Raw genomic sequence first — 57,671 nt, forward strand, 5'->3', positions numbered from 1 at the left:
CAGTTGCGTAGGCTGTAGCATTGTTGCCTTCCTGATCGAAAACAGTAAACGAAACGGTATTGGTTCCAATATTCGAACAATCGAAAGATGTTGTTCCCAGCGTCATAGAGGCAATACCACAGTTGTCCGTAGATCCATTGTCGACTTGTGCAGTGGTAATAGTAGCATTTCCACTAGCATCTAGTGTAACAGTAAGGTTGTTAACATGGGCGGTTGGTGGGAGGTTATCCATAACCGTTATAGTGGCTGTAGCAGTTGCTGAGTTATTTGACTCGTCAGTGACTGTCAGGGTAACAGTGTTGTTCCCTAGGTTTGAACAGTCAAAAGAAGTTTGATCAAGGCTGAGCGTAAGATCGTTTGATGCGGTTTGGTTATCATTGGAGCCATTATCAACTTGTTGAGGTGTTACCGTTATAGTTCCTGATGCGTTCAGGTAGACAGTAATATTTTGTGTAACTGGAACAGGGGGAGTAAGGTCGGGAATGATTTGATACTCATAGGCTCCGGCATCGATAACTGTGTTGTAAATGCGATCAACTCCTTCTAGATCCTTCGAAATTGAAGCCGGGAAATAGGTGTTCTGACCTCCGTCTACAGCGTTAGAGCTTGCGTTTAGTCGGAAATTGTCGGATGCATAATCAACAAATGAGTTTGCATTCAGAACAGTAGCTCCAAAAGCTGTCGTTTTTCCGAAGTTATTGGCAGAAAGAACTGATCCATGCGTCATACTTAATACATCCGAGGCGGCGTTGACATTTTCGTTGTAGAGAATGTTGTTGTAGATACCACAGTTATCTGCATTAATCAGACGGAAAATCTGATTAGTTGCCGTGTTTTTTACTATCGTGTTGTTGATGAGTTTTGCTTTCAGTTTACTCACATTACTTGTGTTGAATAGAAATAGTTCTGTCTGAGTGGTATGCTTAGCGATAAGTGAGTTGAGAATGGAGGACTGTTCTACATAATTCAAATCGGAACGGAAGTATACCAGAGTGTTCGGCGCTCCGTTTTCTATAATTTCACACGAAGTGAAGTCAACCTGCACATTATGTCCACTCCCTGTACCGGAGCTCGGGAACACATAGTATAATGAGCTTACATCAGCATAGTTGTCTTTGATCACACAATTAGAGATACTTCCTTTGATGGTCTGGTTGTTTAAAGTCATCCAAACCTGAACGGCTCCACCGCGTGAGAATTTTTGATCCGAGGTTTCGTTGGCATGTCCGCCACTAATCGTAAACCCGTCAAGAACAAAGTCAGATTGTGAGTTGATGATTAATACAGTTCTGTATAGGTTGTCTCCACGATTGGTTGTGTAGTCACCGGGAATATCATCTCCGTTTACATCACCTGAAATCTGGGTTTCATTTTGTTTTGGGTTTCTGGCTGTGCGGTTACTTTCTGTTCCGTCAAAACCACCATAAAATTTACTGTTTCCATGAATTTGTAATGCAGCCAAATTTCGGTTTCCGGACACAGGGTGTCTGTATACGCCTTCTGCTACCCAAAATTCAGAACCTACCGGAGATAAAGTTACTGCATCTTCCAGATTTGTATAGGCATTTGTCCAGCTAGACCCATCATTTGATCCGGTAGCATCTAAGTCTACAAAAACTGGGTTTATTGTTGTTCCCGTAATCATTGAAGACCCCGTTGTTCCGCCAAATGAGGCGCAGGAATAGTCAACATAAATGTCGTACGTTTCATCAGTAAGTAATCCGGTAAACAGATAATTATTTCCTGTAATCCCTGTGATTGGAGTTCCGTTTCCGACAGGCTGACCTGTAGGTACGATTGTCACGGTATAGTTGTTGTCAATAAAGCTGTAATTCTGCCAGGAGACTGCTAGCTCTCCAATTCCATTAGCGGTAACTTCCAGCGGACCTAATTCGCAGTTGACAAATTCATACGCTCCGGCATCCAGTTGACCAATAAATCTGGGTTGCCCTGCTAAATCCAATGTGTATGAAGAAGCAAGAGAAGCTGCGTCTGCCACACCGATGGCTGGCGATCCGGTTACAAGGTGATAATCCTGATTTGCGTAATCATTAAAAAGAGTAGCAGGAAGTTCATTGTTAGCTCCGTATGCGGTTCCTTGTCCTACATTATTTGATCCGTTCAGATCACCCAAACCTGCAGTTAGGAACTGGACACCTGAATTGTCCACAATAATATTGTTTTTAAGCAGGAATGAACCGGAAGAGGCATTGTAATCGTTGTCAGTCAGAAGGAATAAGTAGCTGTTCGAGGCATTGCCTAAGATCGTATTGTTAATAAACTCAATTCTTGCATCATTTACCGTGTTATAGTCTACCTGAAGGAAATAACCTGAATTTGCAATATTATTAGCAAAAAGACAATTGGTGAATTTAGCCTGTTTAGTATTGTATCCTGTAGGTGTAGATAGTGCTGAAATGCTAATAAAATCATAGAAACCCCTGTTTTCATTAAAGTGACAGCGGTTAAAACGAATCTCGTAGATAGCTTGTCTTGCAGGTGCTTCTAACGCAGAAAATAGTGCTTGATTATTGGCATAATTGTATTCAAACTTACAATTTTCTAAATCAAGCTGGGGAGCCATGTGTCCTCCAAATGCATTCGCATCAAATTGAAATACACCTCCTCTGTCATTACCGGCAGTACCATTACCATGTGATTCTTTAAAGGTAAATCCATCAAACAGAACTTCTGCTTCGGCAGTAATACGAACCAGATTGTATGAGTTGTCAGTAACGTCAGCAGCTGTAGCATGACCGTTGCCTAATGCGTCACCATTTATGCTTGTTTCATGGAGTAAAGGATTTCTTTGATCTTTGGTTGTTTCCGTTCCATTGAATCCCCCGTACCAATTGTGTGATTCATTGATTAGTAGAATGCGCTGTGCTCTGTTGAGAGGATCACCAATATAGTTTCCTTCAGCGACCCAGATTTCAGCTCCGGAGGGAGCGTTGTCTTCAGCTTGTTGGAGTGTGGTATACGCATTTGTCCAACTGGTTCCGTCATTATTTCCTGTGGCGTCAATATCCACAAAGACGGTTTGTTCGAAACTGACAAAGGTCAGTAGTGAACCTACTAGAGATAGATAAACTTTTTTCATGTTTATTTGATGAGTTTAAGGGTTGTTTCTTCTTGTTTTTCAGAGGTTAATCGAAGGATATAACTTCCTTTTTTGAGGTCTGAGGTATCGATGTTGGTTTTGTTTCCTGTGATTTCGTTTATTTCTTTTACAGATTGACCAATGGCATTGTACACTACTATTTTACTAATGTTATCTTCTGCTTCAATAGTAAGCTCATCTGTAAATGGATTGGGATAGCACAAGAAATTTATTCCTTTTTCAATCTTGGAAAATCCGTTGGTTGTACCAGCCTGATAGGCTCCTAAACCAATTTGCCCGGCACCTGTTTTGCGCGGATTCCCTGCTAAGTCGATCGTCGGGTAGTCATTGGAGTATACCTGAACAGAACCTGTAGTTTGATAAGCAGAAACGGGAGATAAATTGTTGTTAGGGTAATCAATGAATGGTGAAGCCGAAAGAATGTGTGTATTTGAGATGCCTTCCAGATCACTGAAGTCCTGAACATTTTGATCCGAATCGCTTGTTATTGTTAGTTGAGACGCAGCTCCAATTGATAATGCCATTTTCTGGGTGGTATTTATATTTTCGTAGAAAATATTGTTGGCTATAGTCAGGTTAGTTGCGGCATAACTTGAACCAAATTCATACGCAAAAGGAGCTGTCAGCGAAGAACCCTGTGGATTATCAATAACTGTATTGTTTATAAAGTAGATATCCATGGTTCCCGGAACTAAATTGGTGAATCGCCCACAACTTCCTCCGGCAGAAAATTCCATACAATAGTTGTTTCGGAATAAGTTGTTTACAATATGCGCCTGTGAGTTAATACCGGCAGTACCAACAGTTCTGTATTCAATCGTGTAGGCGTAACTTCCTACATTAATATTGTTTTCAACTCTGTTGTTGAAGAATTTGAAAGAAGTATTCGGTGTCTTTGAATAGAACGAAATTCCGGCTCTGTTCTTTGATATGTTATCCCGGATGATACAATTACTTACGGTTAAGTCTTTGAGATTATCATCCGAAACATAAATAGCACCTCCGGCAGCTGTAGTACTGTAGGCATGTTCAAGAATTACACCATCAATCTGAACTTCTCCATCCGAATGTATCGTTATGATATTCTTGGCGTTGTCTTGCATATAACTATTGGAAGCAGAAACCGGTCCCTGATCATTCCAGCCAACATCGCCACTAATGATGGTCTCATTAGTGAAGTAATCACGTTGGTTGAGATCGGTTTCTGTTCCGTTAAAACCACCAAAAAGAGACTCGTTGTCATCGATGGTAAAGGTTTGGTAGTTAGAAACACGCGTGTAGAAACCTTCTGCGATCCAGATTTGAGCATTAGGAACTGTATTGTTGCCTAAGGCTGTGTGTAAATCCGTATAGGCATTTGCCCAGGAAGTACCATCATTGCTTCCGTTGGCATCATCATCAACGTATATAATAGTTTGCGCGGATGATAAGAGAGAAAGAGAAAGGACTGTAAGTGTTGTGTAGAGCTTTTTCATCTGTACAGAGTTTTAGTTATTTATATTTTAGAGCATCAGCAGGGTTCACGTAATAAATACGCTGATCATTATATAGCATATAGGTTTTTCCAAAGTTTCCACCTCCTATATAATCCTGAGCGATGTAGAAACCTTCACGTTTGTAATCTCCTTTTGGCGTTTTCATTACAACAATACATTTTGCTATTCGCTTCAAAGTAGCCCCGGTAAGAGGATGTTTTTTGATTTCCCAATCTGTAGAAGTTACGTAGGAGTATTCAACGGTTTCTTTCCATTTATATCCCTCTGCTGTACGTTTAATGAGTTGGAGCGATTCTTGCTTGAGAGTAGCGTTTTTCATCCCTTCGGCAGGAAGAGGCTTGGCTTCCGCGATCTCTTGTTGTTGCCAGACACGACGTAGTGCATCAAATTTTTCGAAAACTACTTTTGAGGTGTACTCCGGGTTGGCCTGATATTCATTGAATTTTGCTGTATCTCGCGCCGCGATCACAAAGCTCTCCGGTTGAATATCGTTCATCCACTGGTGACCAATTTGATCGTTTTTATGATATACATTTGCCCCGATTAGGATAACTCCGGGTTCTAAGACCAAACACATTGCATTGTACCAGGCTTCAGGGCCTCCCTGCATACCCATCTGAAACAATACGTTCCCTTTGTCGGCAGAAGCGTGGTGATGCTCGGGAACCATTGCGTAGTTTGCTGTTGCTTTGTCCCAGTGAATTTGCATTGTATGTTCTTCAGGAGAATATTCGATCGAAAATCCTGAAAATGCTTTAGTGGTGTCTCTACTAAAGTGATTGGAAGGTTCGATGTACGCAAAGGTGTTTAAATAATAAAAACCGGAGAAGTTAATACGGTCTGTATACTCCTTCTTGTAGGTTCCTTTAAGGATCATTTGCCCCTGATCTGTTTTTAATAATCGATCTTCATCTGAATAGAGGTTTTCAGCGAATTCCTCAACGGAAATCACTTTCATTTTTCCTGATTTAGACGTCGGGTTTTCTTCAGGGGTCTTATTTACCTGTTCTTTTACTTTTTGTTTGAAGCCCGAAAACTGCCCGTTAGAGAAAGTGGCAGAAAAGAGCATCGGAAGAATGAGGATTACTATTTTGTTCATGTTACGATGTTTGATGAGGAGCAAAGTTATTTCCGTTTATTCCTATTATCGGGAAGAAGTTTCTGAAAGCAAATAATTCCTTCTGAATGAATTTTTATATCGGATTAATCTGTATTTCTTTGTGCTGACTTATGAAAACTGCAAAAAATAGAAGAGGTATGAAGCGACAGATGTTGTTGTTGCTGAGTCAGTTTCTATGTCTTCTAAGTAGTTCATTTTTTTCTCAACAGCTGACCTATTTTACATATAATGAGATGAATTCAGATATTGGTTCCAATGTCTGCTATAATATCAGTCAACTTCCGGATGGGACGGTTTTTGTTTCTAATAACAGTGGATTGCAACGTTTTGATGGAAAGTATTTTGAGAGTTTTGAAAAAAGAGGGAAAGGGATGTCGGTTTCATCTTCTGTTTATGATCAGACGGGACGCTTGTGGGCAAATACTTTTCATGGAGACATTTACTATCTGGAGAATGATTCGTTACTGCGCCATCCGATTAGTGATTCATTGCGTGAACTCACACAGTTTTTCCTGCTAAATGACACTTTTTATCTGACTACTAAACGAAAGATTTTTAAGTATGATCCGGATAGAAATAAGTTCAGTTTACTTCAAACACCAGACTTGTTGATTATAAGCCTGTTTCAAGTAGGGAAGAACAATTACGCTCTGTTTTTTAATACAACCAAGAGTAACACTATCTTATTAAACCTAAGATCCGGGGAGATGGAGTCAATACCATTAGACGTTTTACCTCTTTCAAGAACTATACCTTTTTCGCTGAATGGAGAGACATTTCTTTTTAGTGTGAATGACCGAACAGTATATCGGGGGAAAGATGTTGTACAAAAACGATCTTCGTACCCCGTTTCACTGAGTTACGAGGGGAAAATCACCTACGTAACAGCACTTGGCGATAGAATTGCTGTGTGTGGTGTAAATGGAATACGACTGTTTGATAGAAAGGGAGCAAATGAATTATGTCTGCTCAAAAATGTACAGGTAACGCATGCTATCCAGGATCATGAAGGAAATTATCTGGTATCCTCTTCTTCGCATGGTCTTATTGTCATTCCGGATATTACAGCATACCATATTGATTATTCTAATTACCTGAAGGATGAGACCATAATTAGTTCTGTACAAATCAATAACCGGTTAATTCATGGTACAAATGCAGGACTTTTGTTGAGACATGATCTCGTAAATCACCAAATAGATACATTGCGAATCAGTAACCGGAGTGAAGTCAGTACGCTTTCGTATAATCGGTGGGACAATAAGCTTTACGTTTATTCCGATGATCTTTTTGTGGTAGATTACGAATCTCTGAATGTTGAAAAGAGAGTTATGTTTACCTCAACTAAGACGATCGCACACACTAATGAATGGACGTTAATCGGTACCTGGGATGGTTTGTATCAGTTAGATGAGCCGGAGTCCGGGTTAATTTCTGACAAAGGATGGAGTTTGTCTTTGACGGGACTTAATGACGGGACTTTTTTGTGGTCCTGTAAAAAGGGACTTTATAAGATTGACAGATCCTTATATGTTAAACCCGTTAGAATAAAGTCTGAAGAACCTATTACAAACATCCGGTGTATGCAACAGCATTCGGATGGAATGCTCTATTGTATAGCAAATTTTAATCAATTGGTTCGTTATGATATCCGGGCGAATACATTTGAAAAAATATACGAAGATGAAGAAAAGCTGTTGAATGGCTTTTTACTGACTGAGCGGGATACGGTCATTTTGTATGGAAAAAAGGGAGCTAAATTTTTATCTCTTGCTAAACCGCAAACTTCTCCATTGTTTAGAAATCGCTTACAGGGGATTTTTAAGGATAATATACGCTATATGTATAAAGGTAACGGAAATATGTATTTTGTTCATGACAATGCTGTTTCTGTTTTACCGGGTATTCTTGCTAAAAACAGAGTGCAACCACAATTGAGCTTTTTTGTGAAGAACGGAAGTTTTCAATTGGAGAAAGGAGTGTATACCTCTGAATTTGAAAAGAACGCAATTAAGATTGAGGTGGAAGTCGCTAATACTATCCGGTCTCAGGGGGAAACACGTCTGTTTTATCGGGTTCCGAAATTGTCAGGAGACTGGAAGCCGGTCAGCGGAGCGAATCATGAGATTTTTCTGGAACGTTTACCACCAGGGAAATACACGATTGAGTTTTTTGCGACCAATGAAGATGGGGTTGAGAGTCGCGTATATTCTTTTCCGGTGCGTATTACACCTCCTTTTTACCTTACTTTTTGGTTTATTCTTGGTGTACTGCTCGTTCTCTTTATAACGATTGTTCTGCTGGTGCGTTTTTTTGTTCGCAGAGCAAACCGGAAAGCTTTGGAACGACTACAAAAACAAAAATTAGAAACACGTGTGTTAAATGCCGAATTGACGGCCATTCGTTCCCAGATGAATCCTCATTTTATTTTTAATGTATTGACGGCCATTCAATCTAAAGTAATTGAAGGAAAAGCGGATGAAGCATATAAAAATATTGGTGATTTTGCCACGCTAATCAGGAATGTACTGGATAAATCGGGAAAAGAATTTATCTCCCTGAATGATGAAATTACTTTAATCAAGAACTATGTTTCGCTTGAAAACTCAAGGTTGAATGATCCGATTCAGTTAGTGATTGATATTGACGATCAGGATTATTTTGATGAAATCAATATTCCGACATTAATTACTCAGCCGTTTGTCGAAAATTCAATAAAACATGGGTTTCCGGCACAAAAAAAAGGAAAACGGATTGATATGCAAATCAAACGGGAAACCGATGGATTTGTCATTGCTATAAAGGATAATGGTGTCGGCATTGGTAGTACGGTTGAAACGAAGAGTGATACACATCAATCATTCGCACTGGAAGCGATGAAGAAAAGAATACAGGCATTGAAAAAAACTTCGCGCTATCAGGTTGAACTTACAATTACTTCCGGAAAAGAAGAAGGTACAACGGTAACACTTTATTTTACATGGAACAACTAAACGCATTTATAATTGACGACGAAGAAGCCCCCCGAAAACTACTGAAATACTTATTTCAAAGAGAAGACAGTAGCGTTAATGTAATAGGGGAGGCAGACCGGCTTTTGACCGGACTTACGATGATTATGGAGTTAGACATTGATATCCTCTTTTTGGATATTGAAATGCCGGATCACAAAGGGCTGGAAATACTGAATCTTATGGATGAGGTTATTGATTTTGAAATCATATTTGTTACGGCATACAGTGATTATGCAATAGACGCTATTAAACTTTCGGCTTTTGATTATTTACTCAAACCAATTCAGCCGGAAGAACTTTTTACTACAATTAGTCGTTTGCAAGAGAAGCGAACAAAAAAGCGTCGTGTTCCCAAATCACAATTGGATGTTCTCCAAAGTAATTTACAACCTTCTTCAGATAAGACATACTTTCTTCGGACGCACAAAGAAGATTACATCATTCCTACCAATACAATATTGTATTTGGAAGCGGATGGTATGTATACACATATCGTTATGGAAAAAGAGCGAATTACAGCTTCGAAACCACTGAGAGAAATTTTGGAGGAATTACCCAATTATATCTACCGAACCCATCGAAGCTTTGCGATCAATTTGCAGAATATCTCTTCTCCGATTCGTATGGTTAATAATTGTATCGAGCTGACCAATAAAGACCTGGTGCCTTTGTCTATCAGTCGGAAAGACGGGTTGATGGATTTTTACGCTTCCATGAATTTCTAAACTACTCCAACAAAAAAACAGGAGGATTTATCCTCCTGTTCTCAGTATTTTTCAATAAATAACAAGGGTTATTTTACCAGTTGAATTCCTGTGTAATTCTGTGGGGTGATTTGTTTCAATTCTGATTTAATTTCATCCGACACATTCAACGTGTCAATAAACTGATGAACGGATTCCTGAGTGGTTTTTTCATTTTTACGCGTCAATCCTTTCAGGGCTTCATAGGGTTTAGGGAATCCTTCTCTACGTAGAATTGTCTGAATAGCTTCTGCTACAACTGCCCAATTGTCTTCAAGGTCTTTCTCAAAAGCCGATTGATTCAGTAGTAATTTGTCTAATCCGGTAAGTGTAGCCTGAATAGCCAGTACACTATGGGCAATCGGAACACCAATATTTCTCAATACAGTCGAATCCGTAAGGTCCCGTTGAAGTCTGGAAACCGGCAATTTTGCAGATAAGTGTTCGTATAAGGCATTTGCCAGCCCCAGGTTTCCTTCCGAATTTTCGAAATCAATTGGGTTCACTTTATGCGGCATAGCAGAAGAACCGATTTCACCTTCTTTTAATTTCTGTTTGAAATATTCCATGGATATGTAAGTCCACATATCGCGATCCAAATCAAGGATTATTGTATTGATTCGTTTTAGAACATCAAACAGGGCTGCCAAATTATCGTAATGCTCAATTTGTGTTGTCGTTTGACTTCTCTGAAGTTCAAGAACATCATTTACGAAGTGATTGGCGAATGCTACCCAGTCGTGATCCGGAAATGCAACATGGTGTGCATTCAGGTTTCCGGTTGCTCCACCAAATTTTGCACTAAACGGAACTGCTTCCAATTGCTTCTTTTGGATCTGTAAACGCTCTTCAAATACCTGTAGTTCTTTACCCAAACGAGTCGGAGAAGCAGGTTGCCCGTGCGTTTTAGCAAGCATACTGACATCTTTCCACTCTGTTTTAAGCGCACTCAACTTGTTGAGCAGCTTGTCCAATAGAGGAAGATAGACATCTGTCAGTGCATCTTTTAGTGATTTAGGAACAGATGTATTGTTAATATCCTGAGAAGTCAATCCGAAATGAACAAACTCAAGATACTGAGACAGCCCCATTTTTTCGAGTCTGTCTTTAACAAAATACTCAACAGCTTTTACATCATGATTGGTTGTTCTTTCCGTTGTTTTGATTTCAAGCGCATCTTCCTCCGTGAAATTTTGATAAATGGCACGTAAGTCTTCAAATTTATCTTTCGGGAAAGCAGCCATAGGGCTTATTCCTGATGTGGAAAGTGTAATCAGGTATTCAATTTCGATCAATACGCGATAACGAATCAATCCGAATTCTGAAAAATAGGGAGCAAGCTCCTCTACTTTTCTTCTGTATCTTCCATCAATAGGAGAGATAGCTGTTAATGTATTTAGTTCCATAGCAAACTTCAAAAACGCAAAGATACAAAGTTGTTTAAACTTTGAGGATTTCTTTTCCAGATTCCGCAAAAAGAAAAAATCTATGGTTATTTTTGAAACAGAATTTACTATGAAACGATTTTTCCGACATTTATTTCTGGGCTATAAAAGCTACGGTTCAGCTATTCAGATGGTGATAGATCATCGTTTGTATATTTATTTTCTGATCCCCTGTATGTTGATGATCGGTATTCATTACCTGGGGGTGTGGGTTGTGAATCAGCAACAGTCGCCTGCAATTGATACGGTAAGAACGATGAATGACATGGTTTGGTATGCGATTAGCCAGCATTCATTGGATATTGTAGGGACGGTCGTAAGTAAATCTTCCAAGTATCTTGTAGTTATTCTTTTGTCGCCCTTGTTTGCATTTGTGTCGGAACGAATAGAGGAAATTCTTACTGCAAACCGATACCCGTTTAATTTTAAACAAACGGTAAAAGATGTAAAAAGAGGAGTTCGTATTGCACTTAGAAATGTGATGTGGGAATACTTCTTTTTGATAGTCGTTATTGGACTGACCTCTTTTTTGGACGGAGGAATCAAAACGGCACTTTTCTTTTCACTTCCGCTACTGATCGGATTTTATTACTATGGATTTAGTTTCCTGGACTATATCAATGAACGACGCAGGTTAAATATTGAGCAGAGTATCTATTTTATTCGAAAACACCGGGGAGTTGCCATGGCGATCGGTAGTATCTATTCACTTTTGTTTTTGCTTCCGCTTGATTTTCGGGAAATGATGGACTTTAAGGATTTTGATAGCTATCCGTGGCAAACAATTATTGATTTTGTCATTAATTTTATATTTTGGATCTTAATATCTGCCGCTCCTGTACTGGCTATTATTGCTGCGACAATTGCCATGAATCAAACTGTTGATCTCAGTAATAACGAATATGCTATAAAAAGTACCGATGAAAATAACGAGCTTGAAAATGGCGCAGTATTTGAAGATAAATTATAACTTAGGTGGTTGAAATATACGTTTTATGAATAGAAAAATAAGCTTTATCTTTTTGTTGGTGAGTTTTGTCCCATTTGGATCAAAGTTGCTTGCGCAGGGAGATACTACGACTACATTGCTAAATAAAACTGCTGCTGCTTTTCTGATTGAAGAGGCAAGAAGGTTTTATAATGAAGGAAATGTCCGCGCGGCTTTGGTAAAGTACCGGGAGGCGTATAATAAAGATCCGCAATCGCCTAAGGCGGCTTATGGAATCGGGATTTGTCAGTATGATATTAAAAACTACGGTATTTCGTTAAAATATGCGCGTGATGCGATCCGGTTGAGAGACAATGTTGATCCGGAGGCGAGTTACCTCGTTGCAAGATGTTATCACAGATCTGTAGAGCTGGATTCGGCTTTGATGTATTACCGGGAGGCTGATTCTCTGATGTCAAAAACACGTTCGAATGATTTGAATGTAAAACGAAATATTTCAGAAGTGCAGTTGGCAGAAAAGCTAATGAAAGATACAGCTCTTCATGAACGTATTTTGTACACAGGAGAGGTAAACAGTGGCTTTCAGGATTATTCTCCTGTGATTACGGATAATGGTAATACTTTGTATTTTGTCTCCCGCAGACCGAATACGACCGGAGGAATGGTGAACCCGGATGACCAGTTATTCTTTGAGGACATCTTTAAAGCAAAGTGGGATGATGAGCGTTGGCTTTGGGTTGATGTTACGAACGAACTGAAGCGAATTAACTCAGATGGTTTTGACGCTATATCTCATATCTCTCAGGATGGGAAGACGATGTATCTTACAATCAATAATACGATGGTTCCTGATGTGAAACGCAAGAATAGAACGCAATCCTCAGATATTTTTGTTTCTACATTAAGTGATAAAGGAGACTGGAGTACACCTAAAAAGCTGGATGCACCAATCAATACTTCGTTTTATGACGGAGCAGCTACTTTGACAGCAGATGGAAGAACGATGTTTTTTGTTTCCGAACGAATGGGAGGAGAAGGAAGAACTGATATTTACATGTCGGAATTGCAGGGGAATGAATGGAGTAAACCTGTGAATCTGGGGAAACATGTCAATACATCTGGTAGAGAAACGACTCCTTTTGTTACGCCTGACGGACAATATTTATTCTTTTCTTCTGACGGGTTAAATGGTATGGGAGGATATGATGTGTACGTTGTGAAACGGGAAGGGAGCAAGTTCTCCAAACCGTATCATCTGGGGTACGGCATCAATTCGGTAAATGATGACACACACTTCCGTTATTATCCAGAAATGCGAAAAGGAGTGATGGCTTCTATTATCCTGATTGATACCAAGTCAAGTTACAACCTTTTCAGTATAGAAATGGGATTCTTTGATTATCCTAAGTTTGAGTTTCCTGAAGAAGAAGAAAAGTAAAAGAGTATAAAATATAACGAAAGAATTAAAAAGCAGTCTCTAAGAGATTGCTTTTTGTTTTTCCTGTTCGTTCAATTGTATTTCCAAAGCAATCAGTATGGCAACAACACCCCATACAGGAACGGCAGACTTGTCCGTATCCAGATAATTATTCAGGATCCCGTGAGTAAAATAGGTAACCAGAGCCAAAATCATTGCTAAAATCATCGTTTTAGTTTCACCCTCAGGGTATCGGATATAAAGGCTGATACCATGATAGAAGATTAGAGCAACAAGTACCAATACACTTACTGCTCCTATCCATCCGGTTTCAGCCAAAGGACCAAGGTATTCACTGTGTGCATTTCCCATATTTCCGAAGTTCGTGGAAATAATAGTCAGGTTTTCGGGATTCTGATACGGTGCATATTCCATAGCATAGGTTCCCGGTCCGAAACCAAACCAGGGACGGTCTTTGAACATCTCAACTGCAGAGGTCCAGCGGTTGATTCGCTCAAGATTTGAGGCATCAGAAGTGACATTCGTAGCGGATTGTAATCGCTCTCCAAATTCTTCGGTTGTATGTTCCGACTTGTTCCGAGCCATCTCCATATTGATTTTGTCCCACTGGACAAATACAACACCAAGTGCGATCACGCCAATTGCAGCGAGATATTTAAAGTGAATCTTGAATTTGATAACCAGTAATACGAGAATAGCTCCAATAATACTTACCCATGCAGCACGTGTATACGAAAAGTAGAGACCTATTAGGGAAAGAGTAATGAGAATTCCCAAAGTAACCTGCATAAGAGGAGGTTGCTTTTTACTGAAAAAGAAACCAAACAGGAGAGGAATAATAAAAGCTACCATAGCTCCGTACCCTGTATGGTCTTTAAAGAAGGGCCACATAACCCAGTGACCTTCTTTTTCTCCGAAACCGTATTGCGCATGGTTAATAAGCGTGTAAAAAATCACAATGCTCATCCCTATTATATACAACCAAAGAAAACGATTTCTATTTTTCTGATCTTTAAAAAGAAAGACACCAAAAAACAGAATAGGAATGAAAAACCATAACCGCACCAGTAAAAACTTAAAAGAAGCTACAGGGTGGGTACTTGTGATAGAGGTAATAAATAGCCAGAAAAGATAGAAGGCAATAGCCCAGAAAATAGGATGGCTGAAGAGGGCACGGGGAAGAAAAGGTTTGTACAATTCTTTAGCCATTACCAGTACCAAAAGCATTGCCAGTATAGGCTCTGTGGGTAAGAAAAGACCTAACCTGCCATCTGTAAGATATTCAAGATTAAAAGACAATGGAGCGGAGAATGCTACGAAAAGCAGAGCCCAATCCATTCTGAAAATGGTGAAAAAACCAATGATTAACGCAAAAGGTATAAAGTTAAATAGCCATTGACTATCAAGCGTGAAATAAAAATTCAACGCAATGAAAATCAGAGCGGATAAAACAATCCATCTATTGGCTATAGGAGATTTCACGTAATCAGGCGATTTTTCGCAATTCGTCAATTTTCTCTTTGATCAATAGTAATAAGACTCCGGCAGCAAAGGCAGCCAAAGTAGATACTGCTACAATGATCCAGCGAATTGGTTTTGCCTTTTTGTCTGCTTTAACAGCCCACTCTACAACAAATTTGTGTGTAAAGTCCACATTGGCATCCGATTCAGCTTGTTCATAGGTTGATTCAAGCGTGGTAAGTTTATCGGTTTTGAATTCGCGTAATTCAACCAAACCATCGTACAAAGCTCCATATTGCATATTTACATCAATTTTGGAGCGGATATAATCATGATCTTTCTGCGATTTTACGGTGGTAAGAGATGTGAACAGGTTTGCACGTGCTTCAGAAGGAACTACTCCCAGCAAAGAAAGACTATTGATTGTATCTTCCAATGCCTGCTTTTCACCTTCAAGATATTGGTACTTTCTTTTCACAATTTCATAAGCGGGAACTGTACGTTCCTTTACCATTTCATTTTTTACTGTGTCAATGAGTAAGACAATATCATTGGCAATAGCTGCAGCCTGCTCCGGATTTTTGTCCAGTACATCTATCAGAATAGAACCATAACGGGTACGTTCGAACCGAATATGACCGTCGTACATTTTTGCCAGTTTGTAGTTTTTGTTTTTATCGTCTTCACCAATCTCATAATAGTTCAAAAGGTCGTACTTTTCGATAATGCGATTTCTGACACGGGAAGATTGGAGAATCTGAAGTAATTGTTCAGCTTGTTCTTCCTCACCAAAATCCATAGAACTTGCTTTGGCATTTCGTTGCTCCGAGAAAGATACGGTACTGGTTGCAGTGGGAAAGACAATAGCCGTAGAGCGAAACAGCTCCGTCATGAGTAAAGAGGCTATGGAAGAAGCCACAGCAGCGATAAAGGAAATAATGATTAGAATCCATTTCTTTTTCCACAAAAACACCAGTAAATCCTGAGCTCCCTGGTCAAATCGATTTTTCTCTTGCATTTGTAAAAATTTGCGTAAATGTACTATAATTCTACCGAATTCGGAAGTTATTGAACTAACTTGGTAAAAGGGACTTTATTGTACTTGACAGTTCATTATTCAATGATTAATTCATCTATAAAAATGAAGGCTTCTCCTCCATGCCCGGGGTGCCAGTCAGGGATGGTTCCAAAGTATTCTGCCTCAAAGCGGATATACCGTGCTTTTGTTTGTTTTATCTGTGCTTTTAGTTCTTGTGTGGTAATTTCATACGAGTCGGAAGGAACCTTGTTTTCAATGGAAGCGACTGCTTTCCATCTTTTTCCATTTTTTGAAACCCAGACTTTGAGTTTTTTTGGCATCCAGATCCAGGATCGGATATCCTGAATGAAGTTTCCACCGACAACTTCAATAGGTGTAAGTTCTTTCAAATCGACAATTGCTTCGAAATTTTTTCCCTGGTATCCTTGCCAGGCTCCCGTTCTGAAATCGTTCCCACCGCGTTGAAAGTCGATAATCCCTCTGTCACCACCTGCAGTGTATTGTGGAGAGTATGCAGATAAAATACGAATGTCCCATTTTTCGGGGATTTTGTGAAATTCAGACCGGATAACTTTACTACAGATAGAATCCCTACAGGCGATAGCCTGAATCGTAGCTGATTGCTGGAGCTGAATGGGATCTGTGTAAAGAATGCTGTTTGGGGTTGGAATACTTCCGTCAGTGGTATAATAAATAGTTTGTTCAGAGTCTGTATTCCCAATCTCAATCTGAAGACTATCAGAAAATGTATGTTTTTTGGTTTTGAAAAAAGGAACAATTGAAATAGAGTTTTTTACTTCTGAATGAGGAGGGTGAATACTTCCCCAGTCTGTCGGATTTTCCCCCATGGTAAAACGCAATTCTCCTCCGGAAATAATCGACGAATGTTCAATATAACTTTTGTGATAAGGTGCTCCATTGAGTGTTGCAGACTGGATGTAAGGCATGTCTTCACCAGTACCGTCGGCAATGATCGTAAATGTATTCTCATTCTCAAGTCGAATGATGGCTTTTTCCACGTAAGGAGCTGTTAACGTATATTGCGTTGACCCGGGAGTAACAGGATAGATTCCTATTGCGGCTAAATTTAGCCAGGAGGACATTTGCCCGCAATCCTCATTACCTGATAACCCATCCGGATGGGATGAATACATTTTCCGAATGATTTGTCTGGTTTTTTCCTGTGTTTTATGAGGTTTACCGATGAAATTATAAAGAAAGGCCATGTGATGACTCGGTTCGTTACCGTGTGCATATTGCCCGATCAACCCGGTAATGTCTACCTGATGTCTGCCGGAGGTTTGTGATGAAGTGGCGAATAATTCATCCAGCTTGTTTTCAAGATTTGTATTTCCTCCGTGTAGTTTTATAAGTCCTTGAATATCATGTGGCGCAAAAAAGCTGTATTGCCATGAATTAGCTTCCGTAAAATTGAAATTTACTTCCGTCGGATCAAACGGTTCCTGCCAACTGTTATGAATTTTAGCCTGCATAAAGCCGTTAGAGGGATTGAAAATATTCTTATAGTATTGACTTCGTTCATAAAACTCTTCGGCAATTTTTTGCTTTCCCATCGTATCAGCCATGACAGCGATACACCAATCATCATATGCATATTCAAGCGTTTTTGAAACGGACTCGTGTTCTTCTTCTACAGGGACAAAACCAAAGTTTCGATAAGCCGGAACTCCCAGATCTTTTTGATTGGCTCGTTCAAGCATTGCCTCCAAAGCGAGTTCTGAATCAAAATCCCGTAATCCTTTTTGGTACGCATCCACTAGTACTGGAATCGAGTGGTAACCAATCATGCACCCTGTATAGTTAGCAGAAAGCTCCCACATGGGTAGTTTTCCGCCTTCCTGATACTGCCGGAGAAAAGTTCGGATAAACTCTTTGGTTCGTTGCTGTTGTACCAGAGTGAAGAGTGGGTGAGTAGCACGGAATGTATCCCAAAGCGAGAATACGGTGTAGTGCTTGTCTTCTGTGTGGTGTACTTTTAAATCTGTTCCACGGTAGCGTCCGTCGGCATCATTAAAAAGGTTAGGATTAAGGAAACTGTGATAAAGAGCTGTGTAGAAAATGGTTTTAAAATCTGTATCAGAAGTTTCGATAGTAATTTTATTCAGTTCGTTTTGCCAGTCCTGTTGGGTTGCGGATTTAACCTGATCAAAAGTTTTGTTTCCTGATTCTGTTTCAAGATTCAGCTTGGCTCCTTGCTCATCAACGGCTGAAATACCAATATGAATAATTAATTCTTCGGCTTCGGGAAAACGAAGGAATAAACGTTTTCCCTCCATAGAGGTTGAATCAATTGTGAAAGGGAGAGAAAAAGACAGGTAAAAGTAGAAGTGTTGCTCTTGCGCCCAGGCTCTTGAAATTCGTTTTCCATGAAGAATAGTATTTCCTTCAGGTGTGATCGAATAGTCCAGGACAAGGTCTCTGTGATCCAGATCAATTAGCAGTCCGACTTCCATTTCCTTGTATGTATACCTGTGAATTCCTGAACGGGGTGCGGCTGTTAATTCTGTCGAAATGGAATAATCAGTAAGGTTCACCTGATAGTATCCCGGTTCAGCGTTTTCTTCTTTGTGTGAGAAAGAAGAAATAATGCGTCCTTCCTTGTCATAAATTACCTTTTCCGGATCATAAGGCATGAGTAACAAATCCGCATAATCACTTACGCCGGTTCCGCTGAGGTGCGTATGACTGAAACCATAAAGAATACTATCAGAATAATGATAGGCAGAGCATCCGTCCCATCCGGTTAACCGGGAATCCGGACTGAGTTGCATGAATCCGAAAGGGGCTGCTGCACCGGGATAGGTGTGTCCATGACCTCCTGTTCCTATAAACGGATCGACATAGTGTATAAGATTTTGTTGTGAATAGGAAAGAGAATGAATGGCAATCAATAAACCGGTTACTAATCTTTTCATAACGAATACATTTTCTGGTTTTGAAAAGTACAAAGAACCATTTAAATAATAGAAAATTAACACGGTTGAGTTATAATGCACAGAATATCAACAGGTGTATTTGAGGAAGCTTTTTGCGTCAGATAAGACACTGTTAAAGTTTAAGGAATTATGAAAAAGTAATAGCATTAAGCTTACATGAAGCAATTTTTAAACTGCTTACTTCGCGTTATAAACAGGTGGTGAAGTGAGAAACGGAGCGTTTGAAAATCTCTCTATTCGGGTTAAGATATTACTAAGTTTGTCCGTAGTAGCAGTATTTTCGTTTTTATTTAGTCGGATAAATGTATTGGGAATACGGCAGAGTGCAGATTATACCAATACACTAAATCTTTTGAGGTCATTTGAGGGGGCGATCCAACACAGAGATGAATTTCAGACCAAGTATTCTCTGATAGATTGTCGCAACACAGAGTATTTTAAAACTTTATCTTCTGAAAATGTAGCACAGTATTTTTTCTGGACGGATAGTGCTGTACGTATATTGCAACTTACGGTTGTTGCACTTGATGAATCAGGGAAACTGAATGAAAATCGGGAGTTTAAAGTCAACGAAATAAAAAAAGGAGTACTGGCTTCGTTTCATTTGTTTAATGAACTCCGCGAATTGATTCGAAAAAGGGGATACGTTCAGTATGGGTTGGAAGGAGAGTTAAGGGATGAGGCGCACCGACTGGAAGAAATTCTCTCCAACGGAACAGACTTGTTACTGCAAATGAGAAGGCATGAAAAAGATTTTATGTTACGGGGAGAACAACAATATATTGACAAGTTTAATACCCGGTTTTCAGAACTGTTGGCTCTTCGTCAGGGAGTTGAAGTTAAAGAAAGGTTAATTGCCTATCATACTTTATTCAATGAATTTGCGGAAGTTCATAATGCGATTGGCCATACAGCAGCGCAGGGGAAACTGAGGGATGTTCTGGGTGTGACTGAACGTACTGAAAAACTGATACGAACCATGGTGCTTGAGTTTGAAGAGGAAAGTGGTTTCGTATTGTCTAGGATTCAGTTGACGATGCAAATTTTTCAGTTTGCTTTACTTTTTGTAATTATCGGAATGATTTGGTTTCTGGGGAAACAATTGTCTAAGCCGGTTTTTGATTTAAGAAATGCTTTGGATTCCTTTGTAGAGAATAATTTTGAACTGGCGACGCAATTTCCGTTTTCCAATCGTAAGGATGAGTTTGGAAGATTGAGTTTGTCCCTGCAAAAGATGGCAGATGAAATTACGATTACCTTTAAGGAGTATCGCACGCGTTCCGAAGAAAGACAAAAAGTTCTGAAAGAACAAAAAGATAAATTGGAAATTCAGAAGCTCCTGTTGCAAGAGAACAGAAATCTTCTGCAAGAGCGACATGATGATATTCGTCAGAGTATTGATTACGCAAGAAGGCTGCAGAATGCGATTTTTCCAAGAAAAGAGAAAATTGATCGTTGGTTTGAGGCAAAACACTTTGAGCTATATCTGCCCAAAGATGTTGTGAGCGGAGACTTCTATTACATTGATGAGGTGGAAGGGACAAAATATGTAGCTGTTGGAGATTGTACAGGGCATGGAGTTCCCGGAGCATTTCTTTCTTTTCTGGGATTCAATTTTTTAAATTATGCTATCAAAGACAAAAACCTTGTAAATCCAGCTGCTATTTTAACTTATTTGAATGCAAAAATCACCGAAGTTTTCAACCAGAATGGTTTTCAAAGTGAAATCAAGGATGGGATGGACATTGCTTTGCTGGCGATTGAGGAAAAAAATGGTGAGAAACGCGCATTTTATTGCGGGGCTAATATTCCACTTTATTTGATAAGACAGCAGAGTATGGTGACCATTCGTCCCAATCGTTTTCCGATTGGAGATGTCATTGACGGACAGCGGAAATTTATGGCGCACGAATTGGATTTGCATCCGGGAGACAGACTCTATCTGAGTAGTGATGGGTATCAGGATCAGATAGGAGGTCCGTCAAATAAAAAATACAAGAAGGTTTATTTCAGAGACTTGTTATTACAAACTTCTCATTTGAATTATGAAGAGCAACAGAAAATGTTATTGCGAGAATTCAGGGAATGGAAAGGGACAAATACGCAGATTGATGATGTTTGTATCGTAGGAATAGGTGTCTAGATATAGCCCGACATACCCCGGAAAAGGGTACGTCGGACCTTGTTGTCTTATTTTTGGTGTTGTTCCCAGATTTGAACCAGTTCCACTAGTGTTGAAACTGCTTTTTCCATATCCTGAACACTTACGTATTCATGTTTGGAGTGAATAGCCATTTCTCCTGTAAAGATATTAGGGCAGGGAAGCCCTATAAATGACAGGCGTGAACCGTCAGTACCTCCTCGGATGATGGATTCTTTTGGAGTAATTCCCACATTTTTCATTGCCTGAACAGCATATTCGGTTACAAATGGGAGATCTTTTAGAATCTCTTTCATGTTGCGGTATTGTTCTGTGACCTCAAACTCGTAACGTGTTCCGGGGTGTTGTTCAATAACGCGTTGAATCAGACCTTCCAGAATAGCTTCGTATTCCTGTAGTTTTTTCGTGTCATGATCCCTGATAATAAAACTGACAGTAGCTTTCTCCAGAGAACCTTCTATGGATGTCGGGTGAACAAATCCTTCACGGTTCTCAGTAGTTTCCGGAGACCATTTGTCTTTCGGTAATTCATGAACAAATTCAGATGCTATTTTAATAGCGTTGATCATTTTTCCTTTTGCATATCCAGGATGAGCGCTGATTCCATGAATTGTAACTTTAACAGCATCTGCAGAGAAGGTTTCATCTTCGATTTCACCCAAAGGACCTCCATCCAGAGTATAACCGTAATCTGCATTCAGCTTATTCATATCCAATTTATCAACACCTCTTCCGATTTCTTCATCTGGTGTAAAAAGGATACGAATATCTCCATGTTTAATAGAAGGGTTGTCTGTTAACTGTTTTGCCAGATCCATAATGATTGCCACTCCGGCTTTGTCATCAGCACCTAATAACGTCAGCCCGCTTGCAGTTATGATATCATCCCCGATTTTTGATTCGAGATAAGGGTGTTGCTCTACAGTGATAACCTGACTGTTGTCATCGGGAAGAACAATCGGGTTGCCATCCCAATTGCGGTGAACAATTGGTTTTATATGGGTTCCGCTACAATCCGGGGCAGTATCCATATGTGAGCAGAAACAAATGGTAGGAACCTCTTTTTCCGTATTGGATGGAATGGTTCCGAAAACATACCCCCACTCATCCATATAGGCATCCTCAATACCGATGGCTTTCAATTCTTCTACCAATACTTTTCCCAAATCTTTCTGAATCATCGAAGAGGGAAAAGTAGTTGAGTTAGGATCGGCAGTGGTGTCAATTTGAACGTATCTTAAAAAACGTTCTTCAACGGTGTGTTTACTATTCATATTTTTCAATTTGTTAGACTAAAGCTGCTGCACCAAGTATTGCTGCATCATCTTCAGGTAATTCTGAGAATACTACTTTTGCTTTGTTTTGATAAATGTTGAGCATATTGGTCTCCATGTGGCGGTGAACCGGTTCGCGGAGAACTTCTCCCACTTTTGTGATACCTCCGAAAAGGAAAAATGCCTCCGGACTGGTATAAGCCATTGAATTGGCTAGTGTAAGTCCTAAGAATTCACCTGTTTTTTCAAAAATATGCAAAGCCAGTGAATCTCCTTTTTCAGCATATTGACCAATTACTTTTACATTGATCTCTTTTTCCTCTATTTGCGCAAGTTCAGAGTCCGGAAATTGATATTTTTCTTCAGCCAGTGTGCGGAGAATACCATTAGCGTTTACGTAGGCTTCGATACATCCTCTTCTTCCACAGCCACATAAACGCCCTCCCGGATAGGTAATTACATGTCCTATTTCTCCCGCAAATCCGTCGTGCCCGTATGCTAATTTCCCATTGATATAGATTCCGCTTCCAACTCCGGTTCCAAGAGTAATAACTACAAAATCATTCATTTCCTTGGCTCCTCCAAAGATTTTCTCACCCATTGCAGCAGCATTAGCATCATTGGTAAGTTCAACGGGACAGTCGAACGCTTCCTGTACTTTGGCACGGATGGGGAGCTTGTATCTCCAGGGCATATTGGGGGCGGATTCAATCATTCCGGAATGTACATTTCCGTTAGGTGCTCCGATGCCAATTCCGATTAACTCATCTTCACTTTTTAGCATTTTTCGCGTCTGTTCAACTATTTCTTTTACAAAGGAGTCAAAAGAGTCGAAAGATGAGGTCTGAATACGGTGGCGTCTTAGTATGGTTCCGTCCGGACCAATCAACCCGAATTTCGTATTCGTTCCTCCAATATCTATTCCTATACGTACTTTCATAATCGTCGAGAAGCTGTCAGAGTACAGGAGGCTGTAGTTTCCCTCCCGTACTCTTTTATTGTAAGAAAAGAGATCAATTACAAGTTTTCAAAGAAATCATTCCCCTTATCATCTGTAATGATAAAAGCGGGAAAGTTCTTTATGGTGATTTTGCGTACGGCTTCCATACCGAGTTCTTCGAAGTCAACTACTTCGACCGAAGTGATATTTTCCTTTGCCAGAATTGCAGCGGGGCCTCCAATAGAACCCAGATAAAATCCTCCGTGCTTTTTACAAGAATCCGTTACCTCTTTTGATCGGTTTCCTTTTGCCAGCATAATCATACTTCCACCGTGACTTTGGAACAGGTTTACGTAGGAATCCATTCGACCTGCAGTAGTTGGGCCAAAACTTCCTGATGGCATTCCTTCGGGAGTTTTAGCAGGACCGGCATAATAGATAGGGTGATTTTTGAAATAATCCGGCATTGGTTTCCCGGCATCAATCAACTCCTTTATTTTCGCATGAGCAATGTCCCGGGCAACGATAAGCGTTCCATTTAATTTCAAACGTGTTTTGATCGGGTAATTGGATAATTCGGCGAGTACTTCATGCATTGGTCGATCCAGATTAATTTCTACCGGAGCTTCCAGATGAGGTGGCACTTCAGGGAGTAAACGACGTGGGTTTTTCTCCAGTTGCTCTACAAATAGACCTTCTGTAGTAATTTTTGCTTTAATGTTTCTGTCTGCTGAGCAGGAAACGCCAAGTCCTACCGGACAAGAAGCAGCGTGACGGGGAAGACGAATCACACGAACATCATGCGTGAAGTACTTTCCTCCGAATTGTGCCCCGATCTGACTCTGCTGACAAATCAGTTGCACTCGTTTTTCCCATTCCAGATCACGGAATGCCTGACCACCCATGTTTCCTTCCGTAGGTAATTCATCATAATAACCGGCTGAAGCTTTTTTTACTGCAGAAAGGTTTGCTTCGGCAGAGGTTCCTCCGATTACCAAAGCCAGGTGATATGGAGGGCAGGCAGCAGTTCCAAGGTCTTTTATCTTTTCCTGAATGAATTGAGCTAATGATTCCTCATTTAATAGTGATTTTGTTTTTTGATAGAGGAATGTTTTGTTTGCAGAACCACCTCCCTTAGCAAGAAAAAGGAACTCATAAGACATTCCTTTTTTTGCATAAATATCTATTTGAGCGGGGAGATTTGATCCTGAGTTTTTTTCGTCAAACATCGAAAGAGGAACAACCTGAGAGTAACGTAAATTGCGTTCCTGATAGGTATTAAATATTCCTTTGGATAGATATTCAGCATCTTCGGCTCCTGTATACACATCTTCTCCTTTTTTTGCCATTACAATTGCCGTTCCTGTATCCTGACAGGATGGGAGTTGTCCTTCAGCTGCAATAGTTGCATTCTGTAGCAGATTATATGCCACAAATCGATCATTGTCGGTTGCTTCGGGATCGTCAAGAATAGCTCTTAACTTTTCGAGGTGAGCAGCCCTTAAATAAAAGGAAACATCACTCATTGCTTCCTGAGCAAGTATCTCCAGAGCTTTAGGGTCAACATGAAGTATCTCCCGGTTGCCATATTTTTCAACTTTTACAAAGTCGGATGAAATTTTTCTGTATTCTGTTTTATCCTTTCGTACCGGATAAGGGTCCTGGTAAAAAAACTCTGCCATTTTTTGATATTTGGGCATAAATATAGTGAATGTTCAGCACTTATATGTTTCTGTATTCATACAGTTTTAGGGGGCAGGTAATAGAGAAAGTGAATTTGTAAAAACGTCGAATAGCTTTTCGTATAAACCAAAAACTATTGTAATTCTAAAATTACCATTTGTGAAATTTTTACCAAAAGTTTAATTACAGGTTATTTTTTTAGTCAAAAAGATATTCTGGTTGCTTTTTTGGGCAACCTTGTTTATATTTCGACCGTTGAGTGAAATAGAGGGGCTGGTTGCAGAAATCACAAAAACAATTATCTATGAAAACAATTTGGATGACAGGTGCTATACTCCTAGTTACTGGTGGTGCGTTAAGTTTTGGTAAAAAATCAGATATAATTATTGGAATCTCAAAAATACAGAGTCAGGAAAAGCGTACTGCAGAAATCCGAATGTCCGGAAGTAAAGCTATTTTTCAGACAGGATTAGCATTTAATGAGTTAACAGCCCGAAGAATAAAAGATATTGCTGTTGCAGAAGGACATACTTGTGTGAGCGCTATTTCTTTTGAAGGAAATAAATGCACGGTTTTGTTTACAGAAGGAACAGCTAGAGAGACAAAAGGAAAAGCGTTAAAACTGATTGTAACTCACCTTAACTTTGACGACTTTACATACGTTAATGACTAATACATTGCCTATGGTAAAAATTACTACACACAGAAGACACCTTTCTTACCTTTTTTTGATTTTGTTCCTGTTCATCTTTTCAACAGAAAAGATAACAGCACAATGTACAGTTGATGCAACAATTTGTACTCCAGGTGTTTCTCCTGCATTTGGTTTTACAGCTACGGGGGGAGCTTATGCGGGGGGAAGTTTTGTTAATGCAGGGTGTAATACGGGGATGGCAGGAAACCATTCCTACGGTTTTATTACACTGCACATAACGGAATCAGGACCGTTAAATCTGTTGGTAAACGGTAATTCCAACAGCGGTTATATTGATGTGGCAATTTTTAATGTACCTGAAGGTGTAGCTCCCTGTAATGCAATTCAAAATGCAGGAAACGTTATTGGTTGTAATTATGCCGATTTCTCAGGGGGGTGTGTCCAATTCGGAAATGCATTTGGTTGTAACTCGGATGTACCTGCTCCTAACGTTGTGGCAGGTCAGGAGATTATGATTATTGTTCAAAACTACTCAAACCCCGGAAGTGCTTCCTTTACCCTTGAATTAGGACCACCTCCCGGTGCTCAAACCGGGCCGGCGGATGCTACAATTGCCCCGGTTGGTCCCGTTTGTATTAGCTCGTCATCTTTTCAGTTGAACGCGGCAAGTATGGGAGGGAACTGGTCTGGTCCCGGTGTTTCTGCTACAGGAATATTTAACCCTGCTGCAGCCGGTCCCGGAACACACACTATCGATTATAGTATTGGATCTTTTCCTTGTAATTCCTCGGATCAGACAACGATAACGGTTGAACCTCTTCCTACTACGAATGCAGGGTCGGATGTTACAATTTGTGCGGGAGAATCGGTTACATTGACTGCAACAGGAGCTTCAACATTCAACTGGAATAACGGACTAGGTGGAGGTGCTTCGCACAGTGTATCTCCGGGAGTAACCACAACTTATACAGTTACCGGAGGATCTGCTGCGGGATGTGTTTCAACCGATCAGGTTACAGTGAATGTGAATCCGTTACCAACAGTAGGAGCAGGATCAAATGTTTCTATTTGTCAGGGAGCAAATACCACTTTAACAGCTACGGGAGCAGATTCTTATACATGGGATAATGGTTTGGGAGCCGGAGCGTCACATATTGTAAGTCCGGCGACAACAACAACCTATACGGTGACAGGAACAACGAACGGATGTCAGAATACTTCTTCTGTGACTGTTAGTGTCACACCGCTTAATGTTACTTCTTCTGCTGATGTTACTATTTGCCAGGGACAGTCAACTACGATTTCTGCTGCCGGGGCAACTAACTACAGCTGGGATAACGGTGTCGGAGCAGGAGCTTCGCATACGGTTTCGCCTGCTACAACCACTACTTATACGGTTACAGGGAGTTCAGGAGGATGTTCAAATACTTCATCAACAACAGTAAATGTAACTCCACTTCCTGTAGTATCTGCGGGGTCGGATCAGGCTATTTGTGTCGGAGAGGCAGCGACAATTACTGCTACCGGAGCAACGAACTACAGTTGGGATAATGGTCTGGGGGCAGGAGCTTCGCATTCCGTATCACCCGGTAGTACCACAACTTATACCGTTACAGGTTCAAGTAGTGGATGTACAAATACAGACCAGATACAGGTCGTAGTAAATCCTAACCCGGTAGTAAATGCGGGTGCTGATCAGGTAGTATGTGCCGGAGAATCAGTTACTCTTTCAGCAGCTGGGAATGCAGACAATTTTTCATGGAATAATGGGGTTGTAGATGGTGTTGCGTTTACACCGGTAACGACAACTACCTATACACTTACCGGAACAAATGCTACCGGATGTACAGAGACAGATCAGGTGACAGTTACCGTTAATCCTTTACCTACAGTTGATGGAGGAGTAGATCAGGCAGTTTGTGAAGGTAGTGCTGTGACACTGGCAGCAACCGGAAATGCAACCGGATATACATGGGATAATAGCGTGACAAATGGAGTCACTTTTACTCCTGGAGTGGGAACAGTAACCTACACGGTTACCGGTACTTCAGCAGCAGGTTGTACAAATACAGACCAGGTTGATGTAACGGTATATGCAAATCCGGTTGTAGATGCAGGATCGGATTTTTCCGTTTGTATAGGAACTCCTGTTACTTTAACGGGAAGCGGGGCAAATTCCTACTCATGGACCAATGGTGTAACAGACGGTGTGACATTTACTCCGGGTGGAACAGCCACGTACACGGTGACAGGAACAGATAATAATGGGTGTCAGGATACGGATGCAATTACAGTTATTGTTTTACCGGATGCGCCTATAGATGCAGGAGCAGATCAGGTGATTTGTGCGGGTGAATCGATCACAATTACAGCAACTGGCGGAGTAACCTATACCTGGGATAATGGTTTAGGGGCAGGAGTCTCTCATACAATAAGTCCTGCAGCAACGACCACATATACAGTAAACGGAGAAGATGCTAATGGTTGTACAGGTTCCGATCAGGTAACAGTAACGGTTAATCCTTTACCAACAGCAACAATCAATGGGACAACAGATGTTTGTCAGAATGATGCGTCTCCGTCTGTTACATTCACGGGGTCAAATGGAACTGCTCCTTATACCTTTACGTATACCATAAACGGAGGTGCTGCGCAAACAGTTGTTTCGACAGGTAATTCAGCAACGGTTAGCGCCCCGACAGGTAGTGCCGGAACTTTCACCTATGAATTGGTAAGTGTTCAGGATGCTTCTTCGACAACTTGTGCCCAGAACCAAACAGGAACAGCTATAATACTTGTAAACCCACTTCCAACAGCAACAATAGCAGGAACAACGGTTGTTTGTCAAAACGATGCCGCTCCGTCTGTTACATTCACGGGTGCTTATGGAACTGCTCCCTATACTTTTACGTACACCATTAATGGAGGTGCTACACAAACAGTTGTTTCAACAGGTAATTCAGCAACGGTGAGTGCCCCAACAGGTAGTGCCGGCACTTTTACCTATGAATTGGTAAGTGTTCAGGATGCTTCTTCAACAACTTGTACCCAGAATCAAACAGGAACAGCTACCATTCAGGTAGATCCGCTTCCAACAGCAACAATAGCAGGAGATGTAGAAGTTTGTCAGAATGATGCCACTCCATCGGTTACATTTACCGGAGCCAATGGAACGGCTCCTTATACTTTTACGTACACTATTAATGGAGGTGCTGCGCAAACAGTTATCTCTACAGGTAATACGGCGGTGATTTCTATTCCCACCGGAACTGTAGGTACTTACACGATAGAACTTGTCAATGTGGAAGACGCCAGCGCCTCTGTCTGTCAACAGACACAGACAGGAACAGTGACTGTTGTTGTAAATCCATTGCCCACTGCAATACTATCAGGAGACACGGAAATTTGTCAGAATTCAGCTTCCCCTTCTGTTACTTTTACCGGGGCTAATGGAACGGCTCCTTATACCTTTACCTATACTATTAACGGTGGCACGAATCAAACGGTTACCTCAGTCGGAAATACAGTTACTGTATCGGTGCCAACAGGTAGTGCAGGAACATTTGTATATGATTTGATAAGTGTTCAGGATGCAAGTTCGACAACCTGTTCACAAGCACAGACAGGAACAGCGACTATTGTTGTAAATCCGTTACCAACAGCAACAATTACTGGTACAACAGATGTTTGTCAGGACGGAACTTCTCCATCAGTGACCTTTACAGGAGCTAACGGAACCGCCCCTTACACATTTACGTATAATATAAATGGAGGAGCCAGTCAAACGGTTGTTTCAACAGGTAATACGGCAACTGTTTCCGTTCCTACAGGAGTAGCAGGAACGTTCAATTATAACTTACTAAGTGTTCAGGATGCTTCTTCCACAGCATGTGCGCAAAGTCAAGCCGGAACGGTAACAGTAATCGTGAATCCACTTCCTACCGCAACCATCTCCGGAGCAACAGAAGTTTGTGAGAATGCGGCATCTCCATCGGTTACCTTTACAGGAGCTAACGGAACCGCTCCTTATACTTTTACTTATTCAATAAATGGAGGGACTGCACAAACAGTAACCTCTACAGGAAATAGTGCAATAGTATCTGTACCAACAGGTAGTGCAGGGAGTTTTACTTACGAACTAATAAGTGTTGAGGATGCAAGTTCAACTTTATGTAGCCAGCCTCAGACAGGGGGAGTGACAATTACTGTAAATCCATTGCCAACAGCTACGATAATAGGGACAACCGAAGTGTGTCAGAATAGTACTTCTCCGGTTATAACTTTTACAGGAGCTAACGGAACCGCTCCTTATACTTTTTCATATACAATTAACAATGGAGCTGTTCAGACAGTAACTTCAACGGGAAATAGTGCAACGGTATCTGTTCCTACAGGAGTTGCCGGTACATTTGTCTATGAGTTAGTAAATGTTGAAGATGCAAGTTCGACTTCTTGTTTGCAGAGTCAATCGGGTATAGCTACAGTACTTGTAAACCCATTACCAACGGCAACTATTTCCGGAACAACAGAGATTTGTCAGAATGCAACTTCTCCATCGGTTACCTTCACCGGAGCTAATGGAACCGCTCCCTATACCTTTACGTATACTATTAATGGAGGTGCTGCACAAACAGTCGTTTCGGTTGGAAACACAGCACAGGTTATTGTTCCAACAGGAACTGTAGGGAACTTTATTTTTGATCTTGTTGCTGTTGAGGATGCAAGTTCTACAACTTGTTCTCAGGCTCAGTCAGGTTCGGTAATAATAAGTGTAAACCCATTACCAACGGCAACTATTTCCGGAACAACAGAGATTTGTCAGAATGCAACTTCTCCATCGGTTACCTTCACAGGAGCAGACGGAACCGCTCCTTATACTTTTACGTATTCCATAAATGGCGGTACTTCACAAACGGTAACATCAGTTGGGAATAATGCTACCGTAACAGTTTCTACTTTGGTTCCGGGAACTTATACTTATGAGCTCATAAGTGTCGAGGATGCAAGTTCAACAACCTGTTCTCAACTACAGACCGGTAGTGTAAATATTATTGTAAATCCATTACCGACAGCATCTATAACCGGAACAACTTCGATTTGTGTTGGAGATCCTGATGCATATATAACAATTTCAGGATCAAATGGAACTGCTCCTTATACTTTTACTTATACGATTAATGGCGGAGCGAATCAGACAATAACTTCGACAGGAGATGATGCTGTTGTTACCATTCCGTCTTCAGTAGCAGGAACCTTTAATGTTAACCTTGTTAGTGTCGAGGATGCAAGTTCAACAACTTGTTTTCAAAGCGAGACAGGAACTGCTACAGTTACTGTGAATTCCAATCCTGTTCCGGTAATAACAGGTGCAGATGAGTATTGTGAAGGGTACAGTGCCGGATTAAATGCAGGAAGTGGATATATAGCGTATAACTGGTCAACAGGAGGTAGTAGTCAAACTATTACTGCAACAGAAGCAGATAACCCGATAACAGTTACAGTTACAAGTCCGGAAGGATGTGTAGGGACGTCAGCTCCTTTTACTGTAACGGAAAACCTGGATATTGTAACCAATTACTCGTTCCAGATTTGTCAGGGAGAGTCAATGGTTATTCATGGTTTGCCACAGACAACTTCAGGAACTTATTCGCAGACCTTTGTTTCTGCTACCGGATGTGACTCAATAGCTAATGTCACACTTGTCGTTAACCCTCTTCCGGCTGTATCTGCCGGAACGGACTATTCAATTTGTACCGGAGCCTCTACTACATTGAATGGTAGTGGAGCGGTAACTTATGTTTGGGACAATAGTGTAACAAATGGAGTAAGTTTTACTCCCGGGACAACCCAAACGTATACAGTTACCGGAACAGATGCAAACGGATGTGTTAATACAGATAATGTAGTGGTAACTCTTGATCCGTTACCAACCGCTACAGTTTCGGGGACGACCATTGTTTGTCAGAATGATGCTTCACCGGATATTACATTTACAGGAGCCGGAGCTACAGCTCCTTATACGTTCACCTATACTGTGAACGGAGGAGCTACTCAAACGGTTACTTCCACAGGTGATATCGCTACAGTTAGTGTTCCGACCGGAACTGTAGGTACGTTTACCTATAATTTAATACGTGTTGAAGAATCGGGTAGTAATACCTGTTCTCAAGGGCAAACTGGTACAGAGACGGTGACGGTAAATCCATTACCGACAGCAACTATTTCCGGGAATGCAGAGGTTTGTCAGAACGGGATAGCTCCTGTGGTAACATTAACAGGAGCTAATGGAGTTGCTCCCTATACGTTCACGTACACGATCAACGGAGGGACTCCACAAACAGTTGTCTCTTCCGGAAACCAAGCTACTTTATCGGCTCCGACATCAACTCCTGGAACGTATGTGTATGATCTTGTCAGTGTTCAGGATTCGAGTCCTACAAATTGTTCACAAACTCAGTCAGGATCCGTTTCGGTTCTGGTGAATCCTCTGCCTTTGGCAACCATTGACGGCGACGCAATCGTTTGTCGGAATGGAGCTGCACCTACAGTGACATTTACCGGATCGAATGGTACGGCACCGTATACATTTTCTTACACAATAAACGGAGGAGCGATTCAAACAGTCGTATCAACAGGAAGTACGGCGAATATATCAGCTCCCACAGGTGTTGTAGGTACATTTGTTTATGATTTGATCAGTGTTCAGGATGCAAGTTCTACCACATGTTCTCAATCCCAGTCAGGGAGTGTTACCATACAGGTGAATCCATTACCAACAGCAACAGTTACAGGTACGACAGAAGTTTGTCAAAATGCGACTTCTCCAAATGTGACGTTTACAGGTGCTAATGGAACGGCTCCCTATACCTTTACGTATACCATTAATGGCGGGGCAAATCAGTCAGTTACTTCTACCGGAAATTCGGTTACAGTATCTGTTCCCACCGGAACTGTGGGGACATTTAACTATAATCTGATCAGTGTTCAGGATGCAAGTTCTACAGCGTGTATTCAAAACCAGTCAGGTGTTGCCAGTGTACTCGTTAATCCACTGCCGACAGCTACAATATCAGGGGATGCAGAAGTGTGTCAGTCAGGGACCTCACCAACGGTAACATTTGTTGGTTCCAGTAGTACGGCTCCTTATACATTTACATACAGGATAAATGGTGGCGCATCTCAAACAGTTACTTCTGTAGGTAATACCGCAACGGTATCTGTGCCCACCGGAATAGTCGGGACGTATACCTACGAGCTGATCAGTGTTCAGGATGCATCTTCTACAACTTGTTCTCAAAATCAGTCGGGAAGTGTTACTATAATTGTAAATCCATTGCCAACTGCGACAATAAGCGGTACAACGATTGTCTGTCAGAATGAGGCGAGTCCTGATATTACTTTTACCGGAGCCAATGGAACCGCTCCATACACATTTACGTATACGATAAACGGAGGTACTGTTCAAACTGTTACCTCAACCGGTAATACGGCAATAGTATCTGTCCCTACCGGAACTGTAGGAACATTTAACTACAGTCTGATCAGTGTTCAGGATGCATCTTCTACTGCTTGTATACAAAACCAGTCAGGAAATGCATCAGTAACTGTAAATCCACTGCCTACTGCAATAGTTTCGGGGACTACAGAAGTTTGTCAAAATGCCACCCAGCCTGTGGTAACGTTTACCGGAGCGAATGGAACTGCCCCTTATACTTTCAGGTATACGATAAATGGAGGAGCAGTAGTAAATGTTACATCAACAGGGAATTCGGCGACAGTTAGCGCTCCGACAGGAACGGTTGGAACATTTGTTTATGAATTGGTTGGTGTTCAGGACGCAAGTGCGACAGCCTGTTACCAAAATCAGTCAGGTAGTACTACCATCACCGTGAATCCATTGCCTACAGCAACAATCGCAGGTACAACTGTAGTCTGTCAGAATGATACTGAACCACAAGTAACGTTTACTGGAGCTAATGGAACTGCTCCTTATACGTTTACCTATACAATTAACGGAGGAGCTGCGCAAACAGTAGTCTCAACGGGTAATATAGCAACAGTGGATGTTCCTACAGGGACAGTTGGTACTTTAACGTATAACCTCGTTAGTGTTCAGGATGCTTCCTCTACTTCTTGTATTCAGAATCAGTCAGGAACCGTTTCTATAACTGTTAATCCATTGCCAACGGCAACTATTTCAGGGACAACTGACGTTTGTCAGAATGGTACGTCTCCTATGATTACTTTCTCAGGGAATAACGGCACTGCTCCTTATACATTTACCTATTCGATTAACGGAGGAGCCAGTCAGGTTGTTGTGTCAACAGGTAACAGTGCTACAGTTAGCGTTCCGACAGGTGTGGTCGGTAGTTTTTCGTATGAATTGATCAGTGTTCAGGATGGTTCTTCGACTACTTGTTCACAAAACCAGTCAGGAACAGCTGTAGTAACAGTACATCCGCTTCCGACAGCAACCATAAATGGAGATACAGAAGTGTGTCAGAATGCTGCTGAACCGATCATTACATTTACCGGGGCAGGAGGAACCGCTCCTTACACGTTTACATACAGTATTAACGGAGGACCCGGTCAAACTGTTGTGTCAAGTGGTGCTACAGCAACGGTTTCAGTGCCTACAACCGTATATGGAACCTTTACATACTCTCTGTTAAGTGTCTCGGATGCCGGCGTGGTATCTTGCGAACAAACACAAAATGGTTCTGCTACAGTTATTGTCAACCGACTACCGGAGGCAACTATCTCAGGAAACGCAGATTTATGTATTAATGGAGCAGCTTCTCAGGTTACTTTCACCGGGTTGAATGGAATTGCTCCTTATACGTTTACTTATACCATAAACGGAGGTGCTAACCAGACGATTGTATCAACAGGGAATACCGTTTCTATAACAGTCCCTACAAATGTGATAGGCGCTTACCAGTATGAGTTGGTGGGAGTTCAGGATGCTAGTACAACAGCTTGCGTAAATACAGAAACAGGGAGCGTTTTGGTAACAGTTCATGATTTACCGACAGTATTTGCAGGAAATGATATTGTTTCTTGTGCCGGAGAAACGGTTCTGCTGACAGCTTCCGGAGCAGTGACGTATGTGTGGGATAATGGTGTTTATGATGGAGTGCCGTTTATTCCATTGGATACCACAATTTATACGGTAACAGGGACAGATCAGTACGGATGTCAAAATACGGATGACCTTACAGTATATGTGGTGCCGAACCCGGTAGTTACATTTGTTGCAGACACCCTGGAAGGATGCTCTCCTTTAACAGTTACGTTTACAAATCAATCGACAGGTAATCTGGATAACTGTCAATGGACATTTAGTGATGGTACAGTTGCAACAGGGTGTTCATCGGTAACTCATAATTTCACACAGCCAGGATGTTATTCTGTCGCTTTGACAGCAACTACAATAGAAGGATGTAGAACCAGTTATACCGAACAGGATATGATTTGCGTCTACCCTGATCCGGTTGCTAATTTCTACACAGAACCATCTGGACAGATGACTACCGTATCACCAACGCTACATATCTTCAACACTTCAGTAGATGCAGATAGCTATTATTGGAATTTTGGAAATGAATCGTTTTCGACAGAGACCTCTCCGACAGTTACCTATGCAGAACAACCGGGTGTATATGATATCACGTTATATGCAATGAATAATGCAGGTTGTATAGATAGTATAACTCGTCAGGTTCAGGTTGTTCAGGAGGTGATTTATTATGTGCCGAATGCTTTTACTCCGGATAATGATGAGTTTAATGAAACATTTACACCTGTATTCTCTCAGGGATTTGATCCTTATGACTATAATTTGTTGATCTTTAACCGTTGGGGAGAAGTTCTGTTCGAATCAAATGATGCTGAATTTGGTTGGGACGGAACGTATGGAGGCCAGTTGGTTGAAGATGGAGTATATGTCTGGCGAATTTCATTTAAAAATGAGACGACAGATAGGAGAGAAGTGATCACAGGACACGTTACCTTAATCCGGTAAACTTCAGAGTTTAAAAATCAAGATGAAATAGGTGGTGCAATAGTGCCACCTATTTTTATTAGGTTGAGTATATTGTTTTTCAATAGAGTAAGTAGTATGTAACTTTTAATTAATTAAGTGTTATTTGAGAAAATACAAACTATGAATTTAAAACTATTTACCTGTTCATTTTTTAGTCTGATTTTCCTTTCATCGGCAATAAAGTTGCCGAAGACATTGCGAGAGGAGTATAAATTGATTCCGGGTGGTTTGGCAAAAGTTGATTCAGATACGCTGTCTCTACAGACATACTATATCAAGGCATATGAAGTTTCTAACCGCGAATATAATCAGTTTTTGAGGGAACTAGAGGAAAATGGAACTGAAGAAGAACGGAGACAAGCGAGGATCAGAAATGAGAATTGGAATTCAGAATTCGAAAATATGAACCTGAAAACATTTTCGGAGTTGTATCACACACATTCTGCTTTTGCTGATTATCCGGTGGTGAATATTACGTTTGAAGGAGCAAAACTCTATTGTAAATGGGTTGAAAAAAAGATTAACGAGGAGCTTAAGAAAGCGGGGATACGGGTAAAGGTAAGGTTGCCCGAACGCGCAGAGCTGATTCGTGCCGGAGCAGGTGATGATTTATGGAGTTCATATGCATGGAAGGGGGCGTATATGCGTAACGCAAAAGGAAATTTTCTTTGTAATTTCACCTGTATTCCTCAGTCATTTGTTACACGAGATGAAGAAGGGAGTCTTACAGTTGTAGAAGGGAACAAGTTTTCTGAAGAAAAAGAAACGTACTTAATAGCACATAAAAAGAGTTACTGGCCTTCTGAGTTTGGTGTCTATAACCTGAATGGAAATGTTTCGGAAATGACAGCACGAAAAGGAGAGGCTGTAGGTGGTTCCTGGAGTGATTTGGGGTATGATGTTCGTTTACAAAGTTTGTCTTCATATCAGGAAACTTCTTGTAAAGTTGGTTTTAGAGTGGTTTTTTCAATAGGGTCATAAAGAACAAATTGAGTTGTAAAATGACTAAGGCTAGTCGTAATCGTTTGCGAAGGTACAGTGAGCATTACCTTTTCTACACCGTAGCAGGGGGAATACTATGGTCTGTTCTAAACTACTTATTGCTTTTTGAGCAATTGAATAAGCATATGTGGTTTATCGTAACTGCGTTGGTACTTTTTATTGTGATATGCACAATACTTTTGGTTCATTTGGTGATTTATTATCCGTTCAAGAATGTACACGTCCGGTTTTTAATGCCATGTATACTTTTTATGATTCCTGTTTGTATTGTTGTAATTTACGAAGAGTTTTTACTACTTAGGTTCGTTGCTTTATTTCCATGTTTATATTTAATTTTGGGAATTTATCATAGTAAGGGCTACAGGAGACTACAATACATAGAACAAAAAAATCATTTTGAAAAAAAATCAAATACGAAAGAAAGCCCAAAATGGTCTGGAAGAAGGGTTGAGTAAACAGGAGGTATATAATGCATTATACCGCGAAGCAAAAAAGACTCCGGAGGATTTGGCACAGATCATTAAGCCTCTTCCCACAACTGATTTTAAGAAACAATACAAAGTATGGCATAGTATTTTTATTGGACTGATGGTATTGATCATCCTTTTAAAGATGTTGGCTACTTTACCGGCTATTATTGAAGATGGATTGTTGGGAGTGTTATTTGTCTTTCTTGTTCCTTTACTAAATATTATACTTTTAATAGGTGTTGTTAACTACAGAAGCGAATATTTTAGATGGACAGGTATTCTTTCTGTCATTGGTTTGATACGATTTGTGGGTAGTGGAGAAGAAATTTCCATGGATATCTTTTTTATGGTGGACCTTCTGCTAATCGGAATGATTATTTTTCTTAGTTTTTTCCTATTGCATAAAATGACCACTCCTTACCGTATTGTCTCAGAAAAATATACGAATAAAGAGGGGCAACAAAGAATTCGAAAGAAAGCTGTATTTCAAAATTAATCCTGGGAGATATTTCTATTCGAAGTGTGACAGGTACTCATATTCTGATGAATAATCCGTATCTTGCGCCGCATTTATAATACGACATATCATGGAAAAAGAACTGGCAGCACGCAGTGGAAATGTGTGTGAACTTTGTGGAGCAACTGAAGGACTAAAAGTATTTGTTGTTGAACCGAAACCGGGAAGTAGTTCGGATGAGTGTGTTCATGTTTGTGCTACTTGTTTTAGCCAGTTATCAGGTGAAGAAGAGATCGAAACCAATCATTGGCGTTGTTTAAATGACAGTATGTGGAACGAAACTCCGGCAGTGAAAGTTGTTGCCTGGAGAATGTTGAACAAACTTAAGTCTGAAGGATGGCCGAATGATCTTCTTGATATGTTCTACATGGATGAAGAAACCGAAAAGTGGGCTAAATCAGGAGTCGACGCTGAAAATGCGCCTAAACATGTGGATAGTAACGGCGCTGAGTTATTTGCCGGAGATTCGGTTGTCTTGATTAAAGATTTGAAAGTAAAAGGAGCTAACTTCACGGCAAAAAGAGGAACAGCAGTTCGTAATATTACACTTGTTCATGATAATCCTGAACAGATTGAAGGAAAAGTAGAGGGACAACGCATCGTAATCCTTACGCAGTACGTGAAGAAATAAGGAGCGGTTATTTCCCGAAAAAGAATTGTGTGAGCATTACACCAAGGGCGTAAAACACAACAATACTCATATATAAAAGCCCGTATGATCGATAGCCTTGCTTGCGAAAGTATATGTAATTCCCTAATCCAAACAGGATGGCAAACGGAATAGGATAGACAAGTGTCTCAAACATGCTTACGCTACTTCTTCTTCGCTAATTGGAACTCCAAACTGAGTTAGGTGGTGCGTGATGTGCTTGGATTGAAGACGCTGCCACTGATCAAAAGTTAACTCTCCGAAATAGGGGTGTACGTTTTTTGCAGTAGGATTTTCCTCGTAATAATCCAGATAGTCAATCCACTCTATAGTAAATTCATCGATTGCCAACTCCAGTTCTTCGTGTCGGAGTGTAATCTCTTTGGGTACAAATGCGGCTTTAAACTCTTTCGGAAAAGGGTGTTCGCTATCCAGAAATTCCTGAGCTTTCTCAATCTGATCTTCTTTGATCTCCAAAGGAATTATCAACTTACCGTAAGCCATTTTGACACCATCCGTTAGGTGTTCTACCATTTCCTGAGCAGACATTGTTCCCCACAAAGGTTGAACTTCTGACTTGAGTTGATCAAGATGATGTAAGATTGTTACAATATCCGGTGTTATATAGTTCATATTATGCATAATTTTCTCCGACAACAACTAGTAAGGCTTTGGGTTGTACACGTATCTTTATAGGATTAGAAAGTGAAACGGGCTCTCCGTCTGCATGAAACCTGTTCGATTGGGTCGAGATCTTTGCTTCTTCAAACCGGAATGTCTGAACCAACCTTGAAGTATGTGCTTTTCCTTTAAAAAAATCACGAAGAACAAACGGAACCTGAAAAAGATTGGGTTTCCGCAGTAAGATTAATTCAAACTTTCCGTCCTGAGCATCTGCAAAAGGAGAAATACGGAAACTATTTCCAAATTCGGAAATATTTGCAATACTGGCCATGAAAGCCTTTTCCCGGACAACTTTTCCGTTTCCAAATTCAATTTCAAATTCCTGCTGTCCATACCGGAAGTATTCTTTCAATACCAATAGGATATACCCGCGGATTCCTCTCTTTTTTCGCTTGACAAATTTCCCTGAGATGTGTCCGTCAAACCCAAATCCGGCAACTCCAAGAAAATACTTGTGGTTCAACATCCCGACATCAACCTGTCGAATTTTCATTTGATTAAGCGTAAGGATTGCTTGTTTTACTCTCACAGGAATATCAAAATGTCTGGCATACCCGTTTCCTGACCCGGTCGGTATGACAGCCAGAATAGTATCGGCATTTATTAATGCCATTCCAATATTGTGGACAGATCCGTCACCACCAACAGCACATACAATATCATACCCTTCATGTACAGCTTCTCTTGCTAGTTTGAACCCGTGGCCACTGTATTTTGTAAACTTGATCTCAGCATCAAATTTTACGTCATCCAGATAGGATGATATAAGTTCAGGAATATTATGTTTCCTGCTTACCCCCGATTTGGGGTTGATAATGAAGAGAACACGTTTTTTCATTCGTTTACTCGGAAATGTGTGTCTTGTTTAGCCTTAAGTCATTATTGAAATGCTGAATGATAGCTTTCAGGAAGTTTTCATACTTCTTATGGGGTGTTTCTTTCAGCAAATCTTTTTCAAGCGACAAATCTAGTTGAAAATTAAATAACTGTTTCGTTTTTTCATTGGTGTATGTAAAAAGATAATGATCCATAAATAATTGATACGTTCCTTCCAGATACGTTATGGCATAAGGAGGGTACGCTCTGGATAGAAAGGATTGCCCGTACGTATAAAGAGTTTCTTTGAACCCCATCAGATCGGCAAGACTGGGATAGAGATCAATTTGCTGAAAAATTTCATTCTGTTCTTTAGCTGGAATTTTACCGGAAGGAGAATAGAACAAAATCGGGATTCGGTACATCCCGATTCGCTGACCGTAATAGTCCGACCAACTGGCAGGAGTATGATCAGCGACAAATACAAAAACCGTATTCTCGTACCAGTCCTGCTTTTTAGCTTCCTCAAAAAACATACGCAGGGAAAGATCGGTGTAATTGATAGAACGGCAAATAGGATGAGATCCTTTGCGAAGTTGACTCTTAAACTCATCAGGTACTTTGTAGGGGTGATGTGAACTCAGTGTGAATAAAGTTGATAGAAACGGTTGTTTTTCTTTACTAAGTTGTCGGGCGGTCCAGGGAAGAAACTTGTGGTCATAAATCCCCCAGGTTCCGTCATTATCTGCTTCATTGTTGTATTCCGTTCTTCCAAAATAACTATCATATCCCACAAGTGCTGAGAAACCGGCAAAATTCATAGATCCGTTAGTGGCACCATGGAAGAAGGACGTTGAGTATCCCTGTTTTTTGAAAAGGTTCCCGATTCCGGTCAATTTGTTGGATGAGTAGCGGGAAGAAATATAAGGGTTGTCTAAAAAACCGGGCACAGAGGCCAGGATTGCCGGTACAGCTTCGATCGATTTTTTTCCATTGGCAAAACTGTTTCTGAAGAAAAGTCCCTGCGAACAGAGTGAATCGAAAAACGGCGTAAAACTCTCATTATTCTCGTCTTTTCCCACCCATTCATTCCCAAAACTTTCAAGAATGATAATCATCACATTGGTAGAATCGGGAAGTCGTATCTCTGTTTGATCCCCGGTTTTCCGAATCGGAGAAAAAAGCTGTTCTGCTTCCTCTTGCGTAAAGAAACGAACCGGTTCGAGCCCATTTTCATTAAACGACTTAATCATAGTGAAAGCCGTGTTCATGACAAACGCCGTGTTTTCAGGTCGCGTATATTGGGCTGCATTAATCACACTTACTGGTTTCAGACCAAAACCTCCGCGCCCCGTTACGATAAAAACCGGGATTAGAATACAGATACTGATGATCTGCGGTCGAAATCGTTTGTCTGAAAAGTTTCCAAACATTCGAAAGATGATCCGGAAGGCTTTGTCAGATAAAAAAAGAAGAATAATATAAATGAGGATGACCCACCAGAAATCAATGATAAATGTTTCCCAGAGTCGATTCATATCCTGTTCATACCCGACCATCGAAAATAAATCAAAAGTGGAGCGTTTGGAGGTGTACTGAAAATAAATAACATCCATCAGGTTGATTCCGACAGCTAATCCATTTGTTGCGAAGAAAAGAAAACGGAATACATACTGGTAAATTTTATGCTCTCTGAAACGAACCGGGATTAACCAAAGAAGGATGAACGGGTAGAAAACAAGAGATATGGTTATGACATCGAACCAAAGGGCGGCCAGTAAGTCAAGAAACCCAACCTCGGGAAAGGCATGCTGATTAACAGCATAAAAAAGAATCTTGGTAAAGGATAATCCTGCCAGAGTTACTCCCATTAACAGGAACAGAATCCGAACATGTGCTGGAATGGATTTCATTACTACAAAACTAGCAAGAATATTAACAGAAAAACAGGAATCAAATTGTCTGATTTAAGAAAAATAGTTAACTTTCAGAAAAAGAAGGATTGTGAAAGATAATAATATTACGTTCAGGCAGGTCATCAATATCTTGTTGATTGTACTCCTACTTATTTTTGTTGCGCAGAACCTCGAACAGATTGAGGTAAGTTTTCTGTTCTTCGGATTTTCAATGCCGTTGGTGATTTTGATCGCAGTAGTATTTCTGATTGGATATCTTTCAGGAGTTTGGACAAGAAAGCCGCCAAAAAAAAGTTAAGAATTGCGTCGGAATTCGGAAAGTAAAATTCCCGTTGCTGTCGATACATTTAATGACTCTCCTCCTCCGAAACGAGGGATGAGAACAGGTGTGGTTATATAGGGGAGTACGGTCGGAGATATGCCGTTTCCTTCATTTCCCATTACAAGTATCCCGTGAAAATCAAGTGGTTGCTGATAAACAGATTTTCCTTCCAGTAATGCGCCATACACCGGAAGGGATGTCTCTTTCAGTAAATCCTCCAGAGATTGATAAACTACCGGAACACGAAATACAGAACCCATCGAAGACTGTACAACTTTCGGATTAAAAAGCTCTACACAGTCATTACTGCATACCACTTGCTTAACACCAAACCAGTCAGCAAGACGAATAATCGTCCCCATGTTTCCTGGATCCTGTATGCAGTCCAGAAAAAGCATGAAAGGCTGTTCGGAATATTGTAACTCGGGTTGTTTGAATACAGCAAGAACCCCTTGCGGAGTTACTGATTTTGTCAGTTTGGAGAATGTAATTTCGTCTGTAATTTCAAAGGGAACACTTTTTGATATATGGTTTTGGTCAAGATATGCTGTTGTGACAACAAGTAAATCAAGATAATCAGAATGCGATTCTAAAAGTTCGGTAACACTTCGTTTTCCCTCAACGACAAATCGTTTGTGGAGATCCCGCTGTTTCTTTTGCTGAAGAGAGCGGATAAACTTTATTTGGTTTTTGGATAGCAACGGAAACTATTGTTTTTCTATTTTTGTTAAACGATTCGCGATGTGAAATTAGTAAAACAACCACATATTATCCTCTTTTTACTCCCTTTTTTGATAGGATGTAAAATCACGCGTCATGTTCCGGAAGGTCGTTATCTGCTGAAAAAAAATGAAATACATGTTTCAGGCGATAAAGTAGATGAGGATGAAATGTCTGATGTGCTTCGAATTCACCCGAACAATAAATACCTGGGGTTGAAAATACGTTTGGCCTTGTACAATTCAGTTGATAGTACCAAAGTCAGTGAAAAGCGAATCAAAAAGAATAAAAAGTTAAGAGAGAAGAATGCAAAAATCCGTGCGAAAGAAAAACGGATCAATGAAAAGCGAATTAAAAAAGCGGTTGAGAAAGGGAAAGAAACCTATAGGCGCAAGACTCTTGATCTGAAAGATACACTTGAACCAAGACGGTTTTTCAGAGAATGGTTGAAATATGGGGTAGGTGAACCACCTGTCATTCTTGATACCTCTCTTGTCAACCGATCAACAGGACAGTTAAGTCTGTGGCTCAGGAACAGAGGGTATTATTATGCATCAGTACATGATACGGTTATCTATAAACCGAAAAAGAAAAAGGCAATTGTTCACTATTATGTAGAAACGGGTAAGCCGTTTCTGATTGACAGTGTTTATTATCTGTCGGCGAATTCACGGGTCAATAAGACGATTGAAAACTATCTGAGTTCGAATGATGTATTTACGAAGAAAACAAAATTTGATAGTGATCAGTTGGATGGGTTGCGGAGTAAGCTGGCAAGAGAAATGAGAGATAATTCATTCTACGAATTTTCACCCAATCATATCTACTACACAGCTGATACCAATGCAGCGAACCTGACCGTTGCTCTGGGGATTGGTGTAAAAGAAAAATCGGTAAGAATCAGAAAAGACAGTGACTCAACTATTCAGCGTCCGCATGTTCAGTATAAAGTTGGAGAAGTATACTTTCATCTTGCCGACACAATACACCATGACGGGAATTTTAAACAAAGAGTAGATGAATTAGATCTTCCTTTGACAAAAGACTACTTCTTACAGACGTTAGATACGTTTTTTTACGAGCCGGAAAATATCAAAAATGCTGAAGTAAGAAAAGCCTATTTCCTTTATAACGGTAAATTGACCATTAAGCCTCAGATTCTTGAAATGAGAAACTATCTGGAGCACACACATTGGTACAGAGGTTACTATCTTGAACGTAGCTATTCTCAACTACTGGATATGGACGTGTTTCAGGCAATAAAACCGGTATTGGTTGAACGGCAAAATGAAAATAAGGTTGATGTTCATTATTATCTTATTCCGGCAAAGGTACAGACATTTACATTTGAGCCGAGAGCAACGAATTCCAACGGTTATCTGGGGGTCTCAGCATCAATCAATTATTCGCACAAAAACTTATTCAGGGGGGCAGAAAAACTTACGATTTCATTTGCAGGAGGTTTTGAATCTCAACCTCCTATCTTTGATGAAGATATCTCCGGTCAGAAAATAAAGACGGCATCGCGAAGTTTTAATACGTTTGAGTTTGGACCAACGATAAAACTTGAAGTACCGGGATTGAGACCGATTCCCCCCGTTGTGTTTTCGAAGAGGCAGGCAACAAAAACAGAAGTTTCGCTGGCCTACAATTTTCAGAGAAGAGCTGACTTCGAAAGGAATTTATTCCAGTTAAACTATTTATGGAAATGGTTATCTGGTAAAACACAGGCGTTCCAGATGGGATTGCCATTTCTGACTGGGGTCAAATATGTCGGAATCAAAAAGTCAGACTTCTTCGAAGAACAGTTGAACATATTGAATGACTTGTTCTTACAGAATGCCTATTCTAATCAGTTTATTTATCATGACTTTCGCTTGAATTACAACTGGACCAATGTGAAGCTGGACAATACGAAGCATATCATTAGTTACAACGCTTCGTTTGATCTTGCCGGAAATCTTTTAGATTGGTTAAATACAAATAAAGAACCGAATGATTTAGGAGTTAGAGAGGTATTCGGAGTGCCGTTTAGTCAGTTTGTAAGACTGGATAATGAACTGAAATTCTACCAGTATATAAGTAAGAAGAAATCATTGAATTATAGGCTGCAACTTGGGGCAGGGTTGCCTTACGGTAACTCAAAAACATCACTTCCTTTTGATTATGCCTTTTTTGCGGGAGGAACCAACGATAACAGAGGATGGAGAGCGAGGGAGTTAGGTCCGGGGGGGTATAAATACTATCTGGATTCGAACCGTACAGCAACACAAATAGGTGATATTCGTATCGGAGCTTCTGCTGAATACCGTTTTAATATTGGTTCGGGGACCTTGTTCAAGGGGGCTGCTTTTATAGATGCGGGGAACGTTTGGTCATTACGTGAAGATGTTAACCGTCCCGGAGGTCAGTTTACGTCTGAGTGGTATAATCAATTGGCAGTTGCAGGAGGAGTAGGGCTTCGTCTGGATCTAAGCTTCCTGATTATACGTGTGGATGTGGGGATTCCGTTGAGAAATCCTGCATTACCAAGAAACGCAAGATGGATCTTTAATTCCAGAGATCCGTTTTATCAGGAGTTAGAAGAATTCTACGGACCGAACTATAAAACAGAAAGCGGAGTAGCAATGCCGTTCACCCCGCGATTCCACGTAGCTATTGGTTACCCATTCTAACGGTGCATAATGCCCGGTTGTCTTTTTTAACCTCTTAACAAAAGTAAATGGTATATTTTATTATTTTTGTCCACTTGAAAAAGTAAGAAATTAGCATGGGACATTCAATAAAGCCAGGTGTAGCAACCGGAGACGAGGTTAAAGAAATATTCAGATACGCAAAAGAAAAAGGATTTGCTTTACCTGCTGTAAACGTAACTAGTTCTAGTACGGTGAATGCTGTTATGGAAACAGCGGCGAAATTGAATTCGCCTGTTATTATTCAGTTTTCAAACGGGGGGGCACATTTCTTCGCTGGAAAAGGGCTCTCAAATGAGAGTGAGCGTGCAACGATAGCAGGAGGAGTTGCCGGGGCAAAACATGTTCACGAATTGGCAGAGCTATATGGGGCGACCGTTATTCTGCATACAGATCACTGTGCAAAAAAATTACTCCCATGGATTGATGGTTTACTGGATGCAAGTGAAAAACATTTTGAGCAGACAGGAAAGCCCTTGTACAGTTCTCATATGATTGACCTGTCTGAAGAGCCTATCGAAGAAAACATTGAAATTTGTAAGCAATACCTTACAAGAATGTCTAAGATGGGAATGACACTGGAAATCGAGTTAGGAATTACAGGGGGAGAGGAAGACGGAGTAGATAATACCGGAGTTGACAGTTCTAAGTTATACACACAACCGGATGAGGTAGCATATGCGTATGAAGAGTTGATGAAAATCAGCGATAAGTTTACCATTGCAGCAGCCTTCGGGAATGTTCACGGTGTATACAAACCTGGAAATGTGAAATTGGAACCGGTGATTTTGAAAAACTCACAAGAATATATAAAAGAGAAGTTTAATACAGGTGATAACCCGGTTGATTTTGTATTCCATGGCGGATCGGGATCTACTGTGGAAGAAATCAGAGAAGCGATAGGGTATGGTGTCATTAAAATGAATATTGACACAGATTTGCAGTTTGCATTTACAGAAGGAGTACGTGATTATGTGGCGGGGAAAATTGATTACCTGAAAACACAGATTGGTAATCCTGATGGAGATGATGTTCCTAACAAAAAGTATTACGACCCTAGAAAGTGGATGAGAGAAGGAGAGTTGACTTTTGTGAAACGATTGGAGCAGGCTTTCGCTGATTTGAACAATGTAAATACACTTTAATCACCGAAGAAAAAAAGATTATATGGGTTGGTTCAAAAGAAACAGAGAAGGGATAACGACATCTACCAAAGAAAAGAAGGAGACACCGGAAGGTCTTTGGCACAAGTGTCCCAGATGTAAGACTGTAATTACATCTGAAGATCATAAGAGTAATATTTACGTTTGTGATCGTTGTTCATACCATGATAGAATTGGTGCAGAAGAATATTTTCAGTTTTTATTTGATGAAGGAAAATATACGGAGTTTGATAAAGCATTGAAATCCGGTGACCCGCTTAAATTTGAAGATACTAAGAAGTATACGGAGAGAATTAAGCAGACGGTGAAGAAGACCGGATTGAATGATGCAATCCGGACAGCTCACGGAATGATTGAAGGACATGAAATTGTTATTGCTGCAATGGATTTTGCTTTTATCGGTGGATCTATGGGGTCGGTTGTGGGGGAAAAAATTGCTCGTGCAATTGATCAGGCAATTCAGAGAAAATGTGCTTTTATGATTATTTCAAAATCAGGAGGAGCACGTATGATGGAAGCTGGTATCTCATTAATGCAGTTAGCAAAAACAAGTGCGAAGTTAACGCAATTGTCGGATAATAAACTGCCGTATATCAGTTATCTTACTGATCCTACAACAGGTGGAGTAACAGCGTCTTTTGCTATGTTGGGAGATATAAATATTGCAGAGCCGGAAGCATTGATAGGTTTTGCAGGACCACGGGTTGTTAAAGAAACTATTGGACGAGACCTTCCGGATGGATTCCAGACAGCGGAATTTTTATTGGAACATGGCTTTCTGGATTATATTGCAGACAGACGTGAGGTGAGAGAACAAATCGCCTTGTCGTTGAAATTGTTTGCAAATTAATATCGGATATAAAAAAATAGTGTATCTTTGCCGCGTCTTTCCCGGTGAGAAAGGCTACATAAAAATTATTTAAAGAATATTGGAATGTATTTAGATTCAGAAAAGAAAAAAGAAATTTTCGCAAAGCACGGTGGTGCAGAAACAAATACGGGTTCTGCAGAAGGTCAAATCGCATTGTTCTCCTACAGAATCAGTCATTTGACAGAGCACTTGAAAAAGAACCGTAAAGACTACGGAACACAAAGAGCACTTCAACTTCTTGTTGGTAAGAGAAGAAGTTTGTTGGATTATTTGAAGAAAAAAGATATCGAAAGATATAGAAATATCGTTAAGGAGTTAGGACTACGTCGTTAATAACTTGGCGAAACTTATTGGAAGAGGGGGCAATCGATTCAGTTCGACTGTCCCCTTTGTTTTTAAAAAGTAAATAAAGAATATGAATATAGGAATGAGAAAATCAATTGTCACCGGAGGTAAAGAGATCTCCGTGGAGACAGGCAAACTGGCAAAACAGGCGGACGGCTCTGTTGTTGTCAGAATGGGAGATACGATGCTGCTGGCAACAGTAGTTTCTGCTTCTGATGCGAAAGAAGGAGTAGACTTCCTTCCACTTACAGTAGATTATAGAGAAAAATATTCTGCAGCAGGGCGTTTTCCTGGTGGGTTTTTCCGCCGAGAAGCACGTCCTTCGGAAGCAGAAATACTGGTTATGCGACTAGTGGATCGTGCATTGCGTCCACTTTTTCCGGATGATTACCATGCAGAAGTACAGGTAATGATTCAGTTATTGTCTTTTGACGAGGAAAATAATCCGGATGCACTATGTGGTCTTGCAGCTTCAGCAGCTATTGCTATATCTGATATTCCTTTCAACGGACCGATGTCTGAAGTACGTATCGGACGTATCAACGGAGAATGGATTATCAATCCGACTATTTCTCAGATGAAGGAGTCGGATGTCGATATGATGATTGCAGGTACTATGAAGGACGTGAACATGATCGAAGGAGAATTCCACGAAATTTCAGAAATTGAGATGGTGGAAGCGATCAAAATAGGACACGCTGCAATTAAAGAACAGTGCCAGTTCCAGTTGGACCTTGCTGCTGAAATAGAAGGAGCAAATCCAAAAAGAGAATATTCCCACGAAACACATGACGAAGAAGTACGCACAAAAGTATACGACTTTGCTATGGACAAGTGTAAAGAAGTAGCTCGCCAGGGATTGGCTGATAAAGCGAAAAGATCCGACTTGTTCTCCGCTATTAAAGAAGAATTGGAAGGACAGTTTACGGAAGAAGAACTCGAAGAAGTAGGTGGATTGGTTTCAACATATTTCTCTGAAGTAAAGAAGAAAGCAGTTCGTTCGGTAATGGTTCATGAAGGAAAGCGTTTGGACGGGCGTAAATTTGATGAAATCCGTCCAATCTGGAGTGAAGTAGATTACTTACCAAGAGTACACGGTTCTGCTGTATTCACACGTGGAGAAACACAATCGTTAACAACACTTACCTTAGGAGGTAAAATGGATGAGCAGATGATTGATGGCGTAATCTTCAAGGGAACAGAGAACTTTATGTTACACTATAATTTCCCACCATTCTCTACAGGAGAAGCCAGACCTTTGAGAGGTACTTCGCGTCGTGAAATCGGTCATGGAAACCTTGCTTTGAGAGCCTTGAAATTAGTGCTTCCACAAGAGTTCCCTTATACTATCCGATTAGTGTCTGATATTCTGGAATCAAATGGTTCTTCATCTATGGCTACTGTTTGTGCCGGAACACTCGCGTTAATGGATGGTGGGGTTCCGATTACAGCACCTGTTTCGGGTATCGCAATGGGACTGGTTGCTGATGAAGGAAAGTTTGTTGTTCTTTCTGATATTCTTGGAGATGAGGATCATCTTGGAGACATGGACTTCAAAGTGACAGGTACAGCTAAGGGTATTACTGCTTGTCAGATGGATATTAAAGTAGATGGTCTTCCATACGAAATCCTTATTCAGGCATTGGAGCAAGCGAAAGCAGGACGACTTCATATTCTTGATAAGATCACTGAAACAATTGCAGAACCAAATACAGATCTTAAGCCATACACACCAAGAATAGAGGCCTTCAAAGTTCCGAATGATATGATAGGAGCAATAATAGGTCCAGGAGGTAAAATCATACAGGCACTTCAGAAAGAAACTAATACGACGATTACTATCGAAGAGCTGGAAAGTGGAGAAGGTAACGTTCAGATTCTTTCGAATAATGCTGATGATATGTCAGAAGCAGTTAAGCGAATCCGATTGATCGCTTTCCCTCCTACAGTGGAAGAAGGAGAAACATATAAAGGAAAAGTAAAGTCTGTTCAGGCATACGGAGTATTTGTGGAAATTCTTCCCGGAACGGATGGATTGATTCACATTTCTGAATTCAATCATGACAAGATTGAAAAAATGGAAGACTTCGCGAAAGAAGGAGACCTTCTTGAATTCAAAGTTGTTGGAAGAGATCCTAAAACAAAAAAATGGAAACTTTCCAGAAAAGTGCTTCTTCCAAAGCCGGAAAATAAAGCGTAATAAGCTGAAAAATAAACAGAAAAGATCCCCGCAGTTAAATTGCGGGGATTTTTTTTGCGTCGTAGGGTTGAAATCGATAAGTTTGGTAAACCAATTTTAAACGTATGAACAGGAAATCACTACTTACATTTTTAGCTTGTTTTTCATTTTTGCCATTTCTTAAAGCTCAGACAGAATACAGTGCCTATACGGCAGTGGGTAAAGGGGTGGCAACAACTTTTCTTACGGATTACCAGTCGCTGGGGGTTAATGTTTCTGCCTTAGGATACGGAACAGGATACTCGGGTAAGAAAAATACAATTGGAACAACCGAATTCTCTCTGGGGATGTACTCTCCTCAACTTACGAAGGAAGGATTGAAAAACACGTTTCAGGATATTTGGGACGCAGCTTTTAAAAACGACAAATCTGGATTTAATTGGGACGAGAAAAGAGAAGCCGCGGCACGTTTTGTAGAATCCGATTTTCATTTGAATTTTGACTATAACTGGTTAGGATATTCTTTCCAGAGTGAGAAATTTGGAGGAATAGCGATTTCAGTACGAGAGAGATATCAATTCCAGTCCAAATTTAACGAGACCACAACGGATATCCTCTTCAGAGGTTCGCTATCGAACTATTTTGATTCTCTGACGATTGTTTTTGGTTCGGATACTTCCCGCATTGCAAATGGGAGCTATTCGCAGGATACATTAAATGCGGTGGTTGAAGGAACTGCATCTAATCCTTTAAGAGTTTCGGAACTTACAGAGGGTTCCAGAGTTAAGTTCGTATGGAACCGGGAGTATAACATCGGTTATGGTAGGAAACTTTTCGGAAGTGATTCTTCTTTTGCTTTATATGCCGGAGTGGGAGCACGTTTCATACAATCAATGGCAATGACAGATTTTGAATCTGATGGAAATACCGTTCGGTTCCATTCATCCACCTCTCCTTCATACGGAATTGATTTCGGAGCGGCAGCAGCTTCCAACCCGTCAGCTTACACAAGTTCGGGTAATATGCCGTCAATGGTTGGTGCCGGATATGGTCTTGATTTTGCACTAAGTGCAAAGTTTCTAAAGGTGTTTACAGTTGCAGCAGCTGTGAATAATATCGGTTCGGTGACGTACAACAGGAATGTGTACACAATAAAGGATACACTTGTTTCTTCTGTTCGACTTAATGGCCTGGAAGATTTTGATGTTACGCAAAGTGTGAATCAGTTGTTGTCTGAGGGAGGATTGGTACAGGCGGAAGGACAGAGGAAATATGTTGTTAATAACCCTGCGACCATACGTTTGGGGGCAAGTTATAAATTTAAAGAATTGCTTCATGTAGGAATAGATATAGTTGCTCCTTTTAATCGGGACTCTCCGGGAAGTATTAAAAATCCTGTTTGGGCACTGGGTGGAGATATTCGTCCTTTAAAGTGGTTGCAGTTGAGTTTAGGTTTTTATGGTGGTGGAAACTACAAAGCACATATACCGGTTGGAATTAATTTTATTTTGAAAGGTGGAGCGTATGAATTTGGGTTTGCATCACGAGATGCTCTGGTTTTCTTTCTGAAAGATGCCAATTCAATTTCTGCTGCGTTTGGTTTTGCACGAATTCGATTCTAGTAGCTGACAGAGGTTTCGATACACATCTTGAGTTCGTTTACAATAAGGCAGGTTGCTCCCCAGACAATTTTTCCTGAAATAGAAAAAGCGGGAACATTTTTTATTCGAATGCCTGCCTGAGCCTCGACGGCGGTAGATATGAGGTTGTCGGGAACAATGATTTCTTCCAGATTAAAAGGAATGATTTCATGAACTTCCCGGGCATCCGGTGTGAAAACAGGGTACTGTTCATCTGTAATGAATACATGTGGATATACAAGAAACTTGCTTACCGGTATATAAACAGGACTGAGCTGACCGATGAAGTGAATAGCAGTATCATGAAATCCGATTTCCTCATGCATTTCACGCAGGGCTGTGGTGATAAGGTTTTTATCTGTCAAATCCCGTTTCCCTCCCGGAAATGCAATTTGACCGGAGTGGACGCCCTCATAAGTCGGACGTTCAATGAGAACCGATTTCCATACAAGATTTTCCTTGTAAAGAAGAATGGCGACACTACTTTCTCTGTAATCAGAAGCTTTGGGTAATAATTCGGAAGTGAGCGGACGAAATGGAATCATATCTTTGTGAGCTGTCTCTCCCGGTAGATTCCCCGACCGGATTAGTCGGCATAATTCCTGAATACCTCTGTCGTCCATGAAATCAAATATACATTAAAAACAGATGGTACAGACACTCGATACAAATTAAGTCCTACTTTTGGAATATGGATGTGGAACGTGCCAAAATTTTATTTAACTGTCCGGAAGATACTGATCCGCAGGAAATGTATGAAGAGATTCTGTTCGAGGTAAAAAAGCAGCTGACAACACGCCCTGTAGTTCCTAAATTATTTTTGAAGAAAGTTAGTGATTTAGCGAATAAGCATGAGGCAGCACTCTTGCTTTATGGTGAATTAGAAGTTTTTGAGTCTCTGGAAAACAAATTGAATGAAACGGAGTTTACTGGAGCGTGGGGAAAGGATTATTCGCAGTTGATGCAAATCAGAAATAAATATAAGTTACTGATTATGTCCTCGGGATCCGGCGAACAGATTGTTCATCTTGTAAAAGAATGGATGAACTGGGAAAAGAAATTCTGCATACAGTTTGCTACTATTTTCACAAAAGAAGAAGCGGAAGGTGTTTTGGTTTCCAAAGAAAGTGATCCAATGCTTCTTCTTGCGGGGTTACAGCAGGTGGAGGGCAGAGATAGAGTAGAAGAATTGAGTAGAAATAAGAATCAACTGCCGGATATACTTCAAAACGAATTGAAACGATTAACTTTGTTGCTGAATTATTTGGAATGAGCGAGAATAGTAATAATAACGTGTTTCAGGGGTTGTTGGAAAAGCTTAGAAACGAGGAATGGCCAATGGTATACTTATTCAAATTTATTATGCCAAACGAACCGGAAATTATCAGCAGAGTTTCAGCTTTATTTAGTGGAGAGAATGAGATGGTTATGCATCCTTCCTCTAATGGAAACTATACTTCTGTTACGATAAGAGAGACGATGAGCTCACCGGAAGAAGTAATAACAATTTACGAAAAATCATCAGAAATTAAAGGAGTAATTACATTATGATATTAGCTATTGACTGGATGCAATATTCCATTTACTTTTTGTATGCTTCTTTGGGGATAGTATTATTCTATATCGGGTATAGATACCTGGTTAGGAAATGGAGTCGTAATTATATTCCTAAGGAAAATTATGTGACGCTTCTTTCGTACGAAAAGTATACAGCTTCAGGAGAGATTACTTTATATTTTGAAGTCTTTAAAAATAAAGATGTTGAGTTTTTTATCAGTAATCCTTCCGGAGAAAAACTCATTTCCATTTATAAAGGAGTTTGCCAACCAGGCGGTCATCAATTCAAAGTGGATACTGTCCAATTAACAGACGGCGACTATTATTACACGGTGATAACAGATAATCAGCGTGTCGAAAAGTTATTGCGCGTTCGGAATAATCAGAATAGATAAGTAAAAGTGAGTTTGATGTCCGGATGTATACTTTTAGCCACGGGACAGGTTTCAGCTGCTTTTTGAACCTTCTTTTGGGTTTTTTCATCCCACTTGTTTTTGCTGAAATCAAGATTTACATGTAATTCGCCCACTCGTCTTGGGTCTGAGTACATTACTTTTTCTACAGCACCTTCGCAATGTAAAAAAGGAATAGAGTGACTTTGGCAGTATACACCCACTATCGTTTGCATGCAGGTGATAAGAGAAGTTGCTAACAAGTCTGTAGGCGAGAAAGCTTCTCCCTTACCATTATTATCTGTAGGAGCATCAGTCTGAATAACAGAACCTGATTGTATATGTGTACATTGTGTGCGTAAATTTCCTTCGTATACTACTTTTGCCGTTGCCTTCATGACGATAAACTATTATTGGTTAACTTTGTTAAATTAAACGATGAAATGTTCGCTAAAAATAGTGTTTTTTATTCTCATTTTATTACCTGCTTTATCTTTCGGTCAGTTACCATTAGATGATAAAGGTGAGGGATTGATGAGGAGAGAAGTGTATGGAGGCATAACGTTTGCTACGCACGGTTGGGGAATTGGGGTACAGTATCATAAACAAAAGAATTACAGATATAAGCACTCTTTTGGTATCCGGATAACAAATATCAGGCACCCCAAGGAGACAAAGTCCTTCTCTTCGTCATTTGATAAGTCGAAAGGCTATTATTACGGAAAAATGAATTCTGTTGTTGCTATCCGACCATTCTACGGAGGTAAAAGAGTACTTTTTGAAAAGACAAGACATCAGGGAGTGGAAATTAATCTGATTTGGGGAGTAGGTATTTCGCTGACGTTAATGAAGCCTGTGTATTTGAAGGTTAAAAAATTTGATTCGGAAATAAACGAATTCATAACTATAGAAGAGCGATATGATCCGGAAAACCATCATCCGGAAAATATTTTTGGGAGAAGTAACTGGTTTAAAGGTTTGGGAGATAGTAAGATTACAGCAGGACTGTTTTCTAAGTTTGGATTCTATTTTGATTTGAGTGCTAAAAGAGAGTTTATTTGGGGGGTTGAATTAGGAGGGTTGCTGGATGTATATATTCAGAAAATCCCCATAATGTACAATTCAGCCAATACGTTTATTTATCCGGCATTATATGCAAATATTGTGCTTGGAAAACGACTAATGTAGAAAGGTAATGGAAGTAAAAGAAACAAAAAGAACAAAGATTGCGAAACCGAAATGGTTAAGGGTAAAACTTCCTACCGGAGAGAGTTACCGGAATGTTCGCAATATTGTAGATGAACACAAACTACATACAATATGTGAGTCGGGAAGTTGCCCGAACATGGGAGAGTGTTGGGGGGAAGGAACAGCTACATTTATGATCCTTGGTAACATCTGTACCCGTTCATGTGGCTTTTGTGCAGTGGTGACAGGGAAACCGCTCGAAGCAGATCCTTTTGAGCCTGGAAGAGTAGCTAATTCTGTAAAACTGATGGGGGTTAAACATGCTGTTCTTACCTCCGTAGACAGGGATGATTTAAAAGATGGTGGTTCGGAAATCTGGGCGCAGACTGTGCGGGCGATCAGGCACCAATCTCCCGGAACTACTTTAGAAACATTAATCCCCGATTTTGCGGGCAAATGGGAAAACCTTCAAAATATAGTTGATGTGGCTCCTGAGATTGTTTCTCATAATCTGGAAACAGTACGAAGGCTGACAAAACAAGTTCGTATTCAGGCAAAATATGATCGTAGTCTTGAGGTATTATTTCGTTTGAAAAAAGGAGGAATGCGAACAAAGTCAGGTGTTATGCTGGGATTAGGAGAAACGCATGAGGAAGTCCTGGAAACGATGGAGGATCTCAGAAGTGTTGGAGTTGACATCCTGACGTTGGGGCAGTACTTACAACCAACACCAAAGCATCTACCTGTTGCGGAATTTATTACCCCAGAGCGGTTTGCAGAATATAAAGAAGTGGGGCTGAAAATGGGGTTCCGGTACGTAGAGAGTGGTCCTCTTGTAAGGTCTTCTTATCATGCTGAAAAGCATATTTTTGATTTAGACTAGTATAAGATAACCGTATTTTTGCAGTGCTTAGTTTTAAGCTGGAAGTGTTTTTTTGTAATTTTACTTAGTCAAGAAGTGAAAAACACGGTTGAGTTTAGTAATTCGTGTAAAAAATAATTACTAAATTGGCACCTGCTTTAAGAATTATAAAAAGGAAATAACGAAGTTATGAAGCGAAACAAGTTGATTTTGGGTACCGTTTCTCTTGCTGCGGTGGCTGTTGCCGGAGTAATGGTCTCAGGTTTAAAAACTGAGGATTCCGGCTATGAATCGGTCTCCCTTACTGCTGCATCAGAGAGTAAGAAAATTGATGGATTTAATCAGTGGTGGAAAGAACATCACATAAACTCCGAAACGGGTGAAATGATGACGACTGAGCAGTTTCAGCAAGGTCTAAGAGAGGCAAGAATGACTGCCTCATTTCAGCCAAAAGTTTCAGGGTTCGACTGGAACGAACAGGGACCTGAAAATGTAGGGGGACGAACTCGTGCGATCCTTGTAGATCAGCAGGACGAAAATCACTTGTACGCAGCATCGGTGTCCGGAGGACTTTTTGAAACATTCAACAAAGGAAGTCGTTGGCATCGGGTTACCGACTGGGATGCATTTATGTTTATTACTTCAATGTGTCAAACAGCAAACGGAACTGTATTTGTAGGAACGGGAGATTCACGTGATTTCTCGGAATCGTCATTCGTAGGAGGACGAGGAGTATGGTACAAAACAACAGGTTCTTCAGGATGGACACAGGTTCCCGGAACTTCAAGTGCAAATATCGGAGAATTGGTTTCTTCAGGGAATAATAATACAATCTTCTTTTGTGGACCTGGTCAGGGACTACAGAAGTGGACAATCGGTGATGCGAGTGTTACCAGTCTAGGTGCAGCTCAGGGCTTACCGAACGGTAGCTGTTCAGAAGTAGAAATGTCAAAAGATGGACAGGTTATCATTGCATTTTACAGTACCGGAGCAAGAGTAATGGTATCTACAGATGGTGGTCAGAACTTTACACAGGTTTCAGGAAGTGTTTCAGGAGCAACAATTCCTTCAGGGTCAGGTTCTCGTTTTGAATTCACGATTTCTCCTCAGCGAGTAAACGGAGAATACATTTGTTATGCAGCTGGAACAAACGCATATACAGGAGGAGTTTTCCGTTCATCGGATAGTGGTAGAAACTGGTCGCAAATTGCACCGGGAACGAACGATGAGTCTTCTCAGGTGAATTTCTACGGAACTGGTCAGGGAATTTATAACAGTGTTGTAAAAACAGATCCGACAGATTATGATCGTTTGATCCTTGGTGGAGTAGACCTGTATGAGTGGCAACTTGCTACAAGTGCACCTGTGACAGGAGGTTGGCAACAACTTTCCTTATGGTTTGCGGCAGAATGGTCACCAAGCTATGTGCACGCTGATAACCACGATATCGTTTTCGATTCTCAAAACAGAATGTATATAGGAAATGATGGAGGTATCGGTATTTCTGATGATTTAGGAGCTACATTCTATCCTTCAAACAGAGGATATAATACAGTTCAGTTCTATTCTTTGGCGCACGATGGTAGTGGTCGCCTTTTAGGAGGAACACAGGATAACGGTACTATCTATAATAGTAAAAATAATGCTTACCCAATGGAGTTCCGTGAGGCTTTGGGAGGTGATGGATTTGATGCTGCAATTTCTTTCTATAACCCAAGAGTGATGTTCGGATCTGTTTATTACGGACAAGTAAGAAGATCAGGAGATATGGGGCAGTCATTTACACAGTTTATTCCTGATTATGTTGGGTATGGTACTCCGGGAATAGGAAACTCTAATTTCCCGTTCAGAACAATGTTATCATTAGGTGAGTTCCTCGATCCGAACTCGAAAGATTCAGTACTTTTCTTCCCAAGAGCTAACTATACTGCAGGGACGGAGATCAAAGTTCCTAGTTTGGCAACAGGAGATACTATCCGGTATACGCTTCCAAACGATGTTTATTTTGATGATACGGTATATTTTGAACCGAGTCTTACCATGACCGATTATAAAATTACAGATGCCATTAGCGGTGCAATCTATCCACTTTATGATTTGGATTATATTCCGTTCCCAACAGCTTCAGGTAATGTTCCTCCTGT

General features: G+C 40.5%; 40 protein-coding genes (1 of these 40 running past the window's edge). 23 read left to right on the plus strand and 17 right to left on the minus strand.

Translation table 11 applies throughout. The annotated features are described in order from the left end of the window. The 3 genes from AC4PL9_RS01160 to AC4PL9_RS01170 all read right to left on the minus strand — a co-directional run. Positions 1-3,100: choice-of-anchor Q domain-containing protein (locus AC4PL9_RS01160; RefSeq protein ID WP_491602965.1), on the minus strand; the 3,100-nt coding region annotated here is incomplete at its 3' end. Positions 3,101-3,102: 2 nt separating this feature from the next. Then, positions 3,103-4,596, minus strand: coding sequence for a T9SS type A sorting domain-containing protein (locus AC4PL9_RS01165; RefSeq protein ID WP_491602966.1), 1,494 nt, complete (start codon positions 4,594-4,596; stop codon positions 3,103-3,105). A gap of 16 nt (positions 4,597-4,612) precedes the next feature. Then, positions 4,613-5,716, minus strand: coding sequence for a hypothetical protein (locus tag AC4PL9_RS01170; protein WP_491602967.1), 1,104 nt, complete (start codon positions 5,714-5,716; stop codon positions 4,613-4,615). A gap of 158 nt (positions 5,717-5,874) precedes the next feature. On the opposite strand from AC4PL9_RS01170, the gene AC4PL9_RS01175 reads away from it, so the two are divergent. Further along, on the plus strand, positions 5,875-8,730 hold the full coding sequence (locus AC4PL9_RS01175) for a sensor histidine kinase (protein WP_491602968.1): 2,856 nt from the start codon (positions 5,875-5,877) through the stop codon (positions 8,728-8,730). Continuing rightward, entirely contained in the window at positions 8,718-9,476 is a 759-nt protein-coding gene (locus AC4PL9_RS01180) for a LytR/AlgR family response regulator transcription factor (RefSeq protein WP_491602969.1), read from the plus strand. The genes AC4PL9_RS01175 and AC4PL9_RS01180 overlap by 13 nt, the downstream gene beginning before the upstream one ends. Positions 9,477-9,544: 68 nt before the next feature. Here the strand turns inward: AC4PL9_RS01180 and purB are convergent, their stop codons facing one another. Then, entirely contained in the window at positions 9,545-10,900 is a 1,356-nt protein-coding gene (purB, locus tag AC4PL9_RS01185) for an adenylosuccinate lyase (RefSeq protein WP_491602970.1), read from the minus strand. A 109-nt stretch (positions 10,901-11,009) separates the two neighbouring features. Between purB and AC4PL9_RS01190 the strand changes: the two genes are divergently transcribed. Together AC4PL9_RS01190 and AC4PL9_RS01195 are read left to right on the plus strand one after the other, a co-directional pair. After that, the gene (locus AC4PL9_RS01190; RefSeq protein ID WP_491602971.1) at positions 11,010-11,909 is read left to right on the plus strand and encodes an EI24 domain-containing protein; all 900 of its coding nucleotides are present in this window, start codon (positions 11,010-11,012) and stop codon (positions 11,907-11,909) included. A 25-nt stretch (positions 11,910-11,934) separates the two neighbouring features. Further along, positions 11,935-13,326, plus strand: a complete 1,392-nt coding sequence (locus AC4PL9_RS01195; protein WP_491602972.1) for a hypothetical protein — start codon at positions 11,935-11,937, stop codon at positions 13,324-13,326. 39 nt (positions 13,327-13,365) lie between these two features. Here the strand turns inward: AC4PL9_RS01195 and AC4PL9_RS01200 are convergent, their stop codons facing one another. The 3 genes from AC4PL9_RS01200 to AC4PL9_RS01210 all read right to left on the minus strand — a co-directional run bounded on the left by AC4PL9_RS01200 (position 13,366) and on the right by AC4PL9_RS01210 (position 18,762). Beyond that, positions 13,366-14,808, minus strand: a complete 1,443-nt coding sequence (locus AC4PL9_RS01200; RefSeq protein ID WP_491602973.1) for an O-antigen ligase family protein — start codon at positions 14,806-14,808, stop codon at positions 13,366-13,368. Between the two features lie 4 nt (positions 14,809-14,812). Next, positions 14,813-15,805: a Wzz/FepE/Etk N-terminal domain-containing protein gene (locus AC4PL9_RS01205; RefSeq protein ID WP_491602974.1), complete on the minus strand. Its 993-nt coding sequence runs from the start codon at positions 15,803-15,805 to the stop codon at positions 14,813-14,815. 95 nt (positions 15,806-15,900) lie between these two features. Further along, the gene (locus AC4PL9_RS01210) at positions 15,901-18,762 is read right to left on the minus strand and encodes a GH92 family glycosyl hydrolase (RefSeq protein ID WP_491602975.1); all 2,862 of its coding nucleotides are present in this window, start codon (positions 18,760-18,762) and stop codon (positions 15,901-15,903) included. Positions 18,763-18,988: 226 nt separating this feature from the next. Between AC4PL9_RS01210 and AC4PL9_RS01215 the strand changes: the two genes are divergently transcribed. Beyond that, positions 18,989-20,926 (plus strand): PP2C family protein-serine/threonine phosphatase, encoded by a 1,938-nt coding sequence (locus AC4PL9_RS01215; RefSeq protein ID WP_491602976.1) that lies wholly within the window; start codon positions 18,989-18,991, stop codon positions 20,924-20,926. A 47-nt stretch (positions 20,927-20,973) separates the two neighbouring features. Here the strand turns inward: AC4PL9_RS01215 and pepT are convergent, their stop codons facing one another. The 3 genes from pepT to AC4PL9_RS01230 form a co-directional block, all read right to left on the minus strand. After that, complete coding sequence (gene pepT / locus AC4PL9_RS01220) at positions 20,974-22,218, minus strand: peptidase T (protein WP_491602977.1); 1,245 nt, start codon at positions 22,216-22,218, stop codon at positions 20,974-20,976. Positions 22,219-22,231: 13 nt separating this feature from the next. Next, positions 22,232-23,158, minus strand: a complete 927-nt coding sequence (locus AC4PL9_RS01225) for an ROK family protein (RefSeq protein WP_491602978.1) — start codon at positions 23,156-23,158, stop codon at positions 22,232-22,234. Positions 23,159-23,235: 77 nt separating this feature from the next. Further along, a complete protein-coding gene (locus AC4PL9_RS01230; RefSeq protein ID WP_491602979.1) occupies positions 23,236-24,840 on the minus strand; it encodes a fumarate hydratase in 1,605 nt (534 codons plus the stop codon). Between the two features lie 305 nt (positions 24,841-25,145). Between AC4PL9_RS01230 and AC4PL9_RS01235 the strand changes: the two genes are divergently transcribed. From AC4PL9_RS01235 to AC4PL9_RS01255, 5 genes are all read left to right on the plus strand, one after another. Next, entirely contained in the window at positions 25,146-25,514 is a 369-nt protein-coding gene (locus AC4PL9_RS01235; RefSeq protein WP_491602980.1) for a hypothetical protein, read from the plus strand. A 10-nt stretch (positions 25,515-25,524) separates the two neighbouring features. After that, on the plus strand, positions 25,525-35,520 hold the full coding sequence (locus AC4PL9_RS01240) for a PKD domain-containing protein (RefSeq protein WP_491602981.1): 9,996 nt from the start codon (positions 25,525-25,527) through the stop codon (positions 35,518-35,520). Positions 35,521-35,661: 141 nt separating this feature from the next. After that, positions 35,662-36,522: an SUMF1/EgtB/PvdO family nonheme iron enzyme gene (locus tag AC4PL9_RS01245; protein WP_491602982.1), complete on the plus strand. Its 861-nt coding sequence runs from the start codon at positions 35,662-35,664 to the stop codon at positions 36,520-36,522. 417 nt (positions 36,523-36,939) lie between these two features. Next, the gene (locus AC4PL9_RS01250; protein WP_491602983.1) at positions 36,940-37,509 is read left to right on the plus strand and encodes a hypothetical protein; all 570 of its coding nucleotides are present in this window, start codon (positions 36,940-36,942) and stop codon (positions 37,507-37,509) included. 91 nt (positions 37,510-37,600) lie between these two features. Next, positions 37,601-38,161 (plus strand): PhnA domain-containing protein, encoded by a 561-nt coding sequence (locus tag AC4PL9_RS01255; RefSeq protein WP_491602984.1) that lies wholly within the window; start codon positions 37,601-37,603, stop codon positions 38,159-38,161. A 7-nt stretch (positions 38,162-38,168) separates the two neighbouring features. Here AC4PL9_RS01255 and AC4PL9_RS01260 read toward each other — a convergent pair whose 3' ends face one another. From AC4PL9_RS01260 to AC4PL9_RS01275, 4 genes are read right to left on the minus strand one after another with little or no spacing between them, the layout of a single operon-like run. Further along, positions 38,169-38,336, minus strand: coding sequence for a hypothetical protein (locus tag AC4PL9_RS01260; RefSeq protein ID WP_491602985.1), 168 nt, complete (start codon positions 38,334-38,336; stop codon positions 38,169-38,171). Between the two features lie 2 nt (positions 38,337-38,338). Beyond that, on the minus strand, positions 38,339-38,812 hold the full coding sequence (locus AC4PL9_RS01265; protein WP_491602986.1) for a DUF1569 domain-containing protein: 474 nt from the start codon (positions 38,810-38,812) through the stop codon (positions 38,339-38,341). Position 38,813: 1 nt separating this feature from the next. Then, positions 38,814-39,701 carry a diacylglycerol/lipid kinase family protein gene (locus AC4PL9_RS01270; RefSeq protein WP_491602987.1) on the minus strand — a complete coding sequence of 296 codons (888 nt, stop codon included), beginning with the start codon at positions 39,699-39,701 and terminating at the stop codon, positions 38,814-38,816. Positions 39,702-39,705: 4 nt separating this feature from the next. Further along, positions 39,706-41,592 carry an LTA synthase family protein gene (locus tag AC4PL9_RS01275; protein WP_491602988.1) on the minus strand — a complete coding sequence of 629 codons (1,887 nt, stop codon included), beginning with the start codon at positions 41,590-41,592 and terminating at the stop codon, positions 39,706-39,708. A 91-nt stretch (positions 41,593-41,683) separates the two neighbouring features. On the opposite strand from AC4PL9_RS01275, the gene AC4PL9_RS01280 reads away from it, so the two are divergent. Beyond that, positions 41,684-41,893: a LapA family protein gene (locus AC4PL9_RS01280; protein WP_491602989.1), complete on the plus strand. Its 210-nt coding sequence runs from the start codon at positions 41,684-41,686 to the stop codon at positions 41,891-41,893. Here the strand turns inward: AC4PL9_RS01280 and AC4PL9_RS01285 are convergent. Next, on the minus strand, positions 41,890-42,618 hold the full coding sequence (locus tag AC4PL9_RS01285; protein ID WP_491602990.1) for a TrmH family RNA methyltransferase: 729 nt from the start codon (positions 42,616-42,618) through the stop codon (positions 41,890-41,892). The genes AC4PL9_RS01280 and AC4PL9_RS01285 overlap by 4 nt on opposite strands. Positions 42,619-42,660: 42 nt before the next feature. Here AC4PL9_RS01285 and tamL point away from each other — a divergent pair, with 42 nt between their 5' ends. From tamL to AC4PL9_RS01315, 6 genes are all read left to right on the plus strand, one after another. Next, the gene (gene tamL / locus AC4PL9_RS01290) at positions 42,661-45,312 is read left to right on the plus strand and encodes a translocation and assembly module lipoprotein TamL (protein WP_491602991.1); all 2,652 of its coding nucleotides are present in this window, start codon (positions 42,661-42,663) and stop codon (positions 45,310-45,312) included. A gap of 95 nt (positions 45,313-45,407) precedes the next feature. After that, a complete protein-coding gene (fbaA, locus tag AC4PL9_RS01295) occupies positions 45,408-46,475 on the plus strand; it encodes a class II fructose-bisphosphate aldolase (protein WP_491602992.1) in 1,068 nt (355 codons plus the stop codon). A gap of 22 nt (positions 46,476-46,497) precedes the next feature. Continuing rightward, positions 46,498-47,343: an acetyl-CoA carboxylase, carboxyltransferase subunit beta gene (gene accD / locus AC4PL9_RS01300; RefSeq protein ID WP_491602993.1), complete on the plus strand. Its 846-nt coding sequence runs from the start codon at positions 46,498-46,500 to the stop codon at positions 47,341-47,343. Positions 47,344-47,427: 84 nt separating this feature from the next. Continuing rightward, the gene (gene rpsO, locus AC4PL9_RS01305; RefSeq protein WP_343785557.1) at positions 47,428-47,697 is read left to right on the plus strand and encodes a 30S ribosomal protein S15; all 270 of its coding nucleotides are present in this window, start codon (positions 47,428-47,430) and stop codon (positions 47,695-47,697) included. Positions 47,698-47,779: 82 nt separating this feature from the next. Further along, entirely contained in the window at positions 47,780-49,909 is a 2,130-nt protein-coding gene (locus AC4PL9_RS01310) for a polyribonucleotide nucleotidyltransferase (protein WP_491602994.1), read from the plus strand. Positions 49,910-50,013: 104 nt separating this feature from the next. Beyond that, on the plus strand, positions 50,014-51,510 hold the full coding sequence (locus AC4PL9_RS01315) for a DUF5723 family protein (protein WP_491602995.1): 1,497 nt from the start codon (positions 50,014-50,016) through the stop codon (positions 51,508-51,510). On the opposite strand, the gene AC4PL9_RS01320 is transcribed toward AC4PL9_RS01315, so the two are convergent. Further along, positions 51,507-52,151: an NUDIX hydrolase gene (locus AC4PL9_RS01320; RefSeq protein WP_491602996.1), complete on the minus strand. Its 645-nt coding sequence runs from the start codon at positions 52,149-52,151 to the stop codon at positions 51,507-51,509. The genes AC4PL9_RS01315 and AC4PL9_RS01320 overlap by 4 nt on opposite strands. Before the next feature lie 68 nt (positions 52,152-52,219). On the opposite strand from AC4PL9_RS01320, the gene AC4PL9_RS01325 reads away from it, so the two are divergent. From AC4PL9_RS01325 to AC4PL9_RS01335, 3 genes are read left to right on the plus strand one after another with little or no spacing between them, the layout of a single operon-like run. Then, the gene (locus AC4PL9_RS01325) at positions 52,220-52,801 is read left to right on the plus strand and encodes a hypothetical protein (protein ID WP_491602997.1); all 582 of its coding nucleotides are present in this window, start codon (positions 52,220-52,222) and stop codon (positions 52,799-52,801) included. Further along, entirely contained in the window at positions 52,798-53,079 is a 282-nt protein-coding gene (locus tag AC4PL9_RS01330) for a DUF493 domain-containing protein (protein WP_491602998.1), read from the plus strand. The genes AC4PL9_RS01325 and AC4PL9_RS01330 overlap by 4 nt, the downstream gene beginning before the upstream one ends. Beyond that, positions 53,076-53,480: a hypothetical protein gene (locus AC4PL9_RS01335; protein WP_491602999.1), complete on the plus strand. Its 405-nt coding sequence runs from the start codon at positions 53,076-53,078 to the stop codon at positions 53,478-53,480. The genes AC4PL9_RS01330 and AC4PL9_RS01335 overlap by 4 nt, the downstream gene beginning before the upstream one ends. Here the strand turns inward: AC4PL9_RS01335 and AC4PL9_RS01340 are convergent. Beyond that, positions 53,468-53,875, minus strand: coding sequence for an OsmC family protein (locus AC4PL9_RS01340; RefSeq protein WP_491603000.1), 408 nt, complete (start codon positions 53,873-53,875; stop codon positions 53,468-53,470). The genes AC4PL9_RS01335 and AC4PL9_RS01340 overlap by 13 nt on opposite strands. Before the next feature lie 40 nt (positions 53,876-53,915). On the opposite strand from AC4PL9_RS01340, the gene AC4PL9_RS01345 reads away from it, so the two are divergent. The 3 genes from AC4PL9_RS01345 to AC4PL9_RS01355 form a co-directional block, all read left to right on the plus strand. Next, positions 53,916-54,665 carry a hypothetical protein gene (locus AC4PL9_RS01345; protein ID WP_491603001.1) on the plus strand — a complete coding sequence of 250 codons (750 nt, stop codon included), beginning with the start codon at positions 53,916-53,918 and terminating at the stop codon, positions 54,663-54,665. A gap of 7 nt (positions 54,666-54,672) precedes the next feature. Beyond that, positions 54,673-55,548, plus strand: coding sequence for a lipoyl synthase (gene lipA / locus AC4PL9_RS01350; RefSeq protein ID WP_491603002.1), 876 nt, complete (start codon positions 54,673-54,675; stop codon positions 55,546-55,548). A 168-nt stretch (positions 55,549-55,716) separates the two neighbouring features. After that, positions 55,717-57,671, plus strand: the 5' portion of a protein-coding gene (locus AC4PL9_RS01355; protein WP_491603003.1) for a T9SS type A sorting domain-containing protein. It continues 1,204 nt past the right edge of the window; the window shows 1,955 of its 3,159 coding nt (coding positions 1-1,955); its start codon is at positions 55,717-55,719; its stop codon lies off the right edge, out of view.

The organism is Wandonia sp. (assembly GCF_984588085.1).

Coding starts and splice junctions, on each gene's coding strand:
- fbaA (WP_491602992.1), top strand. CDS start 45,408: ATGGGACATTCAATAAAGCCAGGTGTAGCAACCGGAGACGAGGTTAAA.
- AC4PL9_RS01225 (WP_491602978.1), bottom strand. CDS start 23,158: ATGAAAGTACGTATAGGAATAGATATTGGAGGAACGAATACGAAATTC.
- AC4PL9_RS01205 (WP_491602974.1), bottom strand. CDS start 15,805: ATGCAAGAGAAAAATCGATTTGACCAGGGAGCTCAGGATTTACTGGTG.
- AC4PL9_RS01265 (WP_491602986.1), bottom strand. CDS start 38,812: ATGAACTATATAACACCGGATATTGTAACAATCTTACATCATCTTGAT.
- AC4PL9_RS01340 (WP_491603000.1), bottom strand. CDS start 53,875: ATGAAGGCAACGGCAAAAGTAGTATACGAAGGAAATTTACGCACACAA.
- lipA (WP_491603002.1), top strand. CDS start 54,673: ATGGAAGTAAAAGAAACAAAAAGAACAAAGATTGCGAAACCGAAATGG.
- AC4PL9_RS01310 (WP_491602994.1), top strand. CDS start 47,780: ATGAATATAGGAATGAGAAAATCAATTGTCACCGGAGGTAAAGAGATC.
- AC4PL9_RS01320 (WP_491602996.1), bottom strand. CDS start 52,151: ATGGACGACAGAGGTATTCAGGAATTATGCCGACTAATCCGGTCGGGG.
- rpsO (WP_343785557.1), top strand. CDS start 47,428: ATGTATTTAGATTCAGAAAAGAAAAAAGAAATTTTCGCAAAGCACGGT.
- AC4PL9_RS01345 (WP_491603001.1), top strand. CDS start 53,916: ATGAAATGTTCGCTAAAAATAGTGTTTTTTATTCTCATTTTATTACCT.
- AC4PL9_RS01255 (WP_491602984.1), top strand. CDS start 37,601: ATGGAAAAAGAACTGGCAGCACGCAGTGGAAATGTGTGTGAACTTTGT.
- AC4PL9_RS01170 (WP_491602967.1), bottom strand. CDS start 5,716: ATGAACAAAATAGTAATCCTCATTCTTCCGATGCTCTTTTCTGCCACT.
- AC4PL9_RS01190 (WP_491602971.1), top strand. CDS start 11,010: ATGAAACGATTTTTCCGACATTTATTTCTGGGCTATAAAAGCTACGGT.
- pepT (WP_491602977.1), bottom strand. CDS start 22,218: ATGAATAGTAAACACACCGTTGAAGAACGTTTTTTAAGATACGTTCAA.
- AC4PL9_RS01230 (WP_491602979.1), bottom strand. CDS start 24,840: ATGGCAGAGTTTTTTTACCAGGACCCTTATCCGGTACGAAAGGATAAA.
- AC4PL9_RS01325 (WP_491602997.1), top strand. CDS start 52,220: ATGGATGTGGAACGTGCCAAAATTTTATTTAACTGTCCGGAAGATACT.
- AC4PL9_RS01315 (WP_491602995.1), top strand. CDS start 50,014: ATGAACAGGAAATCACTACTTACATTTTTAGCTTGTTTTTCATTTTTG.
- AC4PL9_RS01275 (WP_491602988.1), bottom strand. CDS start 41,592: ATGAAATCCATTCCAGCACATGTTCGGATTCTGTTCCTGTTAATGGGA.
- AC4PL9_RS01165 (WP_491602966.1), bottom strand. CDS start 4,596: ATGAAAAAGCTCTACACAACACTTACAGTCCTTTCTCTTTCTCTCTTA.
- AC4PL9_RS01210 (WP_491602975.1), bottom strand. CDS start 18,762: ATGAAAAGATTAGTAACCGGTTTATTGATTGCCATTCATTCTCTTTCC.
- AC4PL9_RS01235 (WP_491602980.1), top strand. CDS start 25,146: ATGAAAACAATTTGGATGACAGGTGCTATACTCCTAGTTACTGGTGGT.
- AC4PL9_RS01330 (WP_491602998.1), top strand. CDS start 52,798: ATGAGCGAGAATAGTAATAATAACGTGTTTCAGGGGTTGTTGGAAAAG.
- AC4PL9_RS01335 (WP_491602999.1), top strand. CDS start 53,076: ATGATATTAGCTATTGACTGGATGCAATATTCCATTTACTTTTTGTAT.
- AC4PL9_RS01180 (WP_491602969.1), top strand. CDS start 8,718: ATGGAACAACTAAACGCATTTATAATTGACGACGAAGAAGCCCCCCGA.
- AC4PL9_RS01260 (WP_491602985.1), bottom strand. CDS start 38,336: ATGTTTGAGACACTTGTCTATCCTATTCCGTTTGCCATCCTGTTTGGA.
- AC4PL9_RS01195 (WP_491602972.1), top strand. CDS start 11,935: ATGAATAGAAAAATAAGCTTTATCTTTTTGTTGGTGAGTTTTGTCCCA.
- purB (WP_491602970.1), bottom strand. CDS start 10,900: ATGGAACTAAATACATTAACAGCTATCTCTCCTATTGATGGAAGATAC.
- AC4PL9_RS01270 (WP_491602987.1), bottom strand. CDS start 39,701: ATGAAAAAACGTGTTCTCTTCATTATCAACCCCAAATCGGGGGTAAGC.
- accD (WP_491602993.1), top strand. CDS start 46,498: ATGGGTTGGTTCAAAAGAAACAGAGAAGGGATAACGACATCTACCAAA.
- AC4PL9_RS01175 (WP_491602968.1), top strand. CDS start 5,875: ATGAAGCGACAGATGTTGTTGTTGCTGAGTCAGTTTCTATGTCTTCTA.
- AC4PL9_RS01245 (WP_491602982.1), top strand. CDS start 35,662: ATGAATTTAAAACTATTTACCTGTTCATTTTTTAGTCTGATTTTCCTT.
- AC4PL9_RS01240 (WP_491602981.1), top strand. CDS start 25,525: ATGGTAAAAATTACTACACACAGAAGACACCTTTCTTACCTTTTTTTG.